This is a genomic window from Pedobacter sp. N36a (genome assembly GCF_014472395.1).
Classification (GTDB): Bacteria; Bacteroidota; Bacteroidia; order Sphingobacteriales; family Sphingobacteriaceae; genus Pedobacter.
Window position 1 is genome coordinate 115,344 of the sequence record NZ_JACSZW010000009.1, and the last position, 57,671, is coordinate 173,014.

Genomic DNA, 57,671 nt, shown 5'->3' on the forward strand with positions numbered 1-57,671 from the left:
GGAAGGCCTGTTCTAACATCTCTGTTTGTGCAGAACCTAAAGCTAAACAGTTCACTTTAATGCCCGTTTCTGCCAATTCAAAAGCCAGACATTCCGTTAAAGTATGTAAAGCAGATTTGCTGGAAGAGTAAGCGGCAAGGCCAGGAAACTTTACGCTGCCCTGAAAACCACCCATACTGCCAATATTTACAATATGACTGCCGGCAGTCATTAAAGGCAATAAGTTCTGGATCATATTGAAATGACCCAATACATTACTTTCAAACATCTGGTATAAATCCTCTTTACTGGTTTCCAGAAAAGGTTTATTGATCAGTGATCCTGCATTGTTGATTAAAATATCTACGGTACCCAGTCTTTCCTTTAAAAAAGGAAGTAACGCGGCATAGTCGTCATTCACAATGTCAAATTCTACTGGAAGTAACACACAATCTGGGTTGATGCTTCTGGCAATTTCCAATAGCTTACGCAGCTTGTCGGCCGAACGGGCAATACATACAATTTTATTCGCTTTATAGTTAGAGAACTCTAATGCAGCTTCAAAACCAATCCCACTGCTAGCACCTGTTAATACTATATTCATTTCATCTGTTTTCTGTAAACAATGGCGCAGTGGAGTTCCATCAGCGCCATTGCTAATTAATCTTCTTCTGTAATCAATTGGCTCACCGGATTTTCAATCACGTGTAAACCATCGGTAATTAATTTATGGTGATCCGGTTCATTTGCTGCTTTCAGCTCCAGATAAATACGCACCTCTTTCTCCAGTTCAGGGTCCAGATTCTTGTGGTAAAGGATCTCCAGAATCTCTAGAGATGCCAGCCAATCGTAACGATGTTCTGTCCTTAAAGCTTCAAATAAAGCAATTACCCGTTCATAATTCCTTTTGTTTTCGCGGATGCTGCGGATCTCTTTATAAATCTCATGCAGCTGCTGTGTTTTCTCGTCGTAAGTGATCTTATGCGTTACTTTATCGCTGATGTGTGTGATTTCTTCGTAAGCATCTTTATCGGCAGCACCGTTAAATACGGAAACAATTTTTTCTCCGATAGCCATGTCATAAGTGCCCCATTCCGGTTGGAAAAGCACGTTTCCATTGCTTTCTTTTACGGTACAGTCTTCAAATACCATCAGGATATTTTTGTCATTGTGCTGAACAATTTTCTTTAGTAAGCCGTTCAGGTGGATACCGCCATCAAAATTCAATTCAGCTCTGCTGCCTTCAGCAATCCCTTGTTCTGCCAATTCTGACAAACTCAGGTCTTCTAAAACTAAGCCATTTAAGCGGCCAACAGGAGAGGAGAACCCATCTTTATGGTAAAATTTGCCATGACCTTCCAATTGTAGCGAATCTATTGCTAATGCAGAAGGACCCGTTGTTTTGATGAAAGTTAGCTCATCAGCAGCATTTAAACCCATATCTGTAAAGATACCGGTAACCTGTAATCCAGAACTGTAAACTGCCGTTGCCGGGTTTTTACACTCAATGGCTTTGACGATACTTTCCGTACCACCACGTCTGAAGGCCATGGTATCAGCAAACTGTTCTAAAACATCAATCAGGTTTTGGAAGTTCTCCGTTACGAATAGCTGTGGCTGAGGCTTGGTGATGTCGTACGAGTAATTGATCGTATCAATATTGTACCAGATTTTCTTCACCTCTTCTTTCATGCAGCTGGAACTTTCACCAATGGAAGAAAGTAAACCTGCACCGTATATTTTCGGATTTTCCAAGGTCCCAATCAAGCCGTACTCGACCGTCCACCAGTGTAAACGACCTAATAAAGCCATTTCAGAAGGCTCGCCCATATTTTCAGCGACCACCTGTAAATGTTTTTCTGCCTTGGCAATTTCCTGTTCCGGCGTATTTGCCGACTCCTTTAAAATACTCAGGTTGCGAATGGCTTCGTAAAGCTCAAAATCTTTCGAAGAAAACATCGCCTTCGCACCGATAGAGCCAAAATAGCTCAGGTAATTGTTGTAATCGGTATCTGCAATAATTGGGGCATGCCCTGCCGACTCATGGATGATATCCGGAGCTGGTGTATATTCAATATGGTTAATCTGACGGATGTCTGCTGCAATCACCAATACCCGGTAAGCTTGGTATTCCATGAAGGCTGCAGGAGGGATAAACCCATCTACAGTAACGGCACCCCAGCCAATTTTGCCAAGGTTATCGTTCATCGTTTGCAGATTCGGAATGTGTTCAATACTTAAACCCGCGCGCTGTAAACCTTTAATATAGGGATAATAGGCCACTTGTTTCAGATAGCTGTAGTTTTGACGCATTACATAGCGCCAAACTGCCTGATCAATTGGCGTATATTTTTCATAATGCTGCTCTACAATAAATTGCCTTAAATGCTTTGGAAGCTTAGCTACTCGTGGATTGTTAAAGTCATTAAAATCACTCATTACCTATATGGTTTATATGAAGGCCAATATAAGAAAATCTATTTCTTCTGCTCAACAAAATAGGGCTAGATTTGCGAAAAATAACGGAAAGTAGACATTAGACAAGTCCGGCTGACCTTATTTCTTGACTTTAAAAGAAAAGTGTTTCTGAGAGAAATAACTAAAAATAGCCAGTAAAAAGGAAATGATCACTTTGGAAACTGTAGGATAAAAGCCAAAGGACTCAATCAGCACTTTTAATAAAGCATAGCTGATCAAAATATTGGTGGCCACTACAGAGCCATATCTAAACAATTGGATCCGGCCTTTTAAGGTAGATTTCGTAAAAACCAGGTATTTGTTTAATGTGAAACCGATGATAAAAGTGATCACTGTTTCTATTCCAAAGGCAGCAATAGGGGCGGTAATTAGCTTCGGCAGGAAGGGAATGTTCAAATGAACATCCTGCTGTTTCAGGATCCAGTTATATACGATATAATAAATGACAATGCCTGCTGCGGTGGTGGAACCTCCGGAAGCAATGTACCTAAACGTGTGAAGAGAAATGTATTTTGAAAAAGGAGGATAGAAAAAGTCTATGAGCTTTAACAAAGCTTTGCGCATACTGATTATTTATAGGTTAACTGGTTTGCGATCATTCTATTGTTATACTGCTGTCTGAAGGCTTTTAACTTCTTTTCCATAGCGGCGGCAACGTCCGGTTCCTCTGCTAAAATATTGTGCTGACTCAATCGGTCTTTTTTAAGGTTATATAATGCGATGTTGTCTTTTCCGTCATTCACCAGGTAATAATCACCCATGTAAAAGTTAAAAGAACCATCGTTATTGCTCACCACAAAGTTATCAGTTTTCTCATCAAAAGCATCAAAGCCAAAAGAGAAGTAAGGTTTGTCGTAATGCAGGTAATTCAATACTGTAGGCATAATGTCCATCTGTTGTGCCAGTTTATCCGACATTGCTTTTAAAGAGCCATCCGGACGATAGAAAATAATAGGAATGGAATAATAACCTGTTGTATTCTGGTATTCCTGATGATAAGATACAGTGGCATGATCGGCACAAAGCACAAATAACGTGTTTTTGAACCATGGCATGGTGGAGGCCGTTTTAAAAAAATTACGCAAAGCCATATCGGTATAACCCAGCGGCTCTTGCACTGGAAGCGGTCCTTTCGGGAACTTCCCTACATATTCTTCTGGCACACGGAAGGGATGGTGAGAAGATAAAGTAAACACACTGGCAAAGAAAGGTTGTTTTAAAGTATTGATGGTTTTCGCAGTAAACTGTAGAAAAGGATCGTCCCAGATGCCCCATGTACCATCAGAATCACCGGTTTTTTGGTATTCATTCTGGCCGAAATACTTTTTCACACCCGCAAGGTGAGTATAGGAAGAGAAGCCCATAGAACCATTTGGAGCCCCATGGAAAAAGGCCGTTTCGTAACCTTCATCACCCAGGATCTTCGCAATACTGGTGGTTTTGTTGCTCGAATAAATCGACAATACAAAAGGCTCGTTGATGGTCGGAATTCCGGTAATCACCGAAGGCAGGGCGTCAATAGATTTTCTGCCGTTCGCATAGCTGTGTTTAAAAGTATAACTTTCGCCAACCAGAGAATCCAGAAATGGTGTGTATCCTTTGTATTTACCCCCGTCGAGGTCTTTGTTGAGGCTGCCAATATGTTCTTTTCCCAGACTTTCCACGATAATCACCATCACATTTAACTTATTAAAGTTACCGGTGTCTTTTGGCAGGTGAATCGGGTTATATATCGAATTTAAGGTTTGTTCATCATAGTAGTTCAGTGGTTTCAGTTTGGAAGCTTTTAAGGTTCTGAAAATCGCGAAAGGCGTATTCAGCACTAAACTCATCTGATCTGGGGTGTCCACAAATTCACCGGCATTACTCAGGGTAATCGGTCTGGTTCCAAAACCCCATCCACCGCGTACGCCTGTGATGCACAATAAGGCAGTCAGGAATAACAACACGGTATGTAAAACATATACCGGCCAGGTAAATCGGACCGTTTTCTTTACTTTTACGAGTTCATATAATTTAACGAACAACCAAACCAATATGGCCAGGATGACCAATAAATACCAATAATCTTTTAAGAAATCTCCGAAAAGTTTTAACTTATTCTGCTCATTGCTGAACTGGCTGAAAACCGTTGCAGTCGTTCTTTTAAGCGTGAATTTATAATAGACAAAGTCCATTAGATTGGCTACAATTCCTAAGCTGTTGGTGACGATAAACCACCATTTGAAAAACCTTTGATATCCTTCATTATAACGGAAAGGAAAAGGAATCAGATGGGCAAGAAGATAAATCGAATTGATATATATTAAAGCGGAAACATCAAATTTTAGTCCACCCCAAAGGATGTACAGGTACTTGGGAAAGGTGATGTTTTGAAAGAGATCATGATTAAAAAGGTAAAATCCGATTCTACATAAAGTATATAATAGTAACAATATCAGAAATCGATAAGCCAGCGCCAGATAGAGGTTAAGGCCTGTAGTGTCTTTTATTTTCAAAGTTTTGAATATTTGTTCCAAAGCTAAGTATTGATAATGATTTATTAATGTTAAATTAATCAAAAGGGCTATCTCCTTATGGAAGACAGCCCTTTTTGATCATTGTTAGCTATTTCTCTATGGTATCATGCTCTAGGAAAAATAGATGTCTTTAAAGTTCAGCGTTTTTGTAGTATCGATTCTTCTGTTGAAACGCTCTGGCTTAATTTCATTCAAAGTATCAAAACCACAAGCTTCCATCAGCTCGATAGTGGCATGAACTGTATTTTTATGGAAGTTGGCCACACGATGTTTTTTATCGGTTACGTCAATGCCTTTAAATAAGCTTTTATCTTGCGTAGCAATGCCTACAGGACATTTACCGCTGTCGCATTTCAAGGCCTGAATACAACCCAGGGCCATCATCATTCCTCTGGCACTATAGCAGGCATCTGCACCTAAGGCTACTACACGCATGATGTCGAAACCGGTGATGATTTTTCCTGAAGCCAGGATTTTAATGTCTTTTCTTAATCCGTATTTTTTGAGGGTGATGTTTACAAAAGCAAGGGCATCTAATAAAGGCATCCCTACGTAATCTGTATATTCCAGGGGAGCTGCACCAGTTCCACCTTCCGCACCATCAATGGTGATGAAATCCGGAGAAATCTTAGTCGCGACCATCGCTTCACAGATGTCAATAAACTCCTCTTTACTACCGATACATAGTTTAAAACCAATTGGCTTGCCACCAGAAAGCTCACGCATTTGCTGGATGAATTTCATTAATCCACTGGCATCAGAGAAGGTGCTGTGTGCTGGCGGTGAAAGAATAGTTGTTCCTGCCACCACATTTCTGATTTCTGCAATCTCTGGTGTATTCTTGGCTGCTGGCAAAATACCACCATGACCAGGTTTTGCACCCTGAGACAATTTCAGCTCAATCATTTTTACATATTCTCTTTTCGAGTTCTTTTGAAACAAAGCGGCATCAAATTTACCTTCTGCATCTCTACAGCCGAAATAACCTGTTCCGACCTGCCAGATCAGGTCGCCACCACCTTTAACGTGGTAAGGACTGATTCCACCTTCGCCGGTATTGTGTGCGAATTTATTCAGGTTGGCGCCATTGCTCAGCGATTGGATGGCTGTTTTACTCAATGCACCAAAACTCATGGCACCGATATTCAGGATACTTAAATCGTAAGGCTGTGTGCAAACGGAACCTCCAACTTTTACCCTTAGGTCCATATTGGAAATCTTTTTAGGGTAAATACTGTGTGATACCCATTCATAACCTTCCTCATAAGGATCTACCTGCATCCCGAAGGCTACAGTTTCACGCTCATTTTTTGCTCTTTGGTAAACAATAGAGCGCTGACGACGATTGAAAGGCTTTCCATCCAGTTCAGACTCAAAGAAATACTGACGCATTTCCGGTCTGATGGATTCAAAGAAATAGCGTAAACGGCCAATAACCGGATAATTTCGAAGCACAGCATGCTTAGACTGAAAACGGTCGTAAGCGAGAGCCGTGATCAGGATAATGGGCAACGCAATTAATAAATGGAAGGCGGATTTTTGATAAAACGCGTTCACGATTAAAGCGATAATGCCTAATAAGGCGATCCAAAGAAATACTGTTCCAAGTATGGAACGAAATCCTTTTTGTTTCATAAGGTGGTGATAAATAAAAGTAGATGAACATCTCGAAAGGAATAATGATTTTTGAATCTTATGCCTTCAAAATTAGTTTAAAAAATAATTTTTCGAATAGAAGAGGCCCCTGAATCGAGAATCTTATGGAGAAGGACTCGGGGCTAAGAGAATAAAATCTCTAGAGGTACTCTGGAAAACAAAGCCAAACGCGTAGTTCTCCCGCTCATATCGCGCGAAGCGCCTATATGCGGTGTTATACTTATCCTCAGTCGTTTTCATTGGCGCAAATCTCGGCACCTTTTTGCTCAATTCAAAGGATTTCAGCGTTATTTAATTGTAAATATTAATCTGGGAGGGAAACAAAGTCGATCACTGCACAATAACGGTAACGCGGATGAGGTTGAATGTTCAGTCCCACGGTGTTCAGCAGGGAGGAGGTATTGAGGATGAGTTTTCGGTGGCCAAGGTCTGGTACTCCTTTGTCTAATAGTAACATACAGATGTTTTCCAGACCTGAATTGAAGCCGAAAGCAATACATTCACCATTGGATTTTTTAGGATATACCGTACTGATCCGCTGATTTAAGCTGCGTCCGTCTTTAGAAGTATGGCCAGCATAATTGTTTCTGTTCAAGTCTTTTGCATGGGCTTTAGCGATGTTTGTGAGTGCCTGATCTGGCCAAAACACCGGCAAATTCTTAATTTGCTGCAAATCTCGGCGTAAACTGCGGTAATAACTATCATTTCTATTCACTTTTAATACTTCATAATTTCCGTATTGCTGCATTCTGGTGTTGTAAGCATCTACAAAATCCTGGAAATAAGTGTCAAAAAATCTGGCGCCGTCCATTCTGGCTAGGTTCATATAAATCACCATGTCTTTCTCTTCGGCAGTCAGGTAGCTGGCGTTGCCTGCTGTATTGGCCATTTTCAGTTCTTCTCTAGTCCAGCTATCATCCGGCGACTGTGCCTTTAAGTTAGGAGTAGGAGAGGTAAATGGGAGGGTTAGCAAGAGCGCAAGGGCAAAAATCTTCATCTTATCTTTCTTTGTTCAAGGAGCAATGGTCATTCAGCAGCTCCCTTTTGCTGCATTAACGCAAAACACAGGCCATTTGATATGGTTGTCCTCATTTTTTTGGCAATAACCTTCCAGCAGCTCTTAGAAAACCAGGCTTTTAGTATTTTTAAAAATCAGATTTACGACAAATTTCAGGAAGGTTTCCCAGGCAAGAGTGTCAGTTTCCATTTGGCCATTGATCAGCCATTCCGACTGAAGCGGGATAAAACAGCTTCCATCTGCTCTTCGGCTTGCATTTAGAAAGCTGCTCGCAAGTTCATAGTCTGGATGACTCACCATTACCATCATAATTTCGTCGTAACGGCCCTCCTGAGTAGTTAGGCTAGTATCCCAGCTTAAATTAATGCCCCCTTCTTCTTTGCTGAGCTCCAGATTTTTTGTCATTTCCAGCTTTCCTTTGCTGAGCACAACCTTGCTGTAATCCACCTTAATATTAGGATATTGACCCGTTAAAGCGAGTTTCTTGTTGTAAAATGTAGCCAGATTGTGTGGGTTTTTAACCGTCCCTTCCGCTTCCAGTTTAAAGCTGACGTTGATAAACTCAGACATTGGCTTTAAAAGAGCCATCGTAACCGACATGGCCTGAAGGTTAGCCATTTGATTTATACTCGGTTTTCCGGCTTTACCGATCAAACGGCATACCGGTTGCCCGTTTAGCGTGTAAAAAACCAGCTTTTCTATTCTGCCGGATGGGTGCCCATAAGGGCCTGCATAACATAATGCCATAGTTGAGGGGGGGGAATCAGCGTTAATTAATTTATAATAATATACCATTAAATAAGTAGGTAATAATTATTTCTTATATATTAAATAAAGAGATGTATAATATATTATCAACACGCTAAAGGAAATAATAAAAGAGCTTGCAAAGGCTATTTTACCTGTATAGGCCCTAGCAACCTCCTGTTAATATACTGGAAATACCCAAGCGTATAAAGCGTTATATTCAATAGATTACCGTTTAATAGGATGAATCCTGGAATGAACCAGTGTTTAGCCACTTATTAGTTGTAGGTAGTTGTCAAGAGAGATAGGCCAGATGGAATCGGCAAAAGAAATCAGTTGTAAAACAAAAAAGAGCGGTCTTTTCAGACCACTCTTTTTGTAATTATATTTTAATGCTACGCATTATACACTGTTGTTCTTCCTTAGAATTTATAGCTCAATGTGGCTAAAAATTGTCTTGGAGGAATTGGGTTCACACTGTAGTTCTCATGTACAAAATAGTTCAACTCATTGGTAATGTTGGCTATTTTAGTCAATAAGGAAAGTTTTTTCCATTGGTAACCTGCAGAAAGGTCAAATGTAGTAAAAGCTTTCAAAGGAATAATTCCTGTAGAAGTTCCTGATTTATTAGTGTTTCTTCCACCGTTACGGTCGCCGGTATAATAAGCGGAAGCACCTAATTTTAATCCTTTAAGGCCGCCATTCTGGATCGTGTAAAAAAGGGAACCATTCGCTGTGTTTTTAGTAGTTCCAACTAAACGCTCACCTTCAACTATACCACCTGTGACTACTTTATTATCTGGAGTCTTTGATTCCTCACGAGTATGGGTATAACGCATATAGTTATAGCTATAGCCAGCAAGGAAATTTAATCCTTCAACTATAGTTCCGGTAATATCCAACTCAACACCATCACTGGCAGTTTTACCAGTAAATTCTTTTAAGTTCGTATCGCCGTTTACTGCACCATCTGGTCTAAACTCAGCAGTTTGTGCAAATTTACTGTTGTTAATTCGATAAACAGTTAAGTTGGCTGTTAATCTGCCACCAAGAAAATCATTTTTAATACCTGCTTCATACTGATCAATAATGGATGGATCCATCGGTGCATTTGTATTGACATCTAAACCAGCATTTGAAGTGAAGTTATTTGCATAACTCACGTAAAATGAAGTGGTTTTGAAAGGTTCGTAAATGAAACCTAATTTAGGAGAGAAAGCACTTTCAGTTTTTGTTTTTTCAATACCATTAGCAACGAGTGTTTGTACTCCTGTGTCATAGGTAAATGCTTTAGATCTTGGTGTTCTCTGGTAAGTGTAACGAAGTCCTGCCAATACTTTAAATTGATCCGTTAAGGCAATTAAGTCCTGAACAAATCCACCTATTCTATAAATTGGGGTTTTAGTGTCAGAAATTGCTGATGTTTCAGGCATATTGAAGTTAGAAGGGATGTTGAAGCTATTAGGATCAAGGATATTTACTGCATCATAATATTTTGCACCTTTAGCATCTTTCAGTAGGTTAGGATCGGAAAAACCGTACGCTTTAGTAATCGACTGATCTGCATCAGCTCCTACTAATAAAGTATGTGCGATACCTGCAGTTTTAAAATTACCAGACAAGTTGATTTGTTGGTTGTAAGTTCCTTCATCTGTTTTAGAACGTGTCAAGGCCCGGTTCCATGATCCATCAGCTAATGCTGCTGGACGTTCAGAAGAGAAGTAATTTCTAGTATAAGATTGAAGGGAGGCCACTACATTTAATTTCCAACTGTCGTTAAATTTATGGGTAATGTTAGCTTGAGCAGTGGTAGTATTGGTTTTATTGTATGCCCAACTGGTATTTAGAAACATGTGTCTGCTAATGTTAGCAGGCAATTGGTTACCAACGGTTCCTACACCAAAGTCTGGTGTGAAATCACTTTTCAGGTAATCTCCTTGTAAAAGAATTTCTGTTTTGTCACTTACTTTATATAGTAAGGATGGATTCACATAAACTCTGTTGGAAGTTACATGATCTCTATAGCTGCCAGCGTCTTCATAGGTACCGATCACGCGGAAAGCAAGATCCTTGGTAATCGGGCCATAAATGTCAGCCGTAGGTTTGTATAAATCATAGCTGCCAGCACGCATAGAAACTTCTCCACCATAATTGAACTGTGGTTTTTTAGTTACCATATTCACTACGGCACCGCCAGATACACCACCATATAATAAAGCAGCACTACCTTTTAATACTTCAACAGATTCTAGTGTACTGGTTTCCGGCATTCCACCAGTAGTGGTGCGCGCGCCATTTTTGAATACGTTATTGGCACCTAAAGCATAACCACGTGCGTAAAATGTTTCACCACTTACACCACCGCGATTGGCGCCAAAAGCAACACCATTCACATTTTTCAACACGTCGCTTAGTCTGCTGGCTTGTTGGTCGGTAATGGTTTGACTATTGATAATTTGTACTGCCTGAGGAAGATCTCTAACAGGAATAGATATTTTGCCCAAACTCACTGGTTTTAGATTCGGACTAACGTTAGCTGCGATGATGACTTCATTTAGTTCCGAAGAACTTTCATCCAGTGTGAAGTATAGTTTTGTATCCTGACCTTCAATAACAGTTGCAGTTTGTGTTTGTACTTCTAAGCCAATGTAAGAAGTTTTTACCGTGTATTTTCCAGATTTTAGGTGACTGAAGATAAAAGTACCATCTTCTTTGGTTAGAGTTTTCTTGTTATTTTCAACGATCTGCACATTCACATAGGCTGCAGGTTTACCATCACTAGTGCTTACTTTTCCAGTAATCGTACCTCTTACTGGTGCTGATGCTAACTGAGCAAAGGTGGTATTAGTTAATGAAATAAGCAGCGCAAGGCTGAATAATATGTAAAGTCTCTTCATGTTATTTATTTAGATTAATTCTAATTGGCCGCAAATGTATGTGCTGTTCTTGAAAACTGCAAATTTATTTAGAATTAAAATAAATAAGCTGTTGTCTAGCTTAGAGTAAGCGAATGACTGGCCATTTTTCTTTGATTCATGGGACTGGATCAAAAAAAGAATCGCACCCGCAGGGCCTGCGAATGCGATGGATAGAAAATATTTTCAGTCGGATATAATAAACTCAATAGACAAGCGTCTATATATATGAGAGCGTTAATTTAAACGGGGAGGTTTCGGAGGAAACTTCCCCGTTTTACTTTTAAAGCTTATTTTAAACACCAGACATGATAGGTGCCATCTTTCATTTCAGATCCTTCAACCACCTTTTCAAAACCCGGAAATTTCGTTCCCCATTCCTGCAGACTGCGGATATAATTTAACCAGGGACCGTCTGCCGGACCAAAGCTTTCACCCGGCATAATGATTGGAATTCCTGGAGGATAAGGGATCACGCCTACTGCAGAAGTTCTGCCAGCCAATTGATCCAATGGCAATAACGCTACATCACCCGACATCAGTTTTTGGAAACCAACTCTTGGAGTAGTCACCGGTGTTGGCAGCTGACTAAATGCTGCGGTTTGCCATTTATCCATATTACTTGATCTCATATTGTGGAACATCTCATCGGCAAGGTCTTTTAATCCCATCTTTCCATAACGATCAGGATAGTTGGCAGGAAGTTCAGGAATGGTTGCTGTTAGTGGCGCATTCTCATCATAAAACCTTTTGAACTCTAACAGCGCATTGATCAATGTGCCCCATTTCCCCTTGGTATTCCCTACAGAGAACAGGCAAAGTACCATGAAGTCTGTCGTCCTGGAAGGGATAATCCCTTTGGCATACAAGAAAGAGGAGACAACCGCTGCCGGGATTCCCCAGGCACTCAGTTTACCATTATCTTCCATTCCAGGGCATAATATCCCGGCTTTAATCGGATCCAGCATACACCAGTTTTCAGTCATGTGATCGAAACCATGCCAGGCATCTCCAGGTTTTAAGACCCAGCAATGAGCATCATGACTCAGCAATTCTTTCGGCGCATCTGCGAAATCTATTTGTTTTCCAGTTGCCGGATCGGTTACCGTTGGCGCATTCCAGGAACCAAAGAACCAGTCTTTTTTCTGATGGAAAGCACGTTGTGTACGCGCTAATGCCTGGCGGAAATCTACCGCCTCATCAATCACCTCCTGTGTCAGGATTTCTCCCTGTGGTCCATCCATCATCGCTGCACCAATTTCATTGGAAGCGATGATCGCGTACAATGGGGAAGTGGTAGACTGTAAAAGGTACGATTCGTTAAATCGACTGTGTTCAATTGGCTTTCTGCCATTCCGTACATGGATGTAAGAAGATTGAGAGAGTGCCGCCAATAATTTATGCGTAGAATGTGTTACAAATATCGTAGGGGCATCTTTTGGATGATCTTCCGCTTTGCCGCGCAAGCCATAGCGGTCTTTATACAATGGGTTGAAACGGGCATAAGCATACCATGCCTCATCCAGGTGGATCTGATCTACGGTTGGAGCCAGTAAACTTTCCAGTTCCTTAGAGTTGTAACACATCCCATCGTAAGTACTGTTGGTCACCACAGCATAAACCGGTCTTTCCTGAGTGGCCAGATCTTTTAAAGGATGATGGTCTATTTTTGACTGGATCACTTCTGGTGAAAATTCTTTCGCAGGAATTGGTCCGATGATGCCAAAACGGTTGCGGGTAGGGATAAAGAAGACAGGAATTGCACTCGTCATGGTCAGGGATTGCTCTATGGATTTATGACAATTTCTGTCACATAAGGCATACTGTCCATCTGCTACAGCAGCTATAAATACCGCTCTGTTGGAACCGGAAGTCCCATTCAGCATATTATAACTTAAATGCGAGCCAAATACCTTTGCAACATAAGCTTCCGATTCTTTCACCGGCCCTTCATGGTCTAACAGTGAGCCTAAGGGTGTTCTTTCAATCCCCGTGTCCGTACGGAAAAGGTTTTCTCCAAAAAAATCAAAGAATACTCTTCCTACCGGAGATTTCGTAAAGGCAACTCCGCCCTGGTGTCCCGGAGCAGCCCAGGAATACTCCGCCGATTTCTCAGTATAATTGATTAAAGCTTTAGTAAAGGGAGGTAATAAGTTTTCAAAATAATGATGAATTGCAATCTCAATCCTACCGCCAAGGAAGGAAGCAGTGTCTTCCAGCATCCAGATGAACTCATTCGCCAGGCTCATCGATTCTATAGTGAAAGAATGCTGATCGCCTTTCTCAGCAATTAAAAATACCGGAACGGAAACATTTCTTTTTCTAATCTCTTGCAGCAATGTCATCCCTTGCTGGTGGGTAGCTTCGTCATTATCACCTAAGGTCCAGTCTAACAAGACACAGCTGATCGCCGCATCTGAGATGATCACCGACAAGGCATCGTCATAAGAAATGGCCTCAATGACTTCAAAATTCCGGTCTGTGAGTTCATTTACCAATGCTCTGACCGCTCTTCCATTGGCTGTATTTAGAATAAGAAGTTCATCATCGATGATCAGAACTTTTCTTTTGTTGAGTTTATTGATACGTTGAATCATAGGTTTATTTATTTAATTAGCATCAAGTGGATAGGCACCTTTATGGGTACGGTTATAATTGAAAGCGTAAAGTGCAGTAGTAATCAGTACAGAAACGAAAGCACCCAATACAGTGGTAGAATCTGAACTCACCACCGACCAGATACAGTAGATAAAGGCAATGCCGGTAATCACGATATAAGCATTTCGTTTTTCGCCCAGGTTTCCATGTCCGATCAGCATCAATGCCGCACAGGTATAGATATATGGAATGACGGTAAAGATGACCGTGATCGAAGAAACGATGCCGAATTGTTTGGCTGCATTAGGAGATATGGTGGTCAATTGCAAGACAGTCATCAGTACTCCTACAATCACTAATCCCGTTACCGGAATCCCTTCTTTATTTACTTTAGCAAATATTTTAGGGAATAAACCATCATCAGCAGCTGCTTTTGCCGTTTGTCCGGCAACCAATGTCCAGCCACCAACAGATCCTAAACAGCCCAGCATTGCGCAGAAGGCGACTACCGCACCAGCAGTTTTACCCAGTGCCATGGCCACCGCATCGCCGAAAGGAGAAGAAGAAACCTGTAATTCCGCATTTGGAATCATGCCCATAATGGCGGTACTGGATAAGATATAAGAAACCGCAGCAATTAATACCCCGCCAACGGTGGCAATTGGTACATTCTTTTTAGGGTTTTCAACTACTCCCGCAACAACAGAAGCGGTTTCTACCCCAATAAATGCCCATAACGTGATATTTAACACACTTTGTACGGCACCAAGAGAGTCTTTTCCACTCACATTCCAGGCCTCCATATAAGTACTGCTTTTAAACCAGAACCAACCGAAAACAGCCACGCCGATAATCGGAATTAAGGCCAGAACAGTGGTAAAGGCTTGTACTTTAGTCATTAATCGAGGACCAGAGATGTTAATCAGCACAAATGCCCATAGGATTGCAATTGAGCTGATCGTAGCGGGAATTGGTTCTTTTAAAAAAGGAAAGAAATAACTGAGGTAGCCTACACCCACCACTACAATGGCGATATTGCCCACCCAGGCCGCCACCCAATACAGCATATTGGTCTGGTAACCTAGAAAAGGACCAAAAGCTCTTCTTGCATAGGCATAAGAACCACCCGGGCTGCGGTCTATCGAAGATATCTTCGCATACACAATAGATAGTGCAATCGCACCAACAATGGTCACCAGCCAGCCGTAAATGGCGATACCGCCGGTAGACGCCAGGTTTGCAGGCAGCAGGAATACCCCCGAGCCCATAATGTTTCCCGCAACCATCAGCATTACAGGAATTAAACCAACTTTTTTATTGTTTTCTGCCATAATATTTAAGGATTTAGATAGATCTTCTAACAAAGCTATTGATACCCTTGAACAAAGAGGAGGAAGGCATAGCGCAATACGTTTCACTTTAGAATGTGGAACATAATTGAGCTTTTAGGAGTAAGCCTTTTGTGTATTTTGAGTAATAATACATATTATGGCGTTGACTGAAAACCGACTGATTAAGCTATCTATTTATCTCACAGGTGTTTTTGCGCTTTTAAGCATCTGTTTTGGTTTGTTTACCGACGCCAAGGCCATTATCTTTGACGGCCTTTTTAGCCTGATTGGGATGATGCTGTCTATTGCCTCCATCTTTGCACTCCGCTTTATCAGAAAACCCGAGGATCAGGTGCTCCCTTATGGAAGAGCACACTTTGAACCCTTTATTATTTTGATTCAATGCCTGGTGATCATTTTCCTTTGTCTGTATTCGCTCATTACCGCTACCCTCGATTTTATGCATGGCGGCAGAATCGTGGACCTGAACGTAGCCATTGGCTTTTTGATCTTTTCTGCATTGGGTTCTTTAATGATCTGGCTGTATTTCAGGAAGAAATCATTGCAGGTATCTTCTGAGTTTGTCAGAATTGAAGCGCTTGAATGGCAATTGGGTGCTTTTTTAAGCGTCGCTATTTTGGTAGGAATGATGATTGCCTTTATTCTGGATCGGATCGGTTTCCATGCTGTTGTTCCTTATATAGATCCAACATTAGTTATTCTTGCCTCTCTAATCTTTCTCATTGAACCCATCAAAACGGGAATTAGAAACCTAAAAGAGCTGTTGTTATTTGCACCAGATGATGAGGTGGAAAGAACCACTAAAGCACTGGTGCAGGAGATGGTGCACTCAAAAAACTTCCTGGATGTGAAAAGCCATATCGCAAAAACGGGAAAATATCACTTGATAGAAATTGATTTCCTTTTGCCGGAAGGTTATCCCCTCCGTTCAGTAGATGAGCTGGATCTGATCCGGGCAGAGGTGTATGATGGGATTAAGAATAAAAACAATAACCTATGGCTCACCATCTCTTTTACCGCACAAAGGAAATGGATGCTGTAATACTATACATAATATATACGATCAAATTATGCTTTTGAAACATACACTCGCTTTTTTACTCCTTCACATGATGGTGATAACCGCTTTTGCGCAAAAAGACTCCTTAACCCGGAAACGGCTGGATAGTCTGGAGGCCCGTTTAAATTACCTGGACATTCGATTAAAGAAAAATGCTTCGCCTCCGAGAACTCAAACCAGAAGCGCTGTAGAATCCGGAAGGTATACAGGAGTGGTGATGGCCGATGATGAAAGTGTTGCCCTGCAGATTGGTGGCTTTATACAGACGGATGCGATTCATGATTTTCACAATAACAACAGCCCTCTGGGTTTTTTATCTTCTGGGATAGACATTCCTAATGCTAAAAAAAGTAATACCACTTATAGTGTCGCCGCCAGTCGTTTTAACCTGAACGGGCAGATTCCGATTGAAGGTAAGGGATTAAAAACCGTACTGGAGTTCGATCTTTTCAACAGTTCCTTTAGTCCGAATTTAAGGATGGCTTATGCCGAATACGGAAAAGTGCTGGTTGGAATGTACTGGTCTAACTTTATGGATGTAGATGCTTATCCAAATACTTTGGATTATAATGGTCCCAATTCTATGACTTTCGGCAGGCAGGTACAATTTAGGGTAACTTTGCCAGTCAGCAGAACTACAGATGTGGCTTTAGCACTGGAAGATCCGGAGAGTTTTTTGACGCTTCCTGATGATTCAGGTTTTAAAGCATTAAAGCAAGTTCCAGATGTGACGGCTAGTATTCAATATAGTAAAAACGGAAGCCACCTGCGTTTTGCCTCAGTAGTACACCCCATTGTCTACCAAAACACGTTGCAGGAAAGAGAAAGTAAGGTCGGTTATGGCTTCACTGCAAGTGGTGTTTTGCAGCAGCCTGGAAATAAGGATAATTTCGTATTTCAAGCCAGTTATGGCAAGGGAATCAGCAAATACATTAACGACATTGGGCCGGATAATTATGATGGGCTCTATAATCCTGCCAGTTCCAGCCTGGAAATTCTAGGTGTTTGGGGCCTTTCGGCTTCTTATGACCATTGGTGGTCAGATCAGCTCAGTTCTACTGCTGGCTGGGGTTATTTGAATCTTGAAAATGAGGGAGTCGTTGCAAATCAGAGTTTTAAAGCTTCGAATTATGGAGTGTTAAATCTGATTTACTATCCGAATAGCTTTATCAAAGGTGGCCTGGAGTATTTATACGGGAGCAGAAAGAACGTAAACGGCGATTCTGCCAATAATAGTCGTATTCAGCTGACGCTGCAGTTTAGATTTTAGTTATTCTTTCAGGTAGTGGTGTGTTAAGAAATTAAATGTTCCTTCCCTTTTAGCTTCATAAATGTGCAAGGACTTTACATAGAATTATTCTGATAATAATCCTCTATTTAGGTAATTATTTATTTTAAAATAACTAAAACCTTTTTCCCTTAATAATGTACTATAATAAACCGGTATTACTAAAAATGGGAATTTCGGCTCCTGTTGTAGAGATATAAGTTGTGAAATTAAGAATTGCTTAGCGGAAAAAACTTACAAAATCCATTACCTATGGAAAAACATACCCCTCATGCTAACAGGTATCTCCGCCCGGGATAAACTGCCTGCCGCCCCAAAACATCCTATCTGTCCTTGAAATCATAAATGCTATTTACATGGTACATTTTTACCCGCAAATTGATAATCATGCGTTTGTAAGCGCAGCTTATCTACTTTTTTTTGTTCCAAAAGCCGTCAAACATCCTCTTTTCCGGTTGATCAATACCCTCAAAAAGAAACTTTCTCTAGAACATAAGGAGGGAACTGCGCCACTTCAGCTGGAAACTGGCGATAGCCCATGTCAGGGACATCTGCTTTATAGTAAAGATAAGCGCAACGCCTATCTTCAAATACTGGAAACAGTCCTCACCGATCAAAAGCCTTTCCTAACTAAAGGCTACTCTATTAAAGACCTTGCAGAAGATACCGGTATTCCTGCTCATCATCTTTCTTGCTTGATTAACAAGGAGTACCAGCTTAATTTCCAGAATTTCATTAACTTTCAGAGAGTGGAATATGTGAAGTCACAAATCCATCAGGAAGAATGGAAGCAACTGTCTTTAGAAGGCATGGCCTGGCAAGCAGGCTTTACTTCCAGAACCACATTTTTCAGGGCCTTTATTAAAAACACCGGTAAAGCGCCTTCTTATTATTTAGGTGATGCTCATCATAAGCTCTAATTTAATGAAGTTTAAAATTTTAACGTTTTTATCTATGGTCTGCACGCCAGTTTTATTAAAGGCACAAGGGGTCGAAATTCCTGTGTCTTCTAAAACAAAGCTGACGCTATCAGGAATGCTGCAAAGTCAGTTCAACTACTCGCTGGACAAAGATGTGGACATCAAAGGGCAGCACCATTCCGGTGATGAACATTTTGCACACAATTCCTTTTCTGTAAAACGGGCACGGGTGCAATTGAACGCAGCGATCAATGAACGCATCAATGCCGTGATCCTGGTTAATTTCGGTGACTTCACCGGAAACCCTCAAAACAAGGTTTTAGAAAATGCTTATATAAAATATAGTGTCAATGATTATGTGAATTTTCAATTCGGACAGTTTCGTCCGCAGTTCGGACAGGAAGATAATTATCCGGTAGACTTTGTAAAATCTATAGACTTCTCTAATCAATACTATTTGTTTGGTGCCAATAGCTGGCAGAGTTTCCAGATTGGTGCAAGTTTTTCCGGACAAATTAAAGACATCGATGTGCCCATTCAATATTCAATAGGAGTGTTTAATGGCAATAACCGGAATCAGGTGAGCGACAATGATGATGGTAAGATTTTCCCTGCGCGCGTAGTGCTGGGCTTAAGTAAAAATACCCACCTGGGTGCAAGTGCCGGGTTCGGAAAAAACATGGGACAGAAAATCTGGGTTTATGGCGTAGATGTAGATTATACGAAAACACTGAACGAAAGGTGGGGATTGTCCTTTGTTTCTGAATACAAACAAGGGATCAACAGTCAGGAGTTCTTTGGACAGGAAACACCAGTAATCCCAGTCAGCAAATATGCGATGAGAGGGATTTATGTCTTGCCAAATGTGAGCTACCGCGTTAAAAATACGAGGTTAAAAGAGTTAGAATTTGCTTTTCGATATGAATACCTGGATGCTGATTTCAGACAGGCTGGGAATTCCAGAGAAACCTATATCCCCATGCTCAGCGCTTCATTTGCTGAAGCTTATGCCATTCGTGTACAAATAGGTTTGCAAATGGACCGATATGAAAAAAGTATACCGAACACCACACAGTATAATACCAATCGCGTGATTTGCCAGATGCAGGCGCGCTTTTAATAAAACACCAACAAACTATGCAAGAAGTAAACTACAAAACCTTACTGATTACCCTGGCATTCGGGCTGGTCATCTGGTTTATTCCAGCACCAGAAGGGGTGAAGGCAGAAGCCTGGCACCTATTGGCCATCTTTCTGGCTACCATTCTAGGGATTATCCTTAAAGCGGCACCAATGGGCACGATGTCTATGATCGCGATCGCTTTAGTAGCCGTCACCGGCGTACTTGCTCCCGGTAATCCCGGAAAAGCCATCTCCCTGGCTTTAAGTAGCTTCGGCGACAAGGTGATCTGGCTGATCGGGATTTCCTTTTTTATTGCCCGTGGGTTTATCAAAACCGGGCTGGGAAGTAGGATTGCCTATCTTTTTATCCGTGTATTTGGTCGCAGTTCCCTGGGATTAGGTTACGGTTTAGGTTTAGCAGATTTAGTGCTTGCCCCTGCAATTCCTAGTAATACTGCCCGGGGAGGTGGTATTATCTATCCGATAATGAAATCTATGGCCATCAATTTTGGCTCTTTTCCTGATAAAGAAGAAACACACCGCAAGCTGGGTGCTTACCTGAGTTTGAGTAGTTATAACGTTAACCTGATCACTTCTTCTATGTTCCTGACCGGTACGGCCAGTAACCCGATGTGTCAGAAATTTGCTGCGGATCTGGGGATTCAAATTACCTGGATGTCCTGGATGTGGGCGGCGATCGTTCCCGGTATCATTTCCATGATTCTGATTCCTTATGTATTGTATAAGATATATCCACCGGAAATAAAAGTAACTCAGGGCGCTACAAAAATGGCATCTGATAAGCTGAAGGAAATGGGTAGAGTATCTACCAATGAGTGGCTGATGCTGATCGCTTTTGTGATCCTGCTGGTATTGTGGGTGAGTGGTGATTTCTTTAAAATCGATGCGACCACTACTGCCTTCATCGGACTGGTATTTCTATTGCTGTCCAGAGTGCTGACCTGGGAAGATGTGAAAAGTGAAAAAGGAGCCTGGGACACTATTGTCTGGTTCTCAGCCCTGGTGATGATGGGCAGTGCTTTAAATACCCTTGGATTAATTCCCTGGTTAAGTAACGTAGTAAAAGATCAGATTGGAGGCTTAAGCTGGACAATGGCTTTTCCGATCATCATCCTGGTTTATTTCTACAGTCACTATCTTTTTGCCAGTGCAACTGCACATGTGGCTTCTATGTATGCCGCTTTCTTAGGAGTAGGAGTGATCATTGGTATTCCACCGATGTTACTCGCCTTATCATTGGGGTTCTGCGGTGGTATTTTTGGTACGTTAACGCATTATGGTCATGGACCAGCACCGGTGTTTTTTGGAAGTACGTATGTAGATGTCAAAGATTGGTGGTCCAGAGGGTTTATACTGAGCATTATTTTCCTGATCGTCTGGATCGGAATCGGTGGCCTTTGGTGGAAAGTAATTGGTGTATTTTAATTAAAAGCTATGGATAGAAAAACAAATACTTCTACGCTGATGCGTAAAACATTAATGGCTTTCACAGGACTATTTCTCTGTTTTTTTCTGGTGATTCATTTGCTGGGCAACCTGCAGCTGCTATTGCCAGCAGCACAGGCGAAAGGAAGTTTTAACAGTTATTCACAGTTGCTTTCAGGCAATATTTTTATAAAAATTATTTCCTATGTGCTGTATGCCTCGATTATTGTCCATGGGATTGATGCCCTGGTGATCACACTGAAGAATAAAAAAACTGCTGGCAAATATGCAGTAGATGGAAGGGCAGCCACCAGTAAATGGTACTCCCGGAATATGGGTATTCTCGGTACACTGATCCTGATCTTTCTGGTATTTCACTTCAAAGATTTTTGGTACCAGTATAAGTTTGGAACGCTGCCGATGGACGAGTTTGGCCATAAAGATTTGTACACGATCGTAATTGCGGCTTACCAGGATTGGTGGTATGTATTATTTTATGTGCTTTCCATGTTTGCATTAGGTTATCATTTGCTGCACGGCTTTTTTAGTGCCGCCCGCTCTCTAGGGTTGTATCATCCAAAATATGTGGCCTGGGTCAGGAATTTTGGAAAAGTATACAGCTACGTGATTACGTTCGGCTTCGCAATTATCCCAATTTATGTTTATTTAACCCAGCATGTCGTATGGAATTAAATGCTAAAATCCCGCCGGGGCCATTAAAAGATAAATGGAGCTTTTATAAAGACCATGCCCTATTGGTGAATCCCGCCAATAGAAAGAAAATGGATGTGATTGTGGTTGGAACCGGACTTTCTGGAAGTGCCGCCGCCGCATCTTTAGGAGAAATGGGTTATAATGTGAAATCGTTTTGCTTCCAGGACTCCGCAAGAAGAGCGCATTCCGTTGCCGCACAAGGTGGTGTGAATGCCATGAAAAACTATAAAAATGACGGCGATAGCGTATATCGCATGTTTTATGATACGATAAAAGGAGGCGATTTTCGCTCACGGGAAGCCAATGTTTACCGACTGGCAGAATGCTCTGCACAGCTGATTGATCAGGCAGTTGCCCAGGGTGTACCTTTTGGCCGCGAATATGGAGGCTACCTGAACAACCGCTCTTTTGGAGGGGTACAGGTGAGCCGTACTTTTTATGCAAGAGGGCAAACCGGACAGCAATTATTGTTGGGTGCTTATCAGGCACTCATGAGACAGGTTGCCGCAAAAACGGTGACTTTATATACCAGGCATGAGATGCTGGATCTGGTCATTGTAGATGGGAAGGCGAGAGGAGTCATCGTGAGAAATCTCGATACCGGTGAAATCGAAAGGCACAGTGCGCATACCGTGATTCTGGCCACTGGCGGTTTCGGTAAGATTTACTATCTGTCAACACTAGCGATGGGCTGTAATGCCTCTGCCATCTGGCGTGCCCATAAACAAGGGGCCTATATGGCCTGCCCAAGCTGGACACAGGTGCACCCAACCTCATTGCCGCAATCTGGCAGTTACCAGAGCAAACTCACCCTCATGTCTGAATCTTTAAGAAATGACGGTCGGATTTGGGTGCCTTTGCAAAATCCTGAAAATAGAAAACCCAATGATATCCCAGAAGCAGAAAGAGATTACTACCTGGAACGTCGATACCCTGCTTTTGGAAACCTAGCGCCAAGAGATATTTCTTCCCGCGCAGCAAAAGAACGTATTGATGCCGGATTTGGCGTAGGCCCTCAGCTCAATGCCGTTTATCTTGACTTTTCAAAAGCGATCAAAGAGCAGGGACAAGGGAAAATTAAAGAGAAGTACGGAAACTTGTTCGATATGTACCGTAAAATCACCGACATCGATGCGTATAAAGAACCGATGATGATTTCACCAGCTGCACATTTTTCTATGGGCGGCTTATGGGTAGATTATGAATTGATGACCACCATTCCAGGTTTGTTTGCTTTAGGAGAAGCTAATTTCGCCGATCATGGGGCCAACAGATTGGGCGCCAATTCCCTGCTTCAAGCATGCGTAGATGGTTATTTTATTGCACCATATACGGTGTCGAATTACCTGGCCGGGGAAATCAAATCTGCCAGACTCAGCACCGAAGAGCAGGAATTTGTAGATGCCGAAGTTCGGGTAAGGGCACATCTCGGAAAATTACTCGCCATTAATGGCACAAAAACCGCTGATCATTACCATAAAATATTGGGCAAACTTCTTTACGACTATTGTGGTTTATCAAGAAGTAGAGAAGGGCTAATTAAAGCAATACAGGAAATCAAGAATCTGCGCTCGGATTTCTATCAAAACCTTAAAGTGCCAGGTACAGAGGAGGAAATGAATGGGGAATTGGAAAAAGCAGGCCGTATTAGTGATTATCTGGAGATCGCGGAATTGATGTGTCAGGATGCTTTGACAAGAGAAGAATCTTGTGGTGCCCATTTCAGGGAAGAATATCAGACTCCGGAAGGAGAGGCTTTAAGAAACGACGAAAAATATTGTTTCGTTTCTGCCTGGCAATACCAGGGAGAGGATCAGGAAGAAGTGCTGGTTCCAGAACCCCTGCATTTTGAAAACGTAGAATTAACAGTAAGGAGTTATAAATAATATACCGGCTATGAAAATCTATTTAAAAATATGGCGACAAAGTGATGCCGGTAGTCCGGGGAAATTGGTCGATTATGAATTGGACAATGTGATCCCTCACATGTCATTTCTGGAAATGATGGACACACTGAATGAACAGTTGATTTTGAGCGGCGATCGTCCTGTCGAGTTTGATCATGATTGCAGGGAAGGAATTTGTGGTCAATGCGGGATGATGATCAATGGTCGTGCGCATGGGCCGATCAAACATTTAACCACTTGTCAGCTGCACATGAGGGAGTTTAAAGATGGGGATACCATATATATTGAGCCTTTTAGAGGGGCCGCTTTCCCGGTAAAAAGGGATTTAAGGGTAGACCGGTCTGCTTTCGACCGCATCATTCAGGCCGGAGGTTTTGTATCCGTAAATACGGGGCAGGCACCAGAAGCAAATGGGATCCCAATCACCCATGAACAAGCAGAATCTGCTTTTGATAGTGCTGCATGTATTGGCTGCGGGGCTTGTGTGGCCACTTGTAAAAATTCAAGCGCCGCTTTATTTACTTCTGCAAAGATTGCGCACCTGGTGAAACTGCCTCAAGGAAAGATGGAATCCAGCAAGCGGGTGCTGTCTATGGTGGCACAAATGGACCTCGAAGATTTTGGCCATTGTACCAATACCGAAGCCTGTGAAGTGGAGTGCCCGCAAAGCATTTCTGTTCTGAATATCGCCAGAATGAATTGGGAATATACCCTGAGTAAAGTTTTAAAAAAGTAATATGTTTAAAGATCTACCTATCTGTAAAAATTATGCCCTGCTTTGTGGCCTGATGGTTTGGGGAATTACCACAAATGCACAGCATACCTCATTGGAGGATTGTTTTAACCTCGCACAGCAAAATAACCTGACCCTCAGACAAGCGAAATCTTCCCTGGCTTCAGGAGAGGCTAACCTGAAAGCAGAGAAAAAAAGCTACCTGCCAAAAGTGGATTTATTGTCTAGCTATACGTATCTGAGCAGTCCTTTAACGATTAACTTACAGCAGGCAAGGGATGGTGTAGTAAACGGTTCTTCGCAGCAAAGTGTCAATACGGCCAATGAGGTGTTCAAAGAAATCACCGGAAATCCATTGCCTCAATCTGTGCAGGATCGCATTTACAATACTTCAAAAAATGTAATCGGCGCTATTTATCCCGATTATAATCCCAGTTTGAGCAAACAATCTTATTTTGTTGCAGGGCTAGGTTTTCGGCAGCCCATATTTTTAGGCTATAAATTAGATGCTGCGGGAAATCTGGCGGAATCCTTAGTGAAGTCGGCAGATATAAATGTAGATTTAGTAGGGAAGGAAGTTGAGTTCCTGATTTCTTTGCAGTACCTGCGAATTTTATACTTAAATACTTTGCTTTCTGAACAGCAGACGATGGTGAATGCGCTGACAAAAAACAACGAATATGCACAGCAGCTGGTGAAAAATGAAATCCTAGCGCCATATCAGAAAAGCTGGACAAATGTGGTCTTGATTCAGGCACAAAGCCAGTTCAATAACATCAAACTGGAACAGGAAAATGCGAAGGTGGAATTAAATAAACTGTTGGGTATTCCTTTGGATTCCAATATTGTGATCGCGGATGCGCTAAGATATCGTCATATAGAACCAGCGGCTCCTAAAGAAGATTTTTGGGTGTCAAATCCGATTTATAGAATGGCAGGAAGCAAAATCAATTATGCGAAAACTGCGGAGAAGATCAGCAGGTCTTTCTCTTTGCCGAATATTTTTGCCATCGGTAATTATAACCTTTATCAGAAAGACCTTCCGGTGACGATTCCGGACTGGTTTATCGGAGTAGAGCTGCAGTGGAGTTTATTTAACGGACAAACTCGTAAACGTACGCAAGCCGCCAGTAAGCTGGTGGAAGAGGCAAAGCTTGGGGAACAAAGTGCTGGATTGGCCTTGCAGGTACAATCTACGGTGGCCAGAAATAAAATGAAGTCGCTCCAAAACGATGTGAATGCCCTGGATAATGCCAGAAAAGAAGCACATACTACGAGTACTTTGATTGGCGAACGAATGAAAAACCAGTTGTCTTCACCTAAAGATGTGAATGATGCTTTACTGGTAGAAACAGAAATCGACAAAGGTTATCATACCGCTGTGTTTGGTTATTACCTGGCCGTTGCTGCCTATTTTAACAGTATTGGAACGCCTAAAGAACTGGCAAAATACCTTAAATAAAACATAAAAAATCAAGCTATAAAACACATATACATGAAAGATATCATCAAAAATTACTGGGCTTTACTGATCCCTATTGTAGTGGTCATTGCCGCTCTGTTCTTCTTTCTGGCAGGGAATAAAAAACAAGACAATAATTTCATCGGCATGGTAGATGCTTCCAGTGTGGATGTGGCGGCAGAATTTCCTGGTCGCCTGGACTCCTTGCTCGTTGAACTTGGCGATACGGTAAAGGAAGGACAAATCGTGGCAATTCTACGTTCTAACGAGATTGATGCCATAAAAGCGCAGGCGCTTGCTGCAATTGATGCGGCAAAAGGGCAGCAGGAGCTATTGTTAAAAGGTGCAAGACCAGAATTGATTGACGCAACTTCTAAGCTTTATCAGATCAGTGAAGACCAATATAAATTATTTAGCGCTACGAATGATAGGATGCAGCGTTTGTACAAGGCTGATGTGATCTCCGGCCAGGAAAGAGATGTTTTCTATTTCCGCTATGAGGCGGCAAAGAAAGAAATGGAAATGGCGAAACTGAACCTGAAAATGCTGAAAGATGGTACGCGTCCGGAAATTATGAAAACGGCCAATGCGATTGTAAAACAAGCGGAGCAGGCTTATGAGCTGACCAAATCATTGGGCGACAATACCAGGGTTCATGCACCTGCAGATGGGGTGATTTCCAGTTTAGTGACCCACCAGGGAGAAATTGTTTCTATCGGTTATCCAATGATGACCATTGAAAAGAAAAACTCCAAGTTGCTCAGGTTTAATGTCCGGCAGGATGAATCTAATCTTTTAAAAGTAGGGTCTAAAGCTGCTGTAAAGGTTCCTGGCTGTGATCCTGAAACGTTTGAAGTGAAGGTGACTTCGATCGCGCCGACCTTAGAGTTTGCGAATTGGGTACCTACAAAAGACAAAGGGCAGTTTGAACTGAGAACATTTACGATAGAGCTGAAACCAGAAAATGCTGCCGGAATTAAAGGCTTGCGTGCAGGTATGACGGCTTCCTTAATTTTGCCATAATGCGTTCGACTTGTCAAATCATCATTCGGGAATGGAACAGGATTCTCCATCTAAAGGTATTTTATCTGGTGATGCTGGTGGTTCCTGCCATGTTATTTTCTTTTTACGCCTACATCTATCAGGAAAAAGAGGCAAAAAATCTTCCTTTTGCGATTTGGGATGATGATCAAAGTCCGGTGAGCCGACAGCTGATTTTTTTGCTGGAGCAGCGGGATGCCTTACGCATCACCAAGAGGTTGTATAGCGAAGCAGAAGTGCAGCAGGCCATTCAAAAAGGCGAGATCATGGGGGCTGTGCATTTTCCGGTAAATATGCAGAATGATGTTTATAGCCGTCATCCTACAACAGTAACCCTGTATACCAATGCAGCGGCTTTAGTCCCCGCTAAAATGGTGTACAAAGCAGCAGCACAGGTGATCATCACGGGGAGTACCGGGATCATTCTGAAGAAGCTGGTGAAGACGGGAATGGCGCCAGACCGGGCCATGGCTTTGGCCAACCCCATTAAACTGGATACTTATCAGCTGTACAATGCCACCTACAATTACCAGGAATATCTGGTTCCAGGACTGATTACCGTAGGGATGCAGATGATCCTGATCATCAGCAGTATGCTGGCACTCAATTATGAATACAAGACCAATACGATACCGCAATTATATGAATTGGCAAAAGGCTCGGCATTTCGCGTAATTGCCGGTAAAACGATCGCCCATCTGGTGGTCAGCTGGTTCAATTTTGCCATTATTGCCTTTATCCTCTTTCCTTTCTTTGAGATCGGTGTACCCGCGGCAACAGGTAAGTTTTTTGCGCTGTATACCTTGCTGTCTATCGCTTGTATTGGCATCGGAATGTTCATCTCCGCCTTGTTTAAAGATGTGATGCTTTCCGGGGATGTGGCCTTGTTTTATACTTCGCCGGCCTTTGTGTTCAGCGGTTTTACTTTTCCAAGATGGGCAATGCCCTGGTATGATCAATATTATGCGACGATTATGCCTTATACGCCATTTTTAGATACTTTCTTTAAGGTATATTATATGAACCTGCCCTTCTATTACGCGCAGGCTGATTTGTATAAACTATTGTTGTTTCCCGCGGTCATGTTTCCGACAGCCCTAATTCTTTTCCAACGTCAATTTAATAACAGTAAAAATGAAGCAGCAGTCGAACCCGTCCTTAATTAATCTTTTACTGAGAGAAGCAGGGCTAGTGGTGAAAGACCATAGTTTGCTCCTTACACTGCTGATCGCACCTTTGCTGTATGCCTTTTTTTACGGCAGTATTTACATCAATAAAGAAGAGGAAAATGTGAAATTGGCCATCGTAGATGATGATCAGACGCGTTTATCCCGTTTGTTACAACAGAATATAGACAATTCTCCAATGGTAGAACTGATCCATTTTTCTAACCTGGAAGATGCAAAAGAACAGATGTATGAAGGAAATTGTCAGGGGTATATGTACATCCCCAGAGGTACGCAGACAAATTTATTGAGCCTCAAGCAGAGCAATGTGGTGCTGGCTGTAAATGCCGCCAGATTTTTGCCTTCCAGTGATATTCTGGCCAGTGTGCAGGCCATCTGCCTGACGGTTGGGGCAGGGGTACGGCTCCAGTTTTTTGAGAAAAGCGAGGGGATGACTTCCGCCATTGCGATGCAGAATGTGATGCCTGTGAGTTTGGATTACCGTCCGCTGTTTAATGAGCGTTCCAGTTATGGGGCTTTCTTATTGCCGGGCTTGCTGGCGCTGATCTTGCAGCAGACTTTGCTGATCGGTCTTTCAGAGAGTGTGGCTGCAGAAAGGCAGCATGCTACAATTGGGGCTTGGTTAAGGGGCGGCGCGTCCATGGCGATTTGGGGTAAAGGGTTATTTTACCTGATCCTGTTTTCTGCTTATGCGTTTTTCTTTCTGAATGTGAATTATGGGCTGCTCAACCTACCCATGAGGGGAAATGGTTTTGAGCTGAGCTTATTGCTGCTCTTGTTTCTGCTGACCTTAATTCCTATGGGACAGTTTATCGGCTCTTTGTTTAAATCACAGCTGCTCTGTTTACAGATGATGGCATTTTCAACGTATCCGATTTTCCTGATTACTGGATATTCCTGGCCGTTTGAGTCTTTGCCCTTGCCGGTGCAGTGGTTGTCTATGCTATTGCCAACTACGCCATTTATACAGTTGTATACGGCCGTGGTACAGTCGGGGGTAAGTATATGGGAGAACCCCAAGTTATTGATGCACCTGATGCTACTATGGGCTTTCTACAGTGGAATCTGTTATGCACGTTTACATACTTTGAGAAAACGGTTGCTGGTTTAGTTCTTTCAGTGCCAATAAAAGCAAAAAAAAGCCCTGCAATCTTATGACTGCAGGGCTTTGTATCTATATAGGAGACCTTATCTTAAAAGGTTTTTCCAGCTTACTCTGCTAGAGATCAACTCTTCCAGGTCTTTAATGTCAATTCTTTGCTGTTCCATCGAATCACGGTGACGGATAGTTACGGTATTGTCTTCTAAAGTCTGGTGATCCACAGTTAAGCAGAAAGGCGTACCAATCGCGTCTTGCCTGCGGTAACGTTTACCAATCGCATCTTTTTCTTCATAAATACAGTTGAAATCAAGTTTCAGGCTGTTCATGATTTCTCTTGCTTTTTCTGGTAAGCCATCTTTCTTCGTTAATGGGAAGATCGCTACTTTAACCGGTGCTAAACAAGGGTGTAAGCGTAATAAAGTTCTGCTGTCTTGTTTTTCTTCTGTACTCAGATCCTGCTCTTCAAAAGCATTGATCATCGTTAATAAGAACATACGGTCTAAACCGATAGAAGTTTCGATCACGTAAGGAACATAATTTCCGTAAGGTTTACCTTCTTCGTTTAATTCGGCGTCGAAATATTGCATTTTCTTGCCAGAGAAAGTCTGGTGCTGCGTTAAATCGAAATCTGTACGGCTATGGATACCTTCTACTTCCTTAAATCCGAATGGGAATTCAAACTCAATATCTGTAGCGGCATTTGCGTAGTGTGCTAATTTCACATGGTCATGGAAGCGGTATTTTTCTGCTGGTGTACCTAAAGCCTGGTGCCATTTCAGACGAGCTTCTTTCCAGTAAGCGAACCATTTTGCATCTTCACCCGGACGTACAAAGAATTGCATCTCCATTTGTTCGAATTCACGCATTCTCATGATGAACTGACGCGCAATTACTTCATTTCTGAATGCTTTTCCAATTTGTGCAATACCGAAAGGAATTTTCATTCTTCCAGATTTCTGCACGTTCAGGAAGTTCACAAAGATACCTTGTGCAGTTTCCGGACGTAGGTATACTTCATCAGAACCTTCTGCCATTGCACCGAACTGAGTGCTGAACATCAGGTTAAACTGACGTACATCCGTCCAGTTTTTTGTGCCGCTCACCGGACAAGCAATTTCATGCTCTTCGATCAATAGTTTTAAGCGTGGAAGATCATCTGCAGTTAATGCATCATCCATATCAGCCTGCAATTTTGCAGCTTTATCAGTTTTACCGTCTTTTTCGTAACGGGCAATTTTATCTTCTAACAACTGGTCTGCGCGGTAGCGTTTTTTCGAGTCTTTGTTGTCGATCATTGGATCGTTAAAGCCATCTACGTGTCCGCTGGCTTTCCATACTTTCGGGTGCATAAAGATTGCAGAATCAATTCCTACAATGTTCTCATGCATCTGAACCATGGATTTCCACCAATAAGTTTTAATGTTATTCTTTAATTCCGAGCCTAATTGTCCGTAGTCATATACCGCACTTAGTCCGTCATAAATCTCGCTGCTTTGAAATACAAAACCGTATTCCTTGGCATGTGATATTACATTTTTAAATTGTTCGTCGTTAGTGTTCTTTGCCATAATGATGCAAATATAGAAGATTAACAAATATATATAGAACCTAAATTCCTACTTTTGGCCATGAAACAATTTAATCTGCTTCTGGTAGGCTTCTTAATGCTTGCCGTATCTTGCACAGGACAAACGAAAAACTATATTTCTTTTAGCAATGGCGAAGAATTAAGGTCTTTTTTAAATAGAAAAACACCGGGTTATCCACTCATCTCTGCACATAGAGGAGGACCAATGAAAGATTTCCCTGAAAATTGTATCGCTACTTTTGAGAATGCAACAAAATATCAGCCGGTAGTGATTGAGTTTGATGTGGCTTTAAGTAAAGATTCTGTATTGGTGATCATGCATGATGATCGTCTGGACAGAACCAGTACAGGTACCGGTATGATCGGCGATTATACTTACGCGGAATTGCAAAACCTGCGGTTAAAAGATGATTACGGAACGGTAACTCCTTATAAAATTCCTACTTTAAATGAAGTCCTGACCTGGGGAAAGGGAAAGGTGTTGTTTACGATAGATATTAAAAAAGGAGTGCCTTTTGCAAAGATCATCAATGAGGTACGCAAAACGAAATCAGAAACAAATTCCATCGTGATTACCTATAATGACAACCAGGCGGTAGAAGTACATCGTTTAGCACCAGACCTGATGATTTCTGCTTCCGTAAAATACGATACAGATTTAGAAAGGTTAAATGGGAAAGGTGTGCCAAATAACAGGATTGTCGCTTTTGTAGGCACTTCGCTTCCGGAGCAGAAAGTTTTTCAGGGTTTACATAAAAAGGGGATCACCTGTATCATGGGCACAATGGGCAACTTAGACAAACGATCACTGGCCAGACCAAATGGTAAATATTACTATCAGTACCTGGAAAGTGGCGCCGATATGATTTCTACGGACAATCTGGAATTGGCAGGAAAAGAATTCGATCAATATAGAAAAGATAAAAAGATTCGTTCTTCACACATTAAAAAGGTAAAATAAATTGAGCATTCAGGTGAGTTCACTCCGCAAACATTTCGGTCAGCAGAAAGCTGTAGATGGCATTAGTTTTAACGCTATGCCGGGTAGGATTTTAGGATTCTTAGGCCCGAATGGTGCTGGGAAATCGACCACGATGCGAATGCTGACGAGTTACCTGAGCCCTACTTCCGGTACCGCCAGCCTATGTGGCTTTGATGTCCGGACACAGTCGATTGAAGTCAGAAAGATTATGGGCTACCTTCCGGAAAATACACCTTTATATACCGATATGTACGTACAGGAGTTTTTATTATTTGTTGCGGAGACTTATCAATTGAAAGAACCGAAACAGCGCGTAAAAGAAACCATTGAAAAGGTGGGACTCGCTGCGGAACAGCATAAGAAGATTTCGATGCTTTCTAAAGGGTACAAGCAAAGGGTTGGTCTGGCACAGGCGATCATTCATGATCCGCAGGTGCTGATCTTAGATGAACCTACTTCAGGATTGGATCCTAATCAATTAACAGAGATTCGGGAACTGATCAAGCAGCTAGGCAAAAATAAAACAGTGATCATTTCTACGCACATTATGCAGGAGGTCGAAGCCCTCTGTGATGAGGTCATTATCATTGATAAAGGCCGGATTGTAGCCAATGCCTCAATTGATGAACTCAAAAAAGAACACCAACTGACTTCTTTAGAGGATATTTTCAGGAAATTGACCTTGTAGTGAAGATTTTTTTATCTTTTTAACGCCATTGGCCAAGTTTTTGTATTTGTGTATTGATTTTATATCAATAATAAGAATTAAACTTAAACACATGAAAAAATTATTTTTACTAACAGCGATCGCAGGTATTTTTGCATTTTCAAATGCACAGGCTCAGAAAGATCCTGCTATGAATGGACCTAAATTAGGTATAGGTGCAGAATTCGCTTTTCCAATGGGAAACTTTGGTGACCTTTATAAAATGGGATATGGTGGTTCATTATTATACCAACACCCTGTAGCTCCAAATTTAAATCTAACAGCGAATGCAGGTTACCTAAGCTTTAAAGCTAAAGATATTTTTGGTGGTGGTACTTCAGGAGTTATTCCAGTTAAAGTTGGTGCTAGATATTTTGTAGCTGAAAACTTTTACCTGAATGGTGAAATCGGTGCTGCATTCTCAACTGAGGATGGCGGTGGAACAAAATTCGCCTATTCTCCAGGAGCTGGACTTGAATTTCCAGTAGCTGATAAAGCTTCTATTGATTTAGGTGTAAGATATGAAGGATGGTCTAAAGGTGATGGATTGGTTACTCCTTCTTTCATTGGCGTAAGAGCAGCATTTAACTTCGGCTTGTAAGCGATACTGATTTTATACTGTGCCAGTTGAGCACATTTGCAAAGCCTTCCTGTTTACAGGAGGGCTTTGTGCTTTTTTATGTATTCTTTATCGATGCCAATTTCTCTTCAAATCAGAAGTGATCTCTTTATGTTGTAGTATTGCTTCTTTCAGATGCTACATAATTCACGAGCAGGCTCTGGTCAATGATCTCTTTGATGAGGCAAATTGTCTGTGTCTCCAAACACCCAAAGGACAAATATTCGACTCCTTTTTTGGCTAAAAAAACGATTGATTTTTATAAATTTTTGAAAATATTATGTCCGACCTAATCGGTTTTGGGAAGAATTCGATTTTTTAGCACTCTTTTTTAGGCCAAACTCCTCTTGTTTTTGGTCATTTTCAGTCGCAAAAAATCCAATTCTTAGGAAAAAATAAAATTATTTTAAACTTTTCTTGTTTGATTTCATGTGGTGTAGAAGTAACACTAACTACTTAGTAATAAGTAAGTTTGCTGCGGTACACTTGTTTTGTCAATTTAAAGTGAAAAGATAATATTTTCTAAGAGCCAATTACTTCGAGCTAAGTCATTTCTAAATGAGTTAATTTTTTAAACTAACGTGATTTTTTTGCAAATCTATCTTTTGCCTCCTTCCAGAAGGGTTTTAAAAAATTCAATGGCTGGCATACTTATCTATTTTATTCATAACGGCTGTTTACTTATTAAAAAAATATAAAAGTATTGGATTCTTAATTTAACTTTCTATATGTTTATCTAAACCAAACGCCAAATATGTCTGCAACAATAAAAAAGAGTGCGCAACTAAGGAGAGAAATACTTAGGCACTTGTATTCAGGCTTCTCACTTTCTTTGAATGAGCTCAGTAAACTGACTCAGAAGAGCCTACCTATTGTGACTGCCGTAGTGAATGAACTCATCACTGATGAATTTGTCATCAGCGATGGCCTTGCACCTTCCAGCGGCGGAAGAAGACCATCCATGTTTCTACTGAATCCCAAAAAAGAACGCTACATAGTTTCTGTTGCTGTAGATCAGATGGTTTCTCGTATGGTGATCTATAATTTAACCCACCAAATTCAACTGCCGCTTCAGGTGATTGAGATAGATACTTACAACGATGAGAAGGCCTTGCAGAAATTAATTGCTTTTGTCCAGCTTAACCTGGAGAAATCTGCCATTCATCAGGATCATATAGTGGGAATCGGCATTGGTATGCCTGGTTTCGTCAATATTGAAGAAGGGATCAATTACACCATATTTCCAGTTAGCGAAGGGGATAACCTGAGAGATTACCTGAGCGAAAAATTAAACCTTCCCGTTTTCATCGACAATGATTCCAGTTTAATTGCCATGGCAGAGTTGAAGTTTGGAAAAGCCAAAGGAAAGCAAGATGTGATGGTGATCAATATGGGCTGGGGTACCGGATTGGGAATGATTATAGATGGAAAAATTTTCAGAGGTCATAGCGGATTCGCAGGTGAATTTAGCCACATTCCACTATCTGGCAGCAACCAATTGTGTTCCTGTGGGAAACGTGGCTGTCTGGAAGTTGAAACGTCCTTACTGGTCATGGCAAAGAAAGCCAAAGCCCAGGTAGAATCAGGAGTAGAATCCAGTATGAAGCGCTTATTCCTGGATGCTTCTAAACAGGATGGAGACCATTTTCTGGAAGCTGCACGTTCCGGTGATCCATTGGCAGTTTCCATCTTATCCGATGCCTCTTTCCACCTCGGAAAAGGTGTAGCCACCTTAATCCACATCATGAACCCCGAGAAAATTGTATTGAGCGGAAGGGGAGCAATTGCAGGAAAGATGTTTATGCCTTCTATTCAACAAGCTATTAATGAATTCTGTATTCCCAGGATTGCAGAATGTACCCATATAGAAGTTTCTGAGATCGCTAATGATGCGGAATTACTCGGTGCAGCAAATATGGTGATGGAACGAACCGAATTTTTATAGCCGTAAAAATACTTTAAAAGAGAACCATCCTTTACCAAGCCTTAAACCCAATTCTAAACTAAAAAACTATGACTAAACTACTACTAAAGATGACATGGCTCAGCTGTGTCATGCTATTCTGGGGCATCGGAGTCTTTGCCCAGACCGGTCGTACCGTAACTGGTACTGTTAAGGACGAGTCAGGCACACCCATGCCTGCAGTAAGCGTCCGGGTAAAAGAAACAAAAAAATCCACCAGCACCAATTCTGAAGGAAAATACACCATTGAAGCAGTTGCTGGAAATACACTGGAATTCAGATACCTTGGCTACACCAGTAAAGAAGTAAAGGTAGGCGCTGATCTAGTGGCCAATGCAAGTTTAATACCTAGCAATAACGACCTAAAAGAAGTGACTGTAGAAGGTGCACTTGGAGTGAAAAAGATCGATAGAAACCTGGGTTATTCGGTAACCAAGATCAAAGGTGATGACATCACACGTACCAATACGGTGAACCCGATTACAGGTTTACAAGGTAAGGTTGCCGGTGTAAACATCAATGTGGTAGGAACTGCAGGGGTGCAAACCTCTCCTTACATCCAGATCAGGGGCGCTAAAGTTTTGGGTAGCTCAGACAGACAGGCGAACAATCAGCCGATCTTTGTAGTTGATGGTCAGGTGATCACCAATAACATTGTTGGCGGTGATGCTGCTGATGGAGGTTCTCAGCTTAAAAACCTGAACCCGGATGATTACGAGTCGATCACCATTCTAAAAGGTGCTGCAGCAACTACATTATACGGTTCCAGAGGTTTAAATGGAGCAGTAGTGATCAATACCAAAAGAGGGAAAAGCGGCCAGGGATTAGGCATTGAGGTGAGTAGTACTTATCAGGTGACTGACGTTTATAAAAGCTTCATGGATCTTCAGAATGACTATGGTATGGGTAGTTACTTAAGCAGAGAGGGAGCTTTCAGACCAGACGGTACGCAAAGTTTAACCACTGGTAACTGGGGTCCGAAATTCGACGGTAGATTAGTGCCCGCCATTTACAATCCATCAAAAAAGGTGGCATATGAAGCACAGCCTGACAACTGGAAAACCTTTTACCGCAATGGAAATTATATCAATAACAACGTTGCCTTAGGTGGAAGTACAGAAAAATTCAATTACCGTGTTTCTTATTCAAATACCAGCAATAAAGGGACACTTCCAAACAATGGACTGAAAAGAGATGCGATAGACCTTAAAGTTGGTGGAGAAATCAATAAGATCTTCTCTTCTGAAATGGGATTAAGCTATGCAAATACAGTAACTAAAAACTATTATAACCAAAGTAGATATTCTACTTATGGCGATAATGCATTGGCATTTAGTACCTATTACTTACCAAGGAATCTTGATTTTGCAGATTGGTATGCAGGTTACAGAAATCCTGCAAACAATGAAATCTATACCTATAGCAGACCTGGTGGTAATTTTGATGCTGTTGTCAATACTTTTTCAAGAATCGACAAAAAGAACTATACCAATAATGAAAATTCCTTACTGGGTTATCTTCAATTGAAAGCTCAGGTAAATCCATGGTTAGATTTTAGTGCCAGAGGTAACTTTAATTATCAGAAAAACTTTGCAGAAAATAAGGATTATGGTAATGAAAAAGATAACAAAGGAGGATATTATAGTGCAGGCGGTGGTTATTCCACAGACTACACTTTATTGTTCATGGGACATGCCAATAAAGACATCAACGAAGACCTGAATGTTGATTTTAGATTGATCAATGAGATTTATGGAAATAAATTGGGAGAGACTTACAGTGCAGCTACCAGTGGTGGTTTAGCGGTGCCTAATAACTTTTTCCTGGCCAACTCCATCAACCCAGTAGAAGGTGGTCCAGGTAATACCACAACCAGAAAATATGAACTTGCATTGCCTTCTTCTCTAACCATTGGTTTGGCTGGAGTAGTGAATTTCTCTTATAAAAAATACCTAAATTTAGAACTTTCCGGACGTAATGACTGGATTTCAACCTTAACTTATCCAGTCATTGTTCCGGGTAAAAATAACAACTCCATATTTTATCCTTCAGCAAACGTATCTTATATCTTCTCTGATCATTTTAAAGATAAAATGCCTTCTTGGTTGTCATTTGGAAAGGTTAGAGCTTCCATTGCTTATGTAGGTAGTGCAGGTATTGCCAGACCGTTTGATACGGGTGCTGGATACGCGCCAGGTACTATCGTAGATATTAATGGAAATACGGTGCCCATCGCAACGCAAATCAATGGCGATACTAAACCAAACTATGACCTCAAACCACAAAAACAACGCGAAATTGAATTTGGTACCACCCTTTCATTCTTAAAAAACAGAGTTGATCTTGATGTGGCCTGGTATAGAGGAAATACTTACAATCAACTCCTGAAATTGGATGGTGTTTATGAAACCGGTTACCCGAAATCTTTCTTTAATGCTGGAAATATTCAAAATCAAGGTTTTGAAGCAACAATTGGCGGATCTCCAATCAGGTCGAAAGACTGGGGCCTGGATCTATCCCTTAACCTTGCGCATAACAGAAGTAAAATCATCGAATTTGGTAAAGGAATCAAAGCATGGAACATTACAGGAGATTATGAGGGTGGACAAGTTTGGGCTTATGAAGGCGGTGATTTTGGCGTGCTTGAAATGCGTGCCAATACTACCGTGAAAATCGATCCGTCAACAGGTTTCCCTTTTATTATAAATGCGCCTAGATTGGCAAATGCAGATCCAAATGTGAAATATAATGTAGCAAATTATAACCTGGTTGATAATACAGATGCTGACCTGCCAAATGGAAGGTTACCAATCGGTAGAGTAGAGCCAAGCTTAACTGGTGGTTTCTCGGTAAACTTAAGGTATAAGAATTTTAGCTTGTTTACACAAATAGATGCTCGTTTTGGAGGTTATGTGTACTCAGAAACTTACGCGTACTCTATGGGTAATGGTGTGCCATTGGCTTCTTTAAAATATCGTGACCAGGCACATGGTGGTGTTGCCCGTATAGATTCTTATACCGGACAAACTGTGTATGATGGTGCAATTCCTGATGCTGTTTTTGCGGCAGGACAAATGAGTTTGATTGATCCAACTAAATCAATCGCGGGAATGACCTTCAGAGATGCTTACGATCAAGGACTGGTAGAGCCATGGAAAGCTTCCGTTTATTATGCTTACACTAAAGGATGGCAGAATGCATTGAATAATTCAGATGCCATCTCTAAAATGTCATGGATCATGATGCGTGAGGTAACCTTAGGTTACCAGATTCCATACCAGATCCTGGATAGAGTGAAAATCAAAGGTGCTCGCATCAATTTTACAGCTAGAAATCTGGGTTACTTGTACAATAGTTTAGTGGGTGGTCAGAATCCTGAATCTTTACAGAGTAATGATCCTTTTAGTCCATGGATTACTGGTGGTGTTCCTTTTACCAGGAATTATGCAGTTTCCTTAAACGTGAAGTTCTAATCCTTAAAATTTAAACAAATGAAAAAGAAACAACTATATATATTGGGCCTGATTGTCTTCGCATCGCTTGGACAATCTTGTAAAAAACACATGATTGAGCTCAATACAAGACCTGATACGCTGGAAGATGTGGATCCAAAGTTCTTGTTCACCTCTACGGTTCAGGACATCAATTACAATGGAAGAGATAGAATCATTAACAGATATACGATTATGTCTTATATGCAGTATATTGTTAGAGACGGTGCTGATGTTGATCTTTCTGGATTGTACTGGGCTTCTGGAGCTACAAAAGGTGGAACTCCGCCAGTAGCCTCTTATTACGAAGATTATTATAAAGTAGTAGGTGTAGGGCTCAATAGATTATTGGCCAAAATTGAAGTGATGCCGGAAGATCAGAAGATCAGATATGAAAATCTGAAAGCTTTGAGTCAGATTACAGATGTTTATCAGGCATGGAGAGCTGTAGATTTATTTGGTGCAATGCCTTACGATCAGGCTTTTCAGGATCTAAAATATCCAAACCCTATTTATGAATATGACTATGACCTGTACAAAAAATTCGACGCCAAATTAAAAACAGCAGCTACAGCGATTAAGAATATTCCGGGCAACCAGGTAGATATGGCCCTTAATGATTTGTTCTATAACGGCGATATGACCAAATGGTTAAAATTTGCAAATACTTTGCGTATTAAGATCGCGCAGCGTTATGAAAAAAGAGATCCTGCAAATCTTGAGGGAGTGCTTTTGGACATACAAACAAATTTCAATGGACAGCTGATTGGTACTTACGAGGAATCTTTCGGGATCAACCATACTAAAGACTGGAACAATAACGTCGATGACCTAAACCAGATTAAGACTTCTTATAATGCCGCTTATCCTTTTGTAGAGTTCCTGAAATCAACAAGAGATCCAAGATTGGCAGTTTTGGTCCGTGAAAATCAATTGGGAACGAATAATCCAGCTTATAACAGCTTAGTGGCAATTGCCACCCCAGCTACTTTGGCACAATTGGCCACTCCTGAATATCAGCAGCGTTATTATGGGAAACATACCTTCCCTGCGTCACAGTCGGCAGCTTATGGGCCAACAGGTGCAGGTCGTTTCCAAACATTTGCAACTACTAGTAATTCTGTTAATTTAACATACCAGTCGCTGATTCAAGGTCGCTATTTCGTGAAAAATAGTGGTTTTAAGGTGGATGTTCCAGATCCACTATTGAATACTAATGATAAATTGGTTGCCGGTGGTTTACTGAAATACAAATCGTTATTTATCAGCTATGCAGAAACGTGCTTTATGATGGCCGAGATTGCCGCGAAAAAAGGAGCTGCAGTTTTAGGGAAAGATGCTGCAACCTGGTATAACGCTGGTGTTACCGCGTCATTTGATCAATACAAAAGAGTAGGAACTGACATCAGTGTACCTTACGCTACCACCCTTGATATGGGAGATTATCTAACGCGTTTCCCTTACCGTGGTTTAGAAAGCATTTATTCGCAAGCTTGGGTGCATTACCTGGCACAACCAGAAGAAGCCTGGGCGATGTGGAAAAGAACAGGATATCCTCAGTCTAAAGATTTCAGACCCGGACAGCCAACTACTCCCGGAAATATTGGAGATGGTACTGGTATTGCCTATTTGGAAAACCTTTGGAACGGTAATGAGAATCTAATTAGACCAAGAAGAGGTGTGCTTCCCGGTTCTGATTTGAATAGTGCCAATAAGTTTAAAGCTGCGGCTGATATGAAAGCTAAAGATCCTGCTTATGGCAACGACATCAACGATGCAAAAGGTAGAATATGGTGGGATAAACAATAATTAAAGGTTAGGATTAGTTAATGTTTGGCTGTCTGATTTTATCAGGCAGCCTTTTTTTGTCTCTTAAATTTTCTAACTTCGGCATCGTTAATCCTATTGAATGTACGCGGTATTTAAAAGAGAGTTATTTAGTTTATTGAATTCATTGATGGCCTATATTACCATCGGTGTTTTTTTACTGGCATCCGGCTTATTGCTGTGGTTTTTCCCAGATACGTCTATCTTGGAATATGGGTATGCAGAACTGAATGGTTTTTTCAATCTGGCTCCTTTTTTATTCCTTTTTCTTATACCTGCGATGACCATGCGTTCTTTTGCAGAGGAAAGAAGAGAAGGGACGTACATTTTATTGGCCACCCGTCCGGTAAGCGACTGGCAGATCATTTTTGCCAAATACCTGGCTTGCTTTGTCCTGATCATTTTCGCTTTATTACCTACCGTGATTTATTCGTATACCATTGCTGAATTGGCCTTGCCAAAAGGAAATATAGATACCGGAGCCATCATTGGCTCCTATATCGGCTTATTGTTATTGGGAGCAGCATTTGTATCCATTGGGATTTTCGCCTCCTCGCTGACCAAAAACCAGGTAGTCGCTTTTGCGCTTTCTGTATTTCTATGCTTCTTCGCTTATCGTGGATTTGAGGCGATGAGCCAGATCTTTGGCCTTCGCGCAATTGAAAATATATTGCTTAGTTTGAGCGTGAATGAACATTATCAATCCATGAGCAGGGGTGTACTGGATACGCGGGATCTGGTTTACTTCCTGACTTTTATCATCGCCTTTCTAGGGATGACCAAATTGGTGATCGGAGGTAGGAAATGGTAATTAAGCAGCGTAAAATAGTTAGTATTGCCATTTTTATGATCGTGTTGGTTTTAGTCAATATTCTGGCGCAGTATGCTTATATCCGGATCGATTTTACCAAGGAAAAACGATATACTTTAACGCCGAAATCTAAGGAGATCCTGAAAAATATTAAAAAGCCGATCACCATTACCGTGTTTTTAGATGGCGATTTACCAGCTCCTTTTAAAAGGTTGAGGAATGCCACTAAAGACTTACTGGCAGATTATAAGGCCGCGGCAGGTCAGGAGATTAGGGTGATCTTTAAAGATCCGATTTCTGGATTGTCGATTGCCGATCAGGATACTGTGATCAATCAATTGTACAGTGCAGGCATTGAGCCGACTACCATCAACATTAAAAATGATGCGGGTTTTGCGCAGAAAATAGTCTTTCCTATGGCCATGCTGGAAAGCCCAGATAGGCAGCTTCCAGTAAAGCTGCTGCAGAATTTAGGAGCTACTGGTGGCTATGAGGAGAACATCAACAATTCTATTCAGAATCTTGAATATCTCTTTACTTCCGCAATTCAGCAAGTGCTTTCTTCAGAACATCCCCGGATCGGTTTTACTGAAGGAAACGGAGAATTAACGGATTTAATGTTAAACGATGCGATCACCACGCTTTCAGACCGCTATGAAGTGGGCAGGGTAAACCTGAATACCATTGATGCTGTGGGACTGGACAAATTGAAGACATTGATCATTGCCAAGCCTCAGCTGGAGTTTACGGAAGCAGAAAAATATAAAATCAATTATTTTGTGATGAAAGGCGGTCGGGTGGTCTGGGCCATTGATCAGGTGAGTGCTGACCTGGATAGCCTGAAAGGTTCCGGAGAACAGCTGGCTTTTAACAAGAAACTAAACCTGGACGATATGCTGTTCATGTACGGTTCAAGAATCAATTACAACCTGATTGCTGATGCCAATTGTGCAGAAATTCCATTGAGTATGGGTGGGAATGGTCAGATTGAAATGGCGCCTTGGGTATATTATCCATTGATTCAGCCGGATACTTCCCATAACCTCGTTAAAAATATTGATGTCATCAGGGGAGAGTTTGTCAGCACGATAGATACCATTGGGGTGAAAGGGCTAAAGAAAACGGTGATTTTGCATTCCTCGCCTTTCAATAAAATTTTCAATGCGCCTAAATTACTGTCTTTAAAAATGGTGGCAGAGCAACCGGATCCCCGTGATTATGCGAGCAAGCCACAGGCTTTGGGGGTATTGATTGAAGGAAGTTTTCCTTCGGTGTTTTTAAACCGTTCTGTTCCGGTAGGGATCACCGGAAGCTACCCGCTTCCGGCAGTAAGCAAACCAACCAAAATGATCGTGATCGCTGATGGCGATGTCTTCAAAAATCAAATCAGCAGTAAGGATGGTTCTGCCTTTCCATTGGGCTTCGACCGATACACGCAAAAAAATTACGGAAATAAAGCTTTGCTTCTAAATATCGCAGATTACCTGTCAAATGATGATCATTTAATCGCTTTGAGAAATAAAGAGGTTAAGATCAGGCTGTTGGATAAGGCTAAATTGCGTACTGAAAAACTTCAATGGCAATTGGTCAATATGGCTTTGCCATTATTATTGTTAATATCGTTCGCGATTTTTCAACATTATTACCGCAAGTATAAGTATGCGAGGTAATTTTTATATTTTTGAGAACTGACAAGATCATACTATGAGATTTATTGTATCCACATCAACGTTATTAAAACATTTGCAAACAGTAAATGGTGCGTCAAGCAGCAGTACTGTATTGCCGATATTGGAGAATTTCCTTTTTGAAATTAAAGATGGAAGTTTAACCATCTCTGCCACCGATTTACAAACCAGCATGACCACCTCTTTACCGGTTGAGTCTAAGGAAGGCGGAAAAGTAGCTGTGCCAGCAAAAATACTTTTAGACACTTTAAAAACATTACCAGATCAGCCGATCTCTTTCAATATTGACGACAACACTTTCTCTATTGAAATCAGCGCAGGTGACGGTAAATATAAACTTAGCGGAGAAAATGGGGACGATTTCCCGAAAATTCCGGTAGTTGAAAATGCTTCATCGGTAAACCTTCCTGCTTCCGTATTGACAGAGGCAATTACCAAAACCATTTTTGCAGTAAGCAGCGATGAGTTGCGTCCAGCAATGACAGGTGTATATTGCCAGTTATCTGAGCAGCACATCACTTTTGTAGCTACTGATGCACATAAATTGGTAAGATATAGAAGAATGGACAGCAAAGGCGAAAAAGCTTCTTCTTTCATCCTTCCTAAAAAAGCCCTGACCTTATTAAAAGCCGCATTGCCATCTACAGATGTGAATGTTTCTGTGGATTATAATGCTACTAGTGCTTTCTTTAAATTTGAAAACATCAACCTGGTTTGTCGCCTGATTGATGAGCGTTACCCAGACTATGAAGCGGTAATTCCTGCGAATAACCCTAATAAACTGATCATCGACCGCGCTTTGTTTTTAAACACTTTGCGTAGGGTGGTCATTTTTGCCAACAAAACTACACACCAGGTACGTTTAAAAATCAATGGTTCTGAGCTGAATATCTCTTCTGAGGATTTAGATTTCGCCAATGAAGCACATGAGCGTTTGAGCTGTCAGTATGAAGGTGAAGATCTGGAAATTGGTTTCAATGCCCGTTTCTTAATCGAGATGCTGAGTAACCTAAGCGGCGAAGAAGTGACTTTGGAACTTTCTACACCTAACCGTGCAGGATTGCTGATTCCACACACAAATGACGAAAACGAAGATGTTCTGATGTTGGTGATGCCAGTAATGCTGAACAACTACAACTAGAATTATCTTAAAGTATAATGTGAGGCCTGGTATTTTATCAGGCCTTCTTTTTGCAAAATTCCCAGATGAACCACGGAATTTATTCTGTCACAGCTAACTAATTATTGAATACTAAAATTTAAAATAGGATGTTTATTAACAGGTTATTCTTAATTTTGGGCTTAAACTATACGATTTGGAACTTTTATCACAACTAGTAGATTTTATATTGCATACCGATAAGGCTTTAGTACAGCTGGTAAGCGATTATAAAACATGGACTTACCTTATTTTATTCTTAATTATTTTCGCGGAAACCGGATTTGTAGTCACTCCATTTTTACCTGGTGACTCGATGCTGTTTGCTGTTGGTGCATTGATCGCAAAAGGCGGAACCGGCCTTGACATCTGGATCATGTTCCTGCTGCTCACCATCGCTGCAATTGCAGGTAATAGCTTGAACTACCGATTGGGCAGCTATTTTGGTATTAAGGTGTTTAAAGAAGGGAATAAAATCCTGAAATTGGAATACTATAACAAATCCCATGAGTTTTTTGAAAAACATGGTGGTAAAGCAATTATTTTTAGCCGCTTCCTTCCGATCTTCAGAACCATTGCACCTTTCGTTGCTGGGGTAGCTAAAATGCCTTTCGGCAGATTTACTTATTATAACGTAGTAGGTGGCATTGGCTGGATCTTCAGTTTATTGTTTGCTGGTTTCTTACTTGGACAAATTCCAATCATCAGAGATAATTTCTCTATTGTGATCATTACGATTGCTGTTGTGACCTTCGGTCCGGTAATTTATGCAGCGATTAAAAGCAGAATTAAACCTAAAGATATTATAAAGGACTAATTTGGTTCTCTAATCAAGATCTGCCTATTGGGCGCTGGCGCGGCTTCAAGTTCTTCAACAGGACTGGAAGCCGCGTTTTTTTTAGGCATATTTTTCAAGTCTGGCTGTCCAGCATCAATCCATGCGGAATACCAAAAGCTTCCTGTAGCATGAATTGCCGACCTCATTTGCCGCTCCACCATCTGGTTCATTTCCTGGTGATAAGCCTTGGAATACGATAAAGAGTATTGCCGGATCAGCAATTGCTGGCGCTTAGAAAAACTATATTTCTTCCTGCCTGGCGTGTTTGCGCTCACTTTTGCTTCCATAGCAAGCACGCTATCCAGTAAGCGGTGACTGTTAGTAATGATCTTCCAGGCCGCTTTTAACGCGTCATCAATGTACACCGCTTTTCCGACTCGAAAATTGTATTGATCCGCAAATAATTCTGGCAAGCGACTTTCCCAAAAGGCATGGATGCCATGCTGGTTACTCAGCTGGCCATTGTGGTTTTGAGTGGTATGAAGGGGTACATGGGCATCAGAAACGTAATGTCCGAGGTAGGTGGAATAGATTAATATTTTCATGGAATCCCTTTCTGCAAAAGCTCGGACAAGTTTGAAATAGGATTTTTGGATTTGCCATGGCAAGGTGCCATTAGTATTTAATTGCTTAAGTCCGTATTTTTTCTGCGCTTCCGTCCATTTTCTGGGAATACTGTCTATGTTTTTTTCATAACATTCCACATCTATGAAATGTCTGGTCGCTTCTGCAGTGTCCGCATAGCGACGTTTGTCTGGGTCTACAGCATGATCGCTGAGGTAGTTGATGTTTTCCTTGTAGAAAGCGTTTAAGCCTTTATGGAGTGTGAATACGGCGAGGTAGTTGATTCGCTGGTGCGCATAAAATCCCCAGGAGGAGCAAAGCAGCCAGGTCATAACAAGCAAAACAGGGATCAATACACGATTCATCCCTGTCAAGCTATGTATTTTAACCTATTGCCTGGTTATTCTTCGATGCTTTTTCCTTTCATGGCGGAAGAAACGGCCATATCCATTACTCTTTCTGCAAATGGACGGGTGAACTCATTCAACTCATCCGCTTTTTTCAAAATGGTATCTTTTTCTGCGGTAGCCAATGCGCTTTTCAGCGCTTCAATATGAGTTTTAGTGTCTGCAATTTCAGCGTCCGTTAAGAAGTTGCCATGTTTTTCAATGAAGCGTTCGGCGGTATAAACCAATTGTTCTCCTTCACTTCTTGCTTCAATTAACATGCGCTGCTCCACATCACTTTTGGCATGGGTAATGCTGTCGATCAGCATTTTCTCTACTGTATCATCGGTAAGGCCATAACTTGGGGTGATGTCGATTTCCTGTTTTACACCAGAACGAAGTTCTATTGCTTGAACAGTAAGGATCCCATCTGCATTCAGCATAAAGTTGATGTCTACTTTTGGCAGTCCTGCTGGCATTGCCGGAATCCCTTTCAGGTCGAATTCGGCCAGTTTTCTATTTTCCTTAACCAGGTCACGTTCTCCCTGAAATACAGAGATCTTCATGTTCACTTGTCCGTCAATAGAAGTGGTATATTGTCTACCTGCTTTGGTCGGCACTTTTGCATTTCTAGGAATGATGACGTCCATCAATCCGCCCATGGTTTCAATTCCAAGAGATAATGGCGTTACATCCAGTAAAAGGATATCTGAACGATTTCCAGCAAGGATATCGGCCTGAATAGCCGCACCTAATGCCACTACTTCATCCGGATTAATCTGGTCATGAGGCGTAGAATTGAAGAACTCAGCTACTTTTGCTTTCACATAAGGTGTGCGCGTAGAACCGCCCACAAGGACCACTTCATCTATCTCTGCCACTGTTAAATTAGCATCACTTAAAGCTTGTTTACAAGCATTTAAAGTTTCAGCAACTTTTGCAGAAATCAAGTCTTCAAAAGTCTGTTTGTCTAAAGTGCACCAGATTTCTCCGATTTGCTCATTGAAAAGGTTTTGAGTACTCAATGATTTTTTAGCTTCTTCCGCTTTTAGTCTTAAGGACTGCATCAAACCTTGGTCTGCTGATAATGAAGCTGCATCTAATTCATTTTTCTCTATCCAGTAATGAACGATGGCACGGTCAAAATCGTCACCTCCTAAAAAGGTATTTCCATTCGTAGCCAGTACTTCGAAAATTCCGTTTTGAATAGATAGGATAGACACGTCAAACGTTCCTCCACCAAGATCATAAACGGCAATTGTTTTTTGTTGAGTAGGGTCCAGGCCGATTCCGTAAGCCAGACTGGCTGCGGTTGGCTCGTTCACAATTCTCAGGACGTCAAGTCCTGCTAACCTGCCCGCATCACGGGTTGCCTGGCGCTGACTATCGTTAAAATAAGCAGGAACGGTAATCACCGCACGGTTTACCGGAGTTTTTAACGCGTGTTCTGCTCTTGCTTTTAGTTCCTTCAGAATTTCTGCTGAAAGTTCTATTGGGGTATAAAATTTATCACCAGCTTTAATCTTTACCAAAGAATCGTTTTCGTCATCTATGATTTTGTAAGAAAAAGTATCTTGGTGTGCAGCAACATCTTTGTAAGATCTGCCTAATAATCTTTTAACGGAAAATATAGTATTTGAGGGATCGCTGATTAAAAATTCTTTGGCATCATTACCTACAACTGCATCGCCATTGGCATTAAAATGCACGATTGACGGCACCAAAACACCTTTTCCTGTGTCGTTAATGACCATCGGGTTTTTGTCGGGGTTGATAAAGGCGACCAAACTATTGGTGGTACCAAGGTCAATGCCGACGATGATTTCTTCTTTCTGTAAGGAACCTGTTGCGAGGTTAATGGAGATCTTTGCCATAGTGAGGCAAATTTAGGAATGTTTTGTTCTTTTTTTGTTTTAAGGTTGTAATGTTTTAACCTTCTGAGCTGGAATCAGCTCTTTTTTATGAATATTATATAACCACAATACAATATCCTGGTAGCTGTCCGTTCCTTTCTTCTGATTGTTCAGCTTTAAAAAGCTATCCAGGGCTACATCCATATAACCATACATGTCGCTGTTGTATTTTTTCCAAAATGCCCTTTCTATCTTGAAATCGTTCAAAGTAACAGGATTTATCGATTCATATAAGTGTTGATAATCTTCAGGGGATTTGATTTTGATCTCAAAAAGAATACTTCTGAGCATATTGTAAGCCGCAGAATACTGGAAGTTTTGATCTGTACTGTGGATGGCCACCAGGTAACCGATCAGGTTGGCTTCATCTTCTCTGCCAATGCCCAATTGGTGGGCAATCTCATGACAGGCGACAAAAGGTAAGGAGGTTGTGGGCAGCCTGGTATTTACATTGGCTTCACCCGATACTGGATTGTAATAGCCTTCAATGCCTATTTTGGTGACGACCCAGCTGTTTAGGACCGCTTTAACGGAGGGCGCCCGGTAATTGAAGAAAGCATTGGTTTTCTTCAGGCTATCGTAAGATATTTTTGCCTTGCTTTCCAATTGAGCGAGGTTATATCGTTCTTTTTTTATGTTTTGTAAACCATTTAGCTTGTTTATAAAATATTCGCCCAGCAGTACCAATTCTGCCGTATTGTACTTTTCATTTGAAATACCCAGCTGTTTGCTGATGGTAGGACGGGAATAGTTCAATCCCCATAAGATTTTAAATACCAGGTATAAAATCAGTCCGAAATTAATCAGCTGTAAAGGGATATTGATACAATCTGAAACCTTTAGTTTCTTTTGAAAAACCTTTTTGAAAAAATGAAAAAGACTTCTTAAAATGTATAAAATAAGTAGGAGATAGAGAAAATCGCCAACAGGAAATGGAAATAGGGAGCTGATCCATCGCTGAATCACAGCGCTGACCTGGTACAGGCCATTGGAGTAGTATTTTTCTATAAAATTACTGTTCAGTCCGGCAAGAAATACGATTCCCGACAGACTGATCAGTAGGACAAACTGTTTAACTCTGGGTTTGTCCATTAATCTCATGAGTTGTTATACATTAATTTCAAGACCTGTTGAATGCTAATCTCTTTCCTTTTTCATTGGTCATAAAACTGCCTTTTTGATAAGCTAAATTTCCAGAAACAAAGGTATGTGTGATTTCAGACTGGAATGTTTGTCCTTCAAAAGGCGACCATCCGCATTTGTACCAAAGGTTTGCTCTGGTCACTTTAACCGGATCATTTAGGTTTACCAGTACTAAATCTGCCCAGTAACCTTCTCTTATGAAACCTCTTCTGTCTACCTGAAAACAAGTAGCCACATTATGCGCTGTTTTCTCCGCAATCTGCTCCAGTGTGATTTTCTTTTGATGGTACATTTGTAATAATGCAGACATTGCATGCTGTACCAATGGACCGCCAGAAGGGGCTTGCAGGTAAGGCTGTTCTTTCTCTGCAATGGTATGAGGAGCATGATCTGTCGCAATAATGTCGATATGACCATCTAGTACGCCTTTTAAGATCGCATCTTTATCCTGTTCAGTTTTTACTGCCGGATTCCATTTGATCCAATTGCCTTTAGTGGCATAATCTCTATCATCGAACCAAAGGTGATGGATACACGCTTCGGCAGTAATTTTTTTGTCTTTTAATGCCGTAATGTTGTCAAAAAGCGCCACTTCTCTGGCGGTAGAGATGTGTAGAATGTGTAAACGAGTCTGGTATTTTTTAGCCAGTTCTACGGCCATTGAAGAAGAAATATAGCAAGCTTCTGCGCTTCTGATCAATGGGTGCATGTCTATGGTGATGTTGTCGCCATATTCTGCTTTGTAGCGCGCCATGTTTTCTCTGATGGTCTTTTCATCTTCACAATGTGTGGCCACCAGCATCGGTGCTTCTTTGAAAATATGCTCTAAAACCACCGCATTGTCTACCAGCATATTTCCGGTAGAAGAGCCCATGAATACTTTAATTCCGCAAACGTTTTTAGGGTCTGTTTTCAATACTTCGTCCAGGTTATCATTGGAAGCACCCATGAAAAAAGAATAATTTGCTAAAGAAACATCTGAGGCGATTTGATATTTATCAGCCAGTAACTGCTGACTTAAGGTATTAGGAACGGTATTGGGCATTTCCATGAAGGAAGTGATCCCTCCTGCAACGGCAGCCATACTTTCAGAAAATATATCTGCTTTGTCCGTTAGTCCTGGTTCTCTAAAATGTACCTGATCATCAATCATTCCAGGGAAGAGGTGCAAGCCCTCTGCATTGATTTCTTTTGCGCCTTCCGCAGTGATGTTCGGCGCGATTTTTACGATAAATCCCTCTTTAATGAGTACGTCAGCAACAAATATTTGGCCTTCGTTTACCACTGAGGCCGCTTTTATCAGAATGGTGTTCATGCCTTCAAACTTAAATAAAAAAAATGTTATTTGCCCTTCCAGATGTTGTCTGCAGGGGTTGCATCCATAAAAATGCCGCCATCCACCAGAACTTCTACCACAGCCTGCTTTGCATTCAGTGCAATGACTGCCGATTTTTGATTGGCTTTCCAAACTGCTGAAGTTTGGTGAAATACACCTGTTGATCCATCTTTATACTTCAGTTTTATATCAAATGGAACGGCAAAGCCCCCCATATTATCCAGTTTAATTTGGTAAGTGAGCCCTTTATTGGATACTTGTTTAACGGCAAGGTCAATGTAATTATTGCTAAAAAACCAGTTGTTCCAATACCAGTTTAGATTTTGTCCGGATACATTATTAAAGGTGTAGAAGAAATCCCATGGAATCGGATGTTTGCCATTCCAGCGCTCCATATAAGCATGCAAATACTTTTTAAAGGCTGCATCACCCAGCATGTCTTTTAATGCAAGGTAGGCAAGGGCAGGTTTAACGTAAGCATTATTCCCATAACCTGCACCGGATACTTGTGTAGAAAGTGTGATGACCGGCTGGTCTTCCTCAGCAGAAGGATCATTGATCCATCGGTCCACACGGAATTTTTTGAAGTTTTCATCTGCTTTTTCTTTTCCAAGCTGCGAAGTCGAGATCAGGTATTCTAAAGTGGTGGCCCAGCCTTCATCCATATGGGCATATCTGGTTTCATTAGTCCCCATGTAAAAAGGAAAATAAGTATGTGCCACCTCATGGTTCAATACAAACTGAGAAAATTCCAGATCTGGTGTGGTCGAATCGTTGATCATCATTGGGTATTCCATATCGGCAAAACCCTGCACTGCGGTCATCTTTGAAAAGGGATAAGCTACACCCGGCCAGTTGTTCGAAAACCAAGATAAAGCTTGTTTTGTCCAGTCTACGGCTTTTGGGAAATCGATAGCCTTGGCATCGTAAGCGGCCTGTGCACTAGCTCTTCTTCCTGTTTTTGGGTCTACTACCACGCTTCCGCCATCCCATAAATAATGGTTGCTCAAGGCGAAAGTCACATCCGTAATGTGATCGGCATTAAATACCCAGCTGTTCCAGTCGTTTTGCTGCGTCACCAATCCTTTCGCCATTTCTTCTGCGTTGGCAATAGGGGCAATGGCATCACTGGTATAGGATTTTTTTAATCTTTCCGCAAAGACCGGCTGCAGTACTTCCTGCGGATTTTGTAAATCGCCGGTAGCCCATACCACAAAGTTTTTAGGTGCTTTTACCGTTAAGCGGTAATCGTTAAAATCGTTGTAAAATTCGGCCCTGTCGGTATGGGGAATAAGATCCCAGCCATAATAATCGTCATAAACAGATACTCTGGGAAAAGCATAAGCCACAAAAAAAGTACTATTGTCCAGCTGACCTTCTCTACCGCTTTCTTTAGATAAAGGGTAGGACCAGCTGATGTTCAATTCGGCTGTCTGACCCGGATTCAAAGGTTTTTTTAATTTCAATTCTTCTACAGTTCCCCAATTTTCATTCTTTACTTTATATTCCTGCTGATCAATTTGAAAAGAACTGATGGTTAATCCATCAGATAAAAAGTCTTTATTCACAAAATTTGCTCGTGGAGCTTCCGGTTTATGTAAATTATTGACAAATCTTATCGCAATTTGATTTAAGGTATCGGGACTGTTGTTGGTGTATTTAATGGTTTCTGTTCCATTGACAATTTTACTGGTTGGGTCTACACTGATCACCATATCGTATTTACCCTTATTCTGCCAGTAATTTTTGCCCGGTTTGCCATCCTTCGACCGGCTTCCTTTCTCATAAGCCATCTTTATATTTCTTGGCAGGTATAAATCCTGGGCATAAGCTGTTGTGGTTCCACTGAGCAGTAAGGCAAAGGCAGTAGGGAAAATTGCCTTTAACCATCTGTTTTGTTGTTTTTGCATCTGGTTCATTCGTTATACTTATAAAAGTACATTATTTAAGTTTTTTTAAAACAATCGTGATCATAAATAATACGTTGAGCTGTTGATCCTATAAATAATAGTATCTTTGCAAAATGCCCAAAACATTTGAAGAGTTTAACCTTAATCGACAGATTTTAAATGCTGTAGCTGATGCAGGGTTTACTGTTGCCACCCCAATACAAGAAAAATCAATAGCACCTGTTCTTTCAGGACAGGATATATTCGGCATTGCCGAGACTGGAACCGGAAAAACAGCAGCTTATGTTTTACCGATCCTGATGCAATTAAAATATGCTCAGGGTGATGCGCCAAGAGCCTTGATCCTTGCACCAACAAGAGAGTTGGCCATGCAGATCACTGAACATGTCAAAATTTTCTCTAAATATACAGACTTACGTACCGTTGTTGTTTTCGGTGGTATCGGTCCAAAAACACAAATCGAACAGATTAAAGTTGGTGTAGACATTATTGTGGCTACTCCGGGAAGATTTTTAGACATCTACCTTGCTGGTCACATCAATACGCAATACCTCAAATTTTTAGTACTGGATGAAGCGGATAAAATGATGGATATGGGCTTTATCGGCTCTATTCACCGTATTTTGGAAGTAGTGCCCCGTCGTCGTCAGAACTTATTATTCTCGGCAACCATGAGTGATCTGGTACAAAAAATTGCGGGCGACTTTCTGAAACACCCAACTATTATTGAGGTAGGCTTACAAGCTACACCTGCGGCCACAGTGACGCAGAAGTTATATGAAGTACCCAATTTCAAAACAAAGATCAATTTATTACAGCACCTGCTGAAAAATGATGAAGAGTTTAAAAGACTGATCATTTTCTGTAAAACCAAGACGGTTGCCGACAATATTTTTAGCTTTATTGTGCGCAGGTTCGGTGAGGATGCCGTAAGGGTAATCCATGCCAACAAAGGGCAAAACACGAGAATCAATTCTATTAATAGCTTTAAAGAAGGAAACATCAGGGTATTGGTGGCTACAGATGTGGCTTCCAGAGGGATTGATGTTTCTGAAGTGAGTCATGTGATTAACTTCGATGTACCGATCATTATTGAAGATTATGTACACCGCATCGGCCGTACCGGCAGAGCTTATGCTAAGGGGGATGCTTTGACTTTCGCTACGCCTGCGGAAAAATATTACATTGAGAAAATAGAGAAGCTGATCAGACAACAGATTCCTGTAGTACCTTTGCCAGCGGAAATTTTCGTAGAAGAGACGCCGTTCGAAGAACGTCAGGCAATTGCCAGAGCAATTGACGATCAGAAACGTAAAGATGATCCTGAGTTCAAAGGAGCTTTCCATGAGAAGAAACATGCTGCCGCAATTGCAGCTAAGGAAAGAGAGAAAATGAAAAATAAAACTCCTGCCTGGAAGACTAAGAAATTCAAAAACAAAAAGTAAAACAAGAGCATTGAAAGTAAAACTGACCCCACTTAACATCATTTCATCAGTCTGTATTACGACTGCGGCTGTGCTGTTATTTGAAAAAAGACCAGTGCCAAATGCGCATACGATCAACCTGCAGCCCATACTGATTGGCTTTAGTTTGCTCATCGCAGTGGTCGCTTTTATATCCGATCAGATTTTCAGGAAGTTTATTCCTCAGCTGAAAAAGATCTGGATTGTGGAGTGTACGGTGATTCTTTTTACGGTACTCTTATTTGTCATTATAAAAGTTAGCATAAATTAAATGAAACAAGCAGAAATCAAAATTACCGTTGAATTAGACGACAATAATGTTCCTGATAATATCCTTTGGGAATCTACAGATGCAGCTACAAAAGAGCAGGTGCCTGTAAAATCAATGATGTTAGCACTTTGGGATCATAACTATAAGAACTCTATGCGTATCGATCTATGGACCAAAGATATGCCTGTAGATGAAATGAAAAGATTCTTTTATGAAACTTTGCAAACTATGGGAGATAGCTTCCTTAAAGCTACAGGAGAGAAATTGATCGTCGAAGATTTACGCGATTATTGCGCGCATTTTGCCGATAAAATGGGAATTAATACGCAGCAATAAAATCAGGATGAAAATTCAGGGAGTTATTGGTGCAGCAATTATGGCTGCTGGCGGATGCTGTCCGCTGATGCGCTTACCAATTATTGGAAACTGGAACTATTTTGATATAGACACCACATTGGCCATCACTTTTTATGTGGTAGTAGCGGTTGCCTTATTTGGTTCTTTAGCTAATAAGATAGGTTTAATCAAGTTTGCAGGATGGGCAGCGATTGCATTAGTAGCAATTTCGCTAGTCGGTATTTATTTTAAAGTCAACGATTCTTTTGGCTTTCTTCATTTCAAAAAGCTGGTGAGTGTGGCTTCAGGAATGGTGAAACTAAAATGGGGTTGGTATGTGATTCTGGCCGGTGCCTCAGTTTTGATTACCGTAAGGAGACCAAGAGTGGTATTGGTGCAAACGGGAACACCGGAAGCTGCTAAAGCAGTCGTGTAAATTTTTAAGAGTCTTTGTCGGCCTAAAAAGTTTACTTTAGAACCGCAAGAGGTTTTTTAGATAAATGAGCTGATCGGATTTGATCAGCTCATTTATTTATACTTTTATTTTTAATTCAATCCTCCGAGCGCTTTTTGTTTTCTTTTACGCTTGTAATGGCTCTGCCTAAGTGTGTCTGTTCCGCTAATGATGCTGATGTTTCCATCCACTTCAAAAACAGCAAGCTTCACCTCCTTGAATTTCTCTACGCCGTGTTCCCGCATGGCTTCTCTCAATTCATCGTCGGTGATGTCAAGTTTAGCCAGTTTCTCAAAGTCCAGCTTGCCATTGTGGATCAGGATTTCCGGCTTCTCGGAAAGTAGGTTCCGAATTTTTTTATTGGTATACATCAGCTTTTTCAGCGCGAAGTTGAGGGCAAAAAGTACAGCAGCAGCAACCAAGCCTCCCAATAAGCTGGTATTGTTGCCCACCATCGCATTTTGAACGGCGTTACTGATCAGTAAAATCAATACGACATCGGTGGTGTTGAGCTGGGAAAGTTCCTTCTTTCCTGTTAAACGAATGGCAACCAGCATAAAAGCATAAACGGCAAGACTTCTCAGAATAATATCCAGGTATTGGTTCATAGGTTTTAGGTCTTAGTTTAGAAATCAAGTGTCATTTGTCCTTTTTTGCTGATGGCCCTTTCATGGTCAAGCAGCCATTTTTTGCGCCATAAATCTTCGGCATAACCCACCAGTTTACCATTACTGCCGATCACTCTGTGACAAGGAATCACAATAGCCAGTTTATTTTTTCCATTCGCAGCAGCAATTGCACGAATCGCTAGTGCGTTGTTCTGCTGCTTGGAGAATTCCAGATAAGAACAGGTATCCCCATACTCGATGTTTTGTAAAGCGGTCCATACGCCCTGCTGGAAATTGGTTCCAGATTGTTTTAGCGGTAAGGTAAAAGCGGTTAATTTTCCTTCAAAATAGTCATTTACCTGTGCCGCTGCAAGCTTGCTGTGCTCATTTTCCGAAAGACCCGCTGTGTCGCTTTCCTGAAAGGTAATCCTGCAAACCGAATCTTCATCGGCAAAGACATAAAGTAACCCAATCGGACTTTGTAAAATACTGCAGTAAGTACTGGTCATAAGCATCTTTAAGTAATTTTTGCTATTCAAATGTATAAAATTTTAACGCTTTAGTTTTTTTTGTTAGTATTGCCCCGATATATAAAATGGAAGCGCAAGAGTTTGTGGATATTGATGAGCTAGACTTCAACAGGAGTATGGCGAGGTGGGTGAAGAAGAACCCCCATATTATGCGTGCAATGACTGGACATCATTTGTTGATCTTATTGAACAAGGGCAACCTACGCATCAACCTGAATCATTTTAGTCCGGAATACCAGGACAAGTTTATTGACCATAATTTTGAACACTACTGCCTTAAATTTATAGACCGTTTAGATGAACCCATTGCCGGTTACCTAAACACCTGGAGGATTCCTCAATGTGGACTGCACTTTATTTTTCTTCTGAAAGGCAGGAGTTTTCAAAAGCACATTACCTATCAGCTTTAAATAAATAATCATCCTGCTCATTAGCAAATCGGAGGTTTAACAATTATCTTTGTGACCGGATGAATTTAGCAGAACAGATCAAACATTTAATAAAAAAGGAATTACTGTTAGAATGGCGTTCCAAATACGCATTAAACGGCGTTCTTTTGTACGTGGTTTCTACGGTATTCGTTTGCTTTTTATCTTTTGTGAGTACAGATAAGGTCACCTTAAATGCCTTATTCTGGATCATCATGCTTTTCGCCTCGATCAATGCCGTCTCCAAAAGTTTTCTTCAGGAAAGTAGGGGCCGACAAGTTTATATTTACACTATTGCCAGTCCTTTGGCACTCATTATCTCCAAAACGATTTACAATGCTTTGTTAATGATGGTGCTAACCGTAATTGCCTTGGGCTTTTATATCCTGGTTTTTGATTTTGGTCCGGAGGATTTAGGCTTATATATGGTCGCCGCTTTATTAGGTAGTTTAAGCTTTTCCACGATTTTTACGATGGTTTCTGCCATTGCTTCCAAAGCTGGAAACGGAGGGATGCTGATGGCAATCCTGAGCTTTCCAATCATTATTCCGGTGCTGGTGGTACTGATTAAACTCACAAAAAATGCAATGGATGGCCTGGATCGCAGTGTAAGTTTGGACGAAATTGGCTTGTTGCTCATCATCAATGCCTTGGTGATGTCGGTATCCGTCTTGTTATTCCCTTACCTCTGGAGAGATTAAATTTTCGTAAGCACTGCGTCATTTACTTACTTTACTAAGAAATAACCGTCATTTATAGGCTGTGTTATCACAAAGTTATAGCGGAGTAGAGAAATTTCTCGCTACATTTGCCGATTAACAGCATAAAAACGATCAAATTTTAATGTCAATGTATAAGAACTGGTGGAAAGTATTAGGCGCAATATTGGTGATTTATTCAACCGTTGCAGGTTTTCTAATGAAAACTCCTGAATTACCAATTATTCGGGAGAGTATCAGAAACCTTTATTTTCATGTGCCAATGTGGTTTAGTATGATCATATTGTTTAGTATTTCCGTTTTTTACAGCATCAAATCCCTGAGAAGTAACGATCCTGCGGATGATATTAAAGCCGTAGAAAGTGTGAATGCAGGAGTGATATTCGGTCTTTTAGGGATCGTAACCGGTGCCATCTGGGCTAAATTTACCTGGGGACAAGCCTGGAGCTTCGACGTAAAACAAAACTTTGCCGCCATTGCGATCTTACTTTACTTCGCCTATCTCGTGCTTCGCAATGCCATTGATGAAGAACAAAGGAGAGCAAAGATTTCCGCGATTTACAATATTTTTGCCTTCCCGATCATGGTGGTTTTACTATTTGTATTGCCACGTTTATCGGATTCCCTGCATCCAGGAAATGGGGGGAACCCAGGCTTTAATGCTTACGATCTGGATAGCCGCATGAGAATGGTG

Annotated in this window: 47 protein-coding genes (2 of these 47 cut by a window edge); 29 read left to right on the plus strand and 18 right to left on the minus strand. The window is 41.2% G+C overall.

Annotation, left to right across the window (positions count from 1 at the left end; translation table 11 throughout):
• The 10 genes from H9X96_RS17570 to adiC all read right to left on the minus strand — a co-directional run.
• On the minus strand, positions 1 to 583 hold the 5' portion of the coding sequence (locus H9X96_RS17570) for an SDR family oxidoreductase (RefSeq protein ID WP_187667547.1). 119 nt of this gene lie to the left of the window's left edge; 583 of the gene's 702 nt are visible here — the first part of the coding sequence; it begins with the start codon at positions 581 to 583; its stop codon lies beyond the left edge, outside the window.
• A gap of 56 nt (positions 584 to 639) precedes the next feature.
• Entirely contained in the window at positions 640 to 2,418 is a 1,779-nt protein-coding gene (locus H9X96_RS17575) for an aromatic amino acid hydroxylase (protein ID WP_187667548.1), read from the minus strand.
• 117 nt (positions 2,419 to 2,535) lie between these two features.
• Positions 2,536 to 3,021: a GtrA family protein gene (locus tag H9X96_RS17580; protein ID WP_187667549.1), complete on the minus strand. Its 486-nt coding sequence runs from the start codon at positions 3,019 to 3,021 to the stop codon at positions 2,536 to 2,538.
• 5 nt (positions 3,022 to 3,026) lie between these two features.
• Complete coding sequence (locus tag H9X96_RS17585; protein WP_187667550.1) at positions 3,027 to 4,955, minus strand: LTA synthase family protein; 1,929 nt, start codon at positions 4,953 to 4,955, stop codon at positions 3,027 to 3,029.
• A gap of 132 nt (positions 4,956 to 5,087) precedes the next feature.
• Complete coding sequence (locus H9X96_RS17590) at positions 5,088 to 6,611, minus strand: FMN-binding glutamate synthase family protein (protein WP_187667551.1); 1,524 nt, start codon at positions 6,609 to 6,611, stop codon at positions 5,088 to 5,090.
• Between the two features lie 325 nt (positions 6,612 to 6,936).
• On the minus strand, positions 6,937 to 7,629 hold the full coding sequence (locus H9X96_RS17595) for a CAP domain-containing protein (protein ID WP_187667552.1): 693 nt from the start codon (positions 7,627 to 7,629) through the stop codon (positions 6,937 to 6,939).
• Positions 7,630 to 7,752: 123 nt separating this feature from the next.
• Positions 7,753 to 8,397 (minus strand): DUF6266 family protein, encoded by a 645-nt coding sequence (locus tag H9X96_RS17600; RefSeq protein WP_187667553.1) that lies wholly within the window; start codon positions 8,395 to 8,397, stop codon positions 7,753 to 7,755.
• Positions 8,398 to 8,819: 422 nt separating this feature from the next.
• Positions 8,820 to 11,294, minus strand: coding sequence for a TonB-dependent receptor (locus H9X96_RS17605; RefSeq protein WP_187667554.1), 2,475 nt, complete (start codon positions 11,292 to 11,294; stop codon positions 8,820 to 8,822).
• Between the two features lie 308 nt (positions 11,295 to 11,602).
• Positions 11,603 to 13,909: an Orn/Lys/Arg decarboxylase N-terminal domain-containing protein gene (locus H9X96_RS17610; protein ID WP_187667555.1), complete on the minus strand. Its 2,307-nt coding sequence runs from the start codon at positions 13,907 to 13,909 to the stop codon at positions 11,603 to 11,605.
• Positions 13,910 to 13,921: 12 nt separating this feature from the next.
• A complete protein-coding gene (adiC, locus tag H9X96_RS17615) occupies positions 13,922 to 15,241 on the minus strand; it encodes an arginine/agmatine antiporter (RefSeq protein WP_187667556.1) in 1,320 nt (439 codons plus the stop codon).
• A 157-nt stretch (positions 15,242 to 15,398) separates the two neighbouring features.
• Here adiC and H9X96_RS17620 point away from each other — a divergent pair, with 157 nt between their 5' ends.
• The 12 genes from H9X96_RS17620 to H9X96_RS17675 all read left to right on the plus strand — a co-directional run bounded on the left by H9X96_RS17620 (position 15,399) and on the right by H9X96_RS17675 (position 29,253).
• The gene (locus H9X96_RS17620; protein ID WP_187667557.1) at positions 15,399 to 16,304 is read left to right on the plus strand and encodes a cation diffusion facilitator family transporter; all 906 of its coding nucleotides are present in this window, start codon (positions 15,399 to 15,401) and stop codon (positions 16,302 to 16,304) included.
• A gap of 67 nt (positions 16,305 to 16,371) precedes the next feature.
• Positions 16,372 to 17,592 carry a DcaP family trimeric outer membrane transporter gene (locus H9X96_RS17625; protein ID WP_187667558.1) on the plus strand — a complete coding sequence of 407 codons (1,221 nt, stop codon included), beginning with the start codon at positions 16,372 to 16,374 and terminating at the stop codon, positions 17,590 to 17,592.
• 374 nt (positions 17,593 to 17,966) lie between these two features.
• Entirely contained in the window at positions 17,967 to 18,530 is a 564-nt protein-coding gene (locus H9X96_RS17630; protein WP_187667559.1) for an AraC family transcriptional regulator, read from the plus strand.
• 4 nt (positions 18,531 to 18,534) lie between these two features.
• Positions 18,535 to 19,650 carry a porin gene (locus H9X96_RS17635; protein WP_187667560.1) on the plus strand — a complete coding sequence of 372 codons (1,116 nt, stop codon included), beginning with the start codon at positions 18,535 to 18,537 and terminating at the stop codon, positions 19,648 to 19,650.
• 17 nt (positions 19,651 to 19,667) lie between these two features.
• Entirely contained in the window at positions 19,668 to 21,098 is a 1,431-nt protein-coding gene (locus H9X96_RS17640; RefSeq protein WP_187667561.1) for an anion permease, read from the plus strand.
• A gap of 9 nt (positions 21,099 to 21,107) precedes the next feature.
• Entirely contained in the window at positions 21,108 to 21,791 is a 684-nt protein-coding gene (locus tag H9X96_RS17645) for a succinate dehydrogenase cytochrome b subunit (protein WP_187667562.1), read from the plus strand.
• Complete coding sequence (locus H9X96_RS17650) at positions 21,782 to 23,698, plus strand: fumarate reductase/succinate dehydrogenase flavoprotein subunit (protein WP_187667563.1); 1,917 nt, start codon at positions 21,782 to 21,784, stop codon at positions 23,696 to 23,698. The genes H9X96_RS17645 and H9X96_RS17650 overlap by 10 nt, the downstream gene beginning before the upstream one ends.
• Before the next feature lie 10 nt (positions 23,699 to 23,708).
• Complete coding sequence (locus H9X96_RS17655; protein ID WP_187667564.1) at positions 23,709 to 24,455, plus strand: succinate dehydrogenase/fumarate reductase iron-sulfur subunit; 747 nt, start codon at positions 23,709 to 23,711, stop codon at positions 24,453 to 24,455.
• Between the two features lies 1 nt (position 24,456).
• On the plus strand, positions 24,457 to 25,914 hold the full coding sequence (locus tag H9X96_RS17660) for a TolC family protein (protein WP_187667565.1): 1,458 nt from the start codon (positions 24,457 to 24,459) through the stop codon (positions 25,912 to 25,914).
• A gap of 33 nt (positions 25,915 to 25,947) precedes the next feature.
• Positions 25,948 to 26,937, plus strand: a complete 990-nt coding sequence (locus H9X96_RS17665; RefSeq protein WP_187667566.1) for an HlyD family secretion protein — start codon at positions 25,948 to 25,950, stop codon at positions 26,935 to 26,937.
• Positions 26,937 to 28,121, plus strand: coding sequence for an ABC transporter permease (locus H9X96_RS17670; RefSeq protein WP_187667567.1), 1,185 nt, complete (start codon positions 26,937 to 26,939; stop codon positions 28,119 to 28,121). The genes H9X96_RS17665 and H9X96_RS17670 overlap by 1 nt, the downstream gene beginning before the upstream one ends.
• Positions 28,090 to 29,253 (plus strand): ABC transporter permease, encoded by a 1,164-nt coding sequence (locus H9X96_RS17675; RefSeq protein WP_187667568.1) that lies wholly within the window; start codon positions 28,090 to 28,092, stop codon positions 29,251 to 29,253. Before H9X96_RS17670 ends, H9X96_RS17675 begins: the two co-directional genes overlap by 32 nt.
• Before the next feature lie 77 nt (positions 29,254 to 29,330).
• Here the strand turns inward: H9X96_RS17675 and H9X96_RS17680 are convergent, their stop codons facing one another.
• Positions 29,331 to 30,812: a glycine--tRNA ligase gene (locus tag H9X96_RS17680; protein WP_187667569.1), complete on the minus strand. Its 1,482-nt coding sequence runs from the start codon at positions 30,810 to 30,812 to the stop codon at positions 29,331 to 29,333.
• Positions 30,813 to 30,872: 60 nt separating this feature from the next.
• On the opposite strand from H9X96_RS17680, the gene H9X96_RS17685 reads away from it, so the two are divergent.
• The 10 genes from H9X96_RS17685 to H9X96_RS17730 all read left to right on the plus strand — a co-directional run bounded on the left by H9X96_RS17685 (position 30,873) and on the right by H9X96_RS17730 (position 44,895).
• Entirely contained in the window at positions 30,873 to 31,793 is a 921-nt protein-coding gene (locus tag H9X96_RS17685; protein ID WP_187667570.1) for a glycerophosphodiester phosphodiesterase family protein, read from the plus strand.
• 1 nt (position 31,794) lies between these two features.
• Positions 31,795 to 32,502: an ATP-binding cassette domain-containing protein gene (locus tag H9X96_RS17690; RefSeq protein WP_187667571.1), complete on the plus strand. Its 708-nt coding sequence runs from the start codon at positions 31,795 to 31,797 to the stop codon at positions 32,500 to 32,502.
• 91 nt (positions 32,503 to 32,593) lie between these two features.
• Entirely contained in the window at positions 32,594 to 33,121 is a 528-nt protein-coding gene (locus H9X96_RS17695) for an outer membrane beta-barrel protein (RefSeq protein ID WP_187667572.1), read from the plus strand.
• Positions 33,122 to 33,893: 772 nt separating this feature from the next.
• Entirely contained in the window at positions 33,894 to 35,084 is a 1,191-nt protein-coding gene (locus H9X96_RS17700; RefSeq protein ID WP_187667573.1) for an ROK family protein, read from the plus strand.
• Positions 35,085 to 35,152: 68 nt separating this feature from the next.
• Complete coding sequence (locus H9X96_RS17705; RefSeq protein WP_187667574.1) at positions 35,153 to 38,575, plus strand: SusC/RagA family TonB-linked outer membrane protein; 3,423 nt, start codon at positions 35,153 to 35,155, stop codon at positions 38,573 to 38,575.
• 18 nt (positions 38,576 to 38,593) lie between these two features.
• Positions 38,594 to 40,402 (plus strand): SusD/RagB family nutrient-binding outer membrane lipoprotein, encoded by a 1,809-nt coding sequence (locus H9X96_RS17710; protein WP_187667575.1) that lies wholly within the window; start codon positions 38,594 to 38,596, stop codon positions 40,400 to 40,402.
• 100 nt (positions 40,403 to 40,502) lie between these two features.
• Positions 40,503 to 41,231, plus strand: a complete 729-nt coding sequence (gene gldF / locus H9X96_RS17715; protein ID WP_187667576.1) for a gliding motility-associated ABC transporter permease subunit GldF — start codon at positions 40,503 to 40,505, stop codon at positions 41,229 to 41,231.
• Entirely contained in the window at positions 41,225 to 42,901 is a 1,677-nt protein-coding gene (gene gldG / locus H9X96_RS17720; RefSeq protein WP_187667577.1) for a gliding motility-associated ABC transporter substrate-binding protein GldG, read from the plus strand. Before gldF ends, gldG begins: the two co-directional genes overlap by 7 nt.
• 34 nt (positions 42,902 to 42,935) lie before the next feature.
• A complete protein-coding gene (gene dnaN, locus H9X96_RS17725) occupies positions 42,936 to 44,060 on the plus strand; it encodes a DNA polymerase III subunit beta (RefSeq protein WP_182961418.1) in 1,125 nt (374 codons plus the stop codon).
• Positions 44,061 to 44,235: 175 nt separating this feature from the next.
• A complete protein-coding gene (locus H9X96_RS17730) occupies positions 44,236 to 44,895 on the plus strand; it encodes a VTT domain-containing protein (protein ID WP_187667578.1) in 660 nt (219 codons plus the stop codon).
• Here H9X96_RS17730 and H9X96_RS17735 read toward each other — a convergent pair.
• The 5 genes from H9X96_RS17735 to H9X96_RS17755 are packed head-to-tail and all read right to left on the minus strand — an operon-like array spanning position 44,892 to position 52,168.
• Entirely contained in the window at positions 44,892 to 45,845 is a 954-nt protein-coding gene (locus tag H9X96_RS17735) for a zinc dependent phospholipase C family protein (RefSeq protein WP_187667628.1), read from the minus strand. The genes H9X96_RS17730 and H9X96_RS17735 overlap by 4 nt on opposite strands.
• Positions 45,846 to 45,880: 35 nt before the next feature.
• On the minus strand, positions 45,881 to 47,740 hold the full coding sequence (gene hscA, locus H9X96_RS17740; RefSeq protein WP_187667579.1) for a Fe-S protein assembly chaperone HscA: 1,860 nt from the start codon (positions 47,738 to 47,740) through the stop codon (positions 45,881 to 45,883).
• Positions 47,741 to 47,779: 39 nt separating this feature from the next.
• Positions 47,780 to 48,871 (minus strand): DUF3810 domain-containing protein, encoded by a 1,092-nt coding sequence (locus H9X96_RS17745; protein WP_255431155.1) that lies wholly within the window; start codon positions 48,869 to 48,871, stop codon positions 47,780 to 47,782.
• Positions 48,872 to 48,899: 28 nt separating this feature from the next.
• Entirely contained in the window at positions 48,900 to 50,237 is a 1,338-nt protein-coding gene (locus tag H9X96_RS17750) for a dihydroorotase (protein WP_187667581.1), read from the minus strand.
• Between the two features lie 26 nt (positions 50,238 to 50,263).
• Positions 50,264 to 52,168 (minus strand): M1 family metallopeptidase, encoded by a 1,905-nt coding sequence (locus H9X96_RS17755; protein ID WP_187667582.1) that lies wholly within the window; start codon positions 52,166 to 52,168, stop codon positions 50,264 to 50,266.
• Positions 52,169 to 52,281: 113 nt separating this feature from the next.
• Here H9X96_RS17755 and H9X96_RS17760 point away from each other — a divergent pair, with 113 nt between their 5' ends.
• From H9X96_RS17760 to H9X96_RS17775, 4 genes are read left to right on the plus strand one after another with little or no spacing between them, the layout of a single operon-like run.
• Complete coding sequence (locus H9X96_RS17760) at positions 52,282 to 53,613, plus strand: DEAD/DEAH box helicase (protein WP_187667583.1); 1,332 nt, start codon at positions 52,282 to 52,284, stop codon at positions 53,611 to 53,613.
• A gap of 10 nt (positions 53,614 to 53,623) precedes the next feature.
• Complete coding sequence (locus H9X96_RS17765) at positions 53,624 to 53,902, plus strand: hypothetical protein (protein WP_255431156.1); 279 nt, start codon at positions 53,624 to 53,626, stop codon at positions 53,900 to 53,902.
• Positions 53,903 to 54,238, plus strand: a complete 336-nt coding sequence (gene gldC, locus H9X96_RS17770) for a gliding motility protein GldC (protein WP_182961402.1) — start codon at positions 53,903 to 53,905, stop codon at positions 54,236 to 54,238.
• Positions 54,239 to 54,245: 7 nt separating this feature from the next.
• A complete protein-coding gene (locus H9X96_RS17775) occupies positions 54,246 to 54,674 on the plus strand; it encodes a hypothetical protein (RefSeq protein WP_187667584.1) in 429 nt (142 codons plus the stop codon).
• 110 nt (positions 54,675 to 54,784) lie between these two features.
• Here the strand turns inward: H9X96_RS17775 and H9X96_RS17780 are convergent, their stop codons facing one another.
• Both H9X96_RS17780 and H9X96_RS17785 read right to left on the minus strand, forming a co-directional pair.
• Positions 54,785 to 55,300: a DUF421 domain-containing protein gene (locus H9X96_RS17780; RefSeq protein ID WP_187667585.1), complete on the minus strand. Its 516-nt coding sequence runs from the start codon at positions 55,298 to 55,300 to the stop codon at positions 54,785 to 54,787.
• A 17-nt stretch (positions 55,301 to 55,317) separates the two neighbouring features.
• Positions 55,318 to 55,815, minus strand: a complete 498-nt coding sequence (locus tag H9X96_RS17785; RefSeq protein ID WP_255431157.1) for a methylated-DNA--[protein]-cysteine S-methyltransferase — start codon at positions 55,813 to 55,815, stop codon at positions 55,318 to 55,320.
• Between the two features lie 80 nt (positions 55,816 to 55,895).
• Here H9X96_RS17785 and H9X96_RS17790 point away from each other — a divergent pair, with 80 nt between their 5' ends.
• From H9X96_RS17790 to ccsA, 3 genes are all read left to right on the plus strand, one after another.
• Positions 55,896 to 56,240: a hypothetical protein gene (locus H9X96_RS17790; protein ID WP_187667586.1), complete on the plus strand. Its 345-nt coding sequence runs from the start codon at positions 55,896 to 55,898 to the stop codon at positions 56,238 to 56,240.
• Positions 56,241 to 56,299: 59 nt separating this feature from the next.
• Entirely contained in the window at positions 56,300 to 56,959 is a 660-nt protein-coding gene (locus H9X96_RS17795) for a heme exporter protein CcmB (RefSeq protein ID WP_187667587.1), read from the plus strand.
• Positions 56,960 to 57,107: 148 nt separating this feature from the next.
• On the plus strand, positions 57,108 to 57,671 hold the 5' portion of the coding sequence (gene ccsA / locus H9X96_RS17800; RefSeq protein ID WP_187667588.1) for a cytochrome c biogenesis protein CcsA. Its footprint extends 99 nt past the window's final position; the window shows 564 of its 663 coding nt (coding positions 1–564); its start codon is at positions 57,108 to 57,110; its stop codon lies off the right edge, out of view.

Bases quoted from the DNA above. Each gene is read 5' to 3' on its own strand.
- H9X96_RS17580 (WP_187667549.1), bottom strand. From the start codon at position 3,021: ATGCGCAAAGCTTTGTTAAAGCTCATAGACTTTTTCTATCCTCCTTTT.
- H9X96_RS17575 (WP_187667548.1), bottom strand. From the start codon at position 2,418: ATGAGTGATTTTAATGACTTTAACAATCCACGAGTAGCTAAGCTTCCA.
- H9X96_RS17685 (WP_187667570.1), top strand. From the start codon at position 30,873: ATGAAACAATTTAATCTGCTTCTGGTAGGCTTCTTAATGCTTGCCGTA.
- H9X96_RS17675 (WP_187667568.1), top strand. From the start codon at position 28,090: ATGAAGCAGCAGTCGAACCCGTCCTTAATTAATCTTTTACTGAGAGAA.
- H9X96_RS17760 (WP_187667583.1), top strand. From the start codon at position 52,282: ATGCCCAAAACATTTGAAGAGTTTAACCTTAATCGACAGATTTTAAAT.
- H9X96_RS17630 (WP_187667559.1), top strand. From the start codon at position 17,967: ATGGTACATTTTTACCCGCAAATTGATAATCATGCGTTTGTAAGCGCA.
- H9X96_RS17655 (WP_187667564.1), top strand. From the start codon at position 23,709: ATGAAAATCTATTTAAAAATATGGCGACAAAGTGATGCCGGTAGTCCG.
- hscA (WP_187667579.1), bottom strand. From the start codon at position 47,740: ATGGCAAAGATCTCCATTAACCTCGCAACAGGTTCCTTACAGAAAGAA.
- H9X96_RS17735 (WP_187667628.1), bottom strand. From the start codon at position 45,845: ATGAATCGTGTATTGATCCCTGTTTTGCTTGTTATGACCTGGCTGCTT.
- H9X96_RS17785 (WP_255431157.1), bottom strand. From the start codon at position 55,815: ATGCTTATGACCAGTACTTACTGCAGTATTTTACAAAGTCCGATTGGG.
- H9X96_RS17750 (WP_187667581.1), bottom strand. From the start codon at position 50,237: ATGAACACCATTCTGATAAAAGCGGCCTCAGTGGTAAACGAAGGCCAA.
- H9X96_RS17695 (WP_187667572.1), top strand. From the start codon at position 32,594: ATGAAAAAATTATTTTTACTAACAGCGATCGCAGGTATTTTTGCATTT.
- H9X96_RS17660 (WP_187667565.1), top strand. From the start codon at position 24,457: ATGTTTAAAGATCTACCTATCTGTAAAAATTATGCCCTGCTTTGTGGC.
- H9X96_RS17775 (WP_187667584.1), top strand. From the start codon at position 54,246: ATGAAAATTCAGGGAGTTATTGGTGCAGCAATTATGGCTGCTGGCGGA.
- H9X96_RS17665 (WP_187667566.1), top strand. From the start codon at position 25,948: ATGAAAGATATCATCAAAAATTACTGGGCTTTACTGATCCCTATTGTA.
- dnaN (WP_182961418.1), top strand. From the start codon at position 42,936: ATGAGATTTATTGTATCCACATCAACGTTATTAAAACATTTGCAAACA.
- H9X96_RS17755 (WP_187667582.1), bottom strand. From the start codon at position 52,168: ATGCAAAAACAACAAAACAGATGGTTAAAGGCAATTTTCCCTACTGCC.
- H9X96_RS17595 (WP_187667552.1), bottom strand. From the start codon at position 7,629: ATGAAGATTTTTGCCCTTGCGCTCTTGCTAACCCTCCCATTTACCTCT.
- H9X96_RS17650 (WP_187667563.1), top strand. From the start codon at position 21,782: ATGGAATTAAATGCTAAAATCCCGCCGGGGCCATTAAAAGATAAATGG.
- H9X96_RS17610 (WP_187667555.1), bottom strand. From the start codon at position 13,909: ATGATTCAACGTATCAATAAACTCAACAAAAGAAAAGTTCTGATCATC.
- H9X96_RS17635 (WP_187667560.1), top strand. From the start codon at position 18,535: ATGAAGTTTAAAATTTTAACGTTTTTATCTATGGTCTGCACGCCAGTT.
- H9X96_RS17590 (WP_187667551.1), bottom strand. From the start codon at position 6,611: ATGAAACAAAAAGGATTTCGTTCCATACTTGGAACAGTATTTCTTTGG.
- H9X96_RS17640 (WP_187667561.1), top strand. From the start codon at position 19,668: ATGCAAGAAGTAAACTACAAAACCTTACTGATTACCCTGGCATTCGGG.
- H9X96_RS17790 (WP_187667586.1), top strand. From the start codon at position 55,896: ATGGAAGCGCAAGAGTTTGTGGATATTGATGAGCTAGACTTCAACAGG.
- H9X96_RS17620 (WP_187667557.1), top strand. From the start codon at position 15,399: ATGGCGTTGACTGAAAACCGACTGATTAAGCTATCTATTTATCTCACA.
- H9X96_RS17700 (WP_187667573.1), top strand. From the start codon at position 33,894: ATGTCTGCAACAATAAAAAAGAGTGCGCAACTAAGGAGAGAAATACTT.
- H9X96_RS17710 (WP_187667575.1), top strand. From the start codon at position 38,594: ATGAAAAAGAAACAACTATATATATTGGGCCTGATTGTCTTCGCATCG.
- H9X96_RS17645 (WP_187667562.1), top strand. From the start codon at position 21,108: ATGGATAGAAAAACAAATACTTCTACGCTGATGCGTAAAACATTAATG.
- H9X96_RS17600 (WP_187667553.1), bottom strand. From the start codon at position 8,397: ATGGCATTATGTTATGCAGGCCCTTATGGGCACCCATCCGGCAGAATA.
- H9X96_RS17745 (WP_255431155.1), bottom strand. From the start codon at position 48,871: ATGGACAAACCCAGAGTTAAACAGTTTGTCCTACTGATCAGTCTGTCG.
- gldC (WP_182961402.1), top strand. From the start codon at position 53,903: ATGAAACAAGCAGAAATCAAAATTACCGTTGAATTAGACGACAATAAT.
- gldF (WP_187667576.1), top strand. From the start codon at position 40,503: ATGTACGCGGTATTTAAAAGAGAGTTATTTAGTTTATTGAATTCATTG.
- H9X96_RS17680 (WP_187667569.1), bottom strand. From the start codon at position 30,812: ATGGCAAAGAACACTAACGACGAACAATTTAAAAATGTAATATCACAT.
- adiC (WP_187667556.1), bottom strand. From the start codon at position 15,241: ATGGCAGAAAACAATAAAAAAGTTGGTTTAATTCCTGTAATGCTGATG.
- gldG (WP_187667577.1), top strand. From the start codon at position 41,225: ATGGTAATTAAGCAGCGTAAAATAGTTAGTATTGCCATTTTTATGATC.
- H9X96_RS17625 (WP_187667558.1), top strand. From the start codon at position 16,372: ATGATGGTGATAACCGCTTTTGCGCAAAAAGACTCCTTAACCCGGAAA.
- H9X96_RS17795 (WP_187667587.1), top strand. From the start codon at position 56,300: ATGAATTTAGCAGAACAGATCAAACATTTAATAAAAAAGGAATTACTG.
- H9X96_RS17605 (WP_187667554.1), bottom strand. From the start codon at position 11,294: ATGAAGAGACTTTACATATTATTCAGCCTTGCGCTGCTTATTTCATTA.
- H9X96_RS17670 (WP_187667567.1), top strand. From the start codon at position 26,937: ATGCGTTCGACTTGTCAAATCATCATTCGGGAATGGAACAGGATTCTC.
- H9X96_RS17705 (WP_187667574.1), top strand. From the start codon at position 35,153: ATGACTAAACTACTACTAAAGATGACATGGCTCAGCTGTGTCATGCTA.
- H9X96_RS17780 (WP_187667585.1), bottom strand. From the start codon at position 55,300: ATGAACCAATACCTGGATATTATTCTGAGAAGTCTTGCCGTTTATGCT.